Source organism: Streptomyces sp. NPDC033966, assembly GCF_055575955.1.
On sequence record NZ_JBVIRQ010000009.1, the window covers coordinates 112296 to 168146 of the forward strand.

Below are 55851 nucleotides of genomic sequence, written 5' to 3' on the forward strand. Positions count from 1 at the left end.
GGAGCGGGCGGTGCTGGCCGCTTCGGCGAGCGGCTCGCGGGCGGACGCCGTGAAGGCCTTCGCGCTGCACCCGCTGGTGGACTCGGTGGGGGTGGCACGGCGGCTGCTGGAGGGGTACGCGACGGAGCACCCGGGCCTGGCCTACCTGCGCTGACGCCTTCCGTCGGGGCCGGGCTCGGGGGTTTCCCCCGTACGGCGGCTTGCGGCATGCGGTGCGGTGGGGGTGCTGTGAGAGTGCGAGGTGTGACCACTGCCCCCGCCGTCGCCGCGGCGCCACCCGTGCTCGACCGGCGGCGGCGCAACGTCGTCTTCGGCACGATCATGCTGGGCGTGCTGCTCGCCGCGCTCGACCAGACGATCGTGGGCACCGCCCTGCCCACCATCGTGGCCGACCTCGGCGGCGCGGCCCACATGGCCTGGGTGGTGACCGCGTACCTGCTCGCGGAAACCGTCGCGACGGTTCTGGTCGGCAAGTTTGGCGACCTCTTCGGCCGGAAGGTCATCTTCCAGATCTCCGCCGTCATCTTCATCACCGGCTCCTTCCTGTGCGGCCTCGCCGGCAACATGACCCTGCTCATCCTGTGGCGAGGACTCCAGGGCATCGGGGCGGGCGGCCTGATGGTCACCTCCATGGCACTGATCGCCGACGTGGTGCCGCTGCGCGAACGCGGCAAGTACCAGGGCGCGATCGGCGCCGTCTTCGGCGTCGCCACCGTCATCGGGCCGCTGCTGGGCGGCCTGTTCACCGACCACCTGAGCTGGCGCTGGGCCTTCTACGTCAACGTCCCGATCGCCGTGCTCGTCGTCGCCGCGGCCGCCCGCACCATCCCCGCGGTACGTGCCGCCGGCCGGCCCGCCGTCGACTACCTGGGCATCGCCCTGGTCGCCGCCGGGTCCAGCGCGCTGATCCTGGCCACCAGCTGGGGCGGCAACGAGTACGCCTGGAGCTCGCCGGTGATCATCGGGCTCTTCGCGGGCGGTGCGCTGGCCCTCGCCCTGTTCTGTCTGGTGGAGACCCGGGCGGCCGAACCGATGCTGCCCATGCGGCTCTTCCGCAACCCCGTCTTCACGGTGTGCTCGGTCCTCAGCTTCGTCGTCGGCTTCGCCATGCTCGGCGCGATGACCTTCCTGCCGACCTACCTCCAGTACGTGGACGGGGACTCGGCCACCCTGTCCGGCGTACGGACCCTGCCGCTGGTCATCGGCCTGCTCATCGCGTCCGTCTTCAGCGGCAACGCCACCTCCAAGACCGGCCGGTACCGGATCTACCCCATCGTCGGCTGCGCTGTGATGGGCGCCGGCCTCTACCTGCTGTCGCTGATGGGGCCCGGCACCGGCGCCTGGCTGGAGTCCGTGTACATGTTCGTCCTCGGCGCCGGGATCGGCCTGTGCATGCAGGTGCTCACCATCGCCGTGCAGAACACCGTGGACTACGCCGACCTCGGCACGGCGACCTCCGGAGTCACCTTCTTCCGTACGCTCGGCAGCTCCTTCGGGACCGCCGTCTTCGGGACGATCTACGCCAACAGCCTGGGGCCCGAACTGAAGGCCGGGGTCGCCGAGGCCGCCCGCGCCACCGGCGCCGACCCGGAACGCCTCGCCGGCGCCGCGCAGAGCCCCCAGGGGGTGCACGGCCTCGACCCGGCCGAGGCGGGTCCGGTCATCGACGCGTACGCCGACGCCCTGCACACCGTGTTCCTGTGGACGGTGCCCGTGGCGGCCGTCGGCTTCGCCGTCGCGCTGTTCCTCAAGCAGGTCCGGCTGCGCGACAGCGCCCGGGCGGGCTCGACCGACATCGGCGACGGCTTCGCCTCCCCGGCCACGGCCTCGGGGGACTCGGCCAAGCTGCTGGAGCTGGCGGTCGGCAAACTCGTGCGGAACATGGGGCCCGACACGGCCCGGGCCATCGTCCACGCCTCCGACACGCGCCTCGACATGGCGGGGGCGTGGGCGGTGATGCAGGTGGACCTGATGACCCGGACCGTGGGGCACGCCAGCCTCGGGCTGATCGCGTCGCGGCTGTCGCTGCCGCCGGAGGTGCTGCTGCCGGTCTTCGACCGGATGGTGGAGGAGGGATTCCTGACGCGGCAGAACGGCTTCTTCGCCCACAGCCGGGCGGGCGAGCGCGAAGCCGCGGTGATCTCGCGGGCCTGGGCGGACTGGCTGGGCGACCGGCTGGAGCAGGACCGCGGTCGGCCCCGCAGCGAGGAGCTGCGGGCGGCGGCGGACGCGATCGCCAAGCGGCTGCTGGCCGAGGACCTGGGCGAGGGCAACTTCGCGCCCCGGCGCACGAACTAGGACGCCCTGTCCCCGCTCCCGGTGGGGTAGTCGTGCGAGGGGACGGGAGGCAGGGCCGTGAGGTCGGGGCGCCAGACGCGCAGGACGGCCGCCGAGGGCGGGTAGAGGGCGCCGGGGATCTCCTCCGGAGTGAACCACTGCCAGCGGGCGATCTTGTGCGGCTCGGTGACGGCCGGGCTGCCCTCGGCCGAGCGGGTGAGGGCGGCCACCGTCAGGCGGGTCGGCGGCTCGGGGTGCGCGTAGAGCTGGACGGCCAGCAGCTCGACGTCCCCGGGTTCGGTCCGCAGGGAGGTCTCCTCGGCCAGCTCACGGGCGGCGGTCTGCTCGAAGCGCTCCCCGGGGTCCACCTTGCCGCCGGGCAGCTCCCAGTTCCCGTCGTGGGCCTGGCCGAGCAGTACCCGGCCGTCGGGGCCGAGGACGATCAGCCCGACGCCGATGGTCGCGTGGGCCCTGGGGACGGCGCGGGCGGGCGGGGAGCCTTCGGGGCGGGCTCCGGTGCCGGGTGCGTTCTCGTGTTCGCTGGCCATGCGGTCATTTTCGCCGGTGGAGCGGCCGGCGGCCCCGGCGGGCCCGCGGGCCGGACGGATGTGCGAGTTTCGGCCGGGGCCCGTACGCGCAGGCTCTGGGCGGTCAGATCGTCGTACGGGATGCCGGTTCGGGGGTAGCCATGGCACATCTGCTGGTCATCGGCGGAGGGATCGCGGGGCTCGCGACCGCCCTCCTCGCGGCCCGCCGGGGGCACACCGCCGAGGTGTTCGAACGCGACACCCGCGCCCCCGGCGCCGTCCTCGACCGCGACTTCTTCGGCTGGCACCGCCCGGCCGTACCGCAGGCGGTCCAGCCGCACGTCCTGCTCGGCGCCGCCCGCACGCTGCTGCGTGCCGAACTGCCCGACGTGCACGCCGAGATGATCCGGCTCGGCGCCCGCGAACGGCACGAGCTGGACTGGTTCGACGTACGTCCGCTCGCGCGCCCGGGGGACGAGGACCTGGTCATGATCCAGGCCCGCCGGATCGTGCTGGAGAGCGCGCTGGCCACCGCCGTGCGGGCGGAGCCGGGTGTGGTGGTGCGGTACGGGGAGCCCGTCGGCGGCCTGACGCGGGCAGGGGGCGGCGACGGGGCCGGCGGGGCAGGAGGGGCCGGCGTGGCCGGCGGGGCAGGGGCGGAGCCGTGGGTCAGGGTCACCGGGGTGACCACCCCGGGCGGCGCGTACGCGGGCGACCTCGTGGTGGACGCGGCCGGCCGGCGCGGAGGCTCCGCCGGCCTGGCGGCCGCCGCCGGCTGCCGTCCGGCCCCCGTCGAGCGGCACCGCACCGGCCTGGCGTACTTCTGCCGCTGGTACCGGCTGCCCGACGGGACGGACGAGGGGCCGCGCCGGCCGTGGACGGTGACCGGCGGCGCCTTCGCGGGCTGCGCGGTGTTCCCGTCCGACAACCGGGTCTTCGCCGTCACCGTTTTCGCGCACACCGGGGACCCCACCCGCGCCGCCCTGCGCGACCCGGCCGTGTTCGAGGCCGCCGCGCGGGTCTTCCCGCCCGGTGCGGCCTGGCTGGGGCTGGGCGCCGAGCCGCTGTCGGGGGTGCTGGCGACCGCGGGCCTGGACAACCGGTGGAGCCCGCTGGCCGACGGGCGGGGGCCGGTGGTGACCGGGATGGTGCCCGTCGGTGACGCGCTCACCCACACCAACCCGACGCTGGGTCAGGGGACTTCGCTCGCCCTGTGGGCGGCCGACCGGGTGGCCCGGACCGCCCACCAGGACCCGGGGTCCGCCGGCTTCGCCGCCGGGTACCACGGCTGGGCGCTGCGCACGCTGAAGCCGTGGTTCGACCTCCAGGTCGGGGCCGACGCGGCGGTGGGGGAGCGGCTCGCGGCGGGGGCCGGTTCGGGGGCGTGGGCCGGGGCGGGTTCCGGGGCGAGTTCCGGGGTGGGAGCCGGCCGGCCGGACCGGGCGCGGGAGGCGGCCGCACTGTTCGAGTGCGCGCTGGAGGACCCGGAGGTGATGCGGGCCCGGGCGCGGGTCCGGCACCTGGCCGAGCCGCCCGAGCGGGCCTACGCGGACCCCGGCGTCCGGGCACGGGTGGCACGCTGGCTCGCGGCCCGGCCCGACTGGACGCCGAACGCGGTGGGCCCCGGCCGGGCGGAGTGGGAGGAGCTCACCGCCACCGCCGCCGGGCGGGGGCCCGGCCGGCCGGTGGTGCCCGGTCGGGGCCGGGGCGGCACCGGGTGAACGGCCCGGGCCGGATCCTGCTCGGGTCGTCGGGCAGGGGCGTGAAGGACACCGGAAGGCAGAAGTGGCGCTACAGGGGGAGGCCGGCAAGGCCGTTCAGCCCGGGCTGCCCAGCACCTCGGCCAGGTCGTAGCCGACGACCTCCTCCAGCTGGGCGTACGTACAGCTCTCCGGCGTGCGGTCGGGGCGCCAGCGGGCGAACTGCGCGGTGTGCCGGAAGCGGTCGCCCTCCATGTGGTCGTAGCGCACTTCACAGACCCGCTCGGGGCGCAGCGGCACCCAGGACAGGTCCTTCTTCCCCGTCCAGCGGCTCTGGGCGCCCGGCAGGCGGGCGCTCTCGTGGGCCGACTCCTCGGCCCAGGCGGCCCAGGGATGGCCGGCCGGGTCCGGCATGCGCAGGGGTTCGAGTTCCCCGACGAGCTCGGCCCGGCGCTTCATGGGGAACGCGGCGCAGACGCCCACGTGCTGGAGCGCGCCGTGGTCGTCGTACAGCCCGAGCAGCAGCGATCCGATGATCGGACCGCTCTTGTGGAAACGGAAACCGGCGACGACGACATCGGCCGTACGCTCGTGCTTGATCTTGAACATGAGGCGGGCGTCCGGCCGGTAGGGGAGATCGAGGGGTTTCGCGACGACCCCGTCGAGCCCGGCGCCCTCGAACCGCTCGAACCACTCCCGCGCGAGTGCGGGATCGGTGGTGGCGGGCGCCAGATGCACGGGGGGCCGGGCTGTGGAGAGTACGTGGACCAGGGCGCTGCGGCGCTCGCCGAGCGGGGTGTCGAGGAGGGAGTCCTCACCGAGCGCGAGCAGGTCGAAGGCGACGAAGCTGGCCGGCGTCGTCCCGGCGAGCAGTTTCACCCGGGAGGCGGCCGGATGGATCCGCTCGCTGAGACGGTCGAAATCGAGCCGTCCGCCGTGCACGACGACGATCTCCCCGTCGATCACGCAGCGGGGCGGCAGGTTCTCCTTCAGCGCCGCCACCAGCTCGGGGAAATACCTGGTCAGGCTCTTGCCGGTACGGCTGCCGACCTCCACCTCGTCCCCGTCGCGGTGCACGATCGCCCGGAAGCCGTCCCATTTGGCCTCGTACTGCATGCCCGGCGGGATCCTGCTCACCGACTTGGCGAGCATCGGCTTCACGGGAGGCATCACCGGCAGGTCCATACACAGGATTCTGCGGTGGCGCGCCCGGCCCCGCTCGGTGTGCGAGTCCGTCCGCACCCGCCTACCGTGGCGCCCATGGGCGGTAGCGCGGGTGGTGCGATCGAGCTCGACGCGGGCGGGCGGGCGGTACGCCTGTCCAGCCCGGACAAGGTGTACTTCCCGGAGCGCGGCCTCACCAAGCGGGACGTCGCCGAGTACTACCTGGCCGTCGCCGACGGGATCACCCGCGCCCTGCGCGACCGCCCCACCACCCTGGAGCGGTACCCGGACGGAGTGGAGGGGGAGTCCTTCTTCCAGAAGCGCGCCCCGAAGAACCTGCCCGACTGGATCCCCACCGCGCACATCGCCTTCCCCAGCGGCCGCACGGCCGACGAGATCTGCCCGACCGAGCCGGCCGCCGTCCTGTGGGCCGCCAACCTGGGCTGCCTGACCTTCCACCCCTGGCCGGTGCGCCGAGAGGACACCGACCGGCCGGACGAACTGCGCATCGACCTCGACCCGCAGCCGGGCACCGACTACCACCACGCGGTGGCCGCGGCGCACGAACTGCGGGCGCTGCTGGACGAGCTGGGGCTGCGCGGCTGGCCCAAGACCTCGGGCGGCCGCGGCCTGCACGTCTTCGTCCCGATCGCCCCGCGCTGGACCTTCACCGAGGTCCGCCGCTGCGCGATCGCCCTGGGCCGGGAGCTGGAGCGCCGGATGCCGGGCAAGGTCACCACGGCCTGGTGGAAGGAGGAGCGCGGCGAGCGGATCTTCGTCGACTACAACCAGACGGCCCGCGACCGGACCATCGCCTCGGCCTACTCCGTCCGCCCCCGCCCGCACGCCCCGGTCTCGGCGCCGCTGCGCTGGGACGAGGTGGACGACGCGGAGCCGCGCGACTTCGACATCGTGACCATGCCGGCACGCTTCGCCGAACTGGGCGACCTGCACGCCGACATGGACGAGCACGCCTTCAGCCTGGAACCCGTACTGGAACTCGCCGCCCGCGACGAACACGCGCACGGCCTGGGCGACCTGCCGTACCCGCCGGACTACCCGAAGATGCCGGGCGAACCGAAGCGCGTCCAGCCGAGCCGCGCGAAACACGAGGACTAAGGGACGCGGACTCCGCTTCCTGGCCCGCGGGCCGGTGCGGTCCGGCGCCGTCGCTCAGTCGGTGTCCGTGGCCGCGAGGACGGCCAGGCGGCGGTGGTCGGGGGAGAGGGCCGCGATGCCGTAGTCGTAGTCGATCTCGTTGTGGAACCAGCCGGAGTCGGCCTCGAAGCGGAACCAGGTGGTCGCGCGGGCCAGGCGCTCGACCTCCTCCGCGTCGGCGCCCGCCTCCGCGCCGGCCAGACCCGCCATCGACCGCCACGCCCACATCCGCCCGTAGGCGCCGCCCACGCCCCCTCCGTACACCCCGCCCATCGAGGCGGAGGCGAACAGCAGCCGCCACACCTCGCCGAGCGGGCTGAGCGCGACCTCGAGCCGGCCCGTCGGCCCGACCGCGGTGCAGGGCATGGGCAGCGTCGGCAGCAGGGCGGGCACCTGTTCGGGTGCGAGGGCCTCATCCAGCTGGAAGACCCAGGCGTCGGAGTGCCCCCATTCGCCGGCCTCCGGGGCGGAGACGATGCTCTCGTGGACCTCGGCGGTGGCGGAGTTCCGCAGGGCCGACCGCTCTGCCGTGCGGGGCGTCGGCGGGTCGACGCGTCCCTCGTCGGGCATCCGGGTCCCGGCCCCGCCGGCGGAGCCGTTGACCGTGCGCCGCGGGAACTTGGCCCCGGCCTCGAAATCGCGCAGCTCCGTGGGGAGCCAAGCCAAGGTGTGCGAAGAGCGCGGCGGCCGGCAGCCCTCCATGTCCGCGCCCCGGAGCAGCAGCTCGTGGAAGAGGCAGGGGCCCAGCTCGTCCGACCCACCCGCGCCGGGGCGGTCGAAGACGGTGGCGGCCAGATCGGAGGCCCGCTGGTGTTCGGCGAGGAGCGAGGCGATCCCGCGGGGATGGGACGGAGGCCGCTTCTCGTCGATGAGCCGCATCAGTTCCACGAGGCTGTCCCGGCCGGGGGTGAGGGCCAGCACCCGCACCACGTGCGCCAGCTGGTCCCCGTACGTCCGTGCCCGCGCGGCGGCGTCCTTGTGCCGTTCGGTGAGTCGCTCCGCGAGCTCCCGCAGGTACCCGAGGTCGCCCGCGGCGGCCCGCCGCTCCGCCTCGCCCCAGACGAAGCCGTCCTGTATGTCTTCCATGATCGTCACTTTAGTGCTGTGACCGGAAAGGTTCGCCGGGTTGCTCTTTGTCCTGGTTGGAAATGACTTGCCCAACCAGAGTGGGGAGGCGACCAGTCCCGCGTGTCGACGGTCACGCATTTCCCCACCCGCAGGGTCACGCTTCCCCATGGGGATGGCGGTTGCGAGTGGCTGCCGAACGGCAGGGCCCGAGCCCGCCTCTCCCTGCTGTTCACATGAACAGCAGGTCGACCGGCGGCCATGGGTAGCCCAGTCGCTCGGCATCATGCGAACCTCCCCAGACCTCGGCGGTGGCACGGGGATCGCCTGCGGTCAACCGCGCTTCAAGCCGCTCGGCCTGGTCCGATGGATCGTCCGCGGAGATCGGGAGAGTCATCCCGAACTGGATCCAGGGCAGATCCGTATCGGGCCCGTTAGGGGGGTGCATCAGGACGACGTGGATTCGGTCGGGTTGCTTGCGGGAGGCCCAGACGTCTTGCAACTCGCACTCCCACCGGAGGAGCCAGTCCCTGCGTCCCCTCAGCCCCGCCTCGAGCAGCCGCGCAACTGCTCCTGCCGGCCACTCCCAGCAGCGGTCCTCTCCGGCTCGCAGGACTTCGGCCTCGTACTGAGCTGCGGTGAACCGAAGCTCCGGCAGGGCGACATCCTGATTGGCCGGGTCGCGCCAGCCCGCCCAGACAACATGATCCCCGTCACGCGTGACCGTCATGTACAGGGCGCCGCAGCACTCCTCCGCGCCGCACCCGGACCAAGCGAGACGAGCCTCGTGGGGCGTGGCGGTGGCATGCAACGGCCCGTCCCGGTCCAACAGATACCGGGGGCCTACTCCCAGGTACCGGGAGCCTCCCACGCCGCCAGGGAGCACATCAGCCAGAAGATCCCCGCCGTTGACGATCGGGCGGACCTCCACGCCGCCCTCGTCGGGCGGTGGGCACACGATGCTCAGGCTGAGAAGGTCCGGTTGCGTGGTCATCGGCCAATGGTCGTGGAGCCAGCCACAGCTGTCATGTGAATTCGCATGGCCCTGCTCGGGTCGGTAGTTCGGGCTGCTGTCAGCCAGGCCCGGCCTCCGGACACCCCGCCGGAACGTCGGGATGACAGCCTGGGGAATTACGTGTTCGTAGCCGTGGGGAATTACGTGACCATCCACACCGCGAGCTCGCGTCCACACACCCGTGCGCGTGCGGCGGCACCATCGAGGTCTAGGCCCTGTCCGGGCGATCTTCGTGGATCAGCACACGTCGTCCGGCGCGGTGCATCGCAAGGCGGAGGGCCGCGGCTCGTACTGGACGTACTTGCGCGGACCGACAACGCGGCGAGGTGCCGTGCCGGGCGGCGTGGGCCCGCGAAGATCGCCCGGACAGGGCCTAGGGCGGCGCCGGCGCCCAGCCCTGCGTACGATGCAAAGCCTGCGGCGCCCTGTGGACCCAGTCCGGGGTGGTCGCCTCGTAGCTGGGTAGCGCGAAACCCCAGCCAAGACCACCACGATCGCCGGCGGCGGCTACCCGGGCACCGGACTCGTCATCCCGCACCGCCGCAAGCGCGGCCAGGCCGAACTCCCGACCTGGAAAGAGGAACACAACAACCCACTAGCGGGTCCGCGCCCGCGTCGAGCACGTCTCGCCCAGCCCCACCACCATGCCCAGGGCAGACAGCCTCCGTCTCGAACCGTGCGTTCCCACGTTGATCTTCTCCTGTCCCCTGAAGATCCACCATTCGACTCCGGGAGCGAGCGGGGGGCCGATCGCGGGCAATGTGCAGCCCTGGAATGCCCTATTGATGAGCAAACGTCAGGGGAAACAGCCACTTCACTCGATTGGCCTGTTTACGCATGGAAGCTGCGGAGGCCGTCGTCCGCTCCTGTGGGCTGCGGGCCCTGGAGATCCCTCGGCGGGCCAGTAACGGGTTGGTGCGCGAAAGCGGTCGCGGGTGCAGTCGGGAGTGCAACGGAGTGCACCCTTCGCGCGTCCTCCTCTCCGTGACTAGACGTTGGATACCCGCGACACGACTCGGACGGGTCCTGACCGCGGGCACGGCCGGGCTGGTACTGGCCGCGGTCCTGCTGTGGAATGTCCCGTTGGCCGGGCAGTGGCGAGGGGAGCCCCCGCTCACGCAGCTCCTGCCGCAGTCGCCGCCCGGGCCGGGGCCCTGGGAGAGCATCCCCGAAGGCACGTATTTCTCCGAGCCGGGGCTCGACGAAGACGAACAGAAGTACCGGGGCTTCGCGCTCCACGGCAGCGACTTCCTGCGCCACGGCTTCTCGCAGAGCGTCAAGCGGTTCGACTCCCCGACCTGGGCCTGGCTCGCTGTCCGCCGGTCTCCGGCCCAGGACAAGCCCTGGGCCTTTCCGCCGATCGAGCTGGCCGGCAGCCGGAAGGCGGACGACCAGTCCCACACCTGCCTCGTCTACAGCGACTCGGCGGACGGGTGCGAACGCTGGTACAGCCAACTCCGCTACGGCCAGTACGTGGTTGAGATTGCTCTCAGCGGCCGGGAGCAGGCACCCCAGGCCCTCGACCTCCTCCAGGAGGCCGTGCTCGCCACCGACGCCCTCATGCCTGAATGACCAAGGCGTGGGCCGTGTCGATCGTCTGCGGGCTGAGGGCGGCGGACCTGGCCATCAACTGGTCTTCACCGATCGGGTGATCGCCACCCTGGTGGTCCTGCGGTTCCAACTCCCGCATGCAGCTCCGGCCGTCTTCTACGGCGTCGACCGCTCCACCATCACCCGGGCCGTCCACGAGATCCGCCCCCCTGCTCGCCCGCCGCGGCTTCGCGGTCCCCGGCGAGGCCGGACTGCGCCTGCACACCCTGGCCGACGTCTTCGCCTACGCCGACGCGAAGGGCGTTGAGATGCGGCTCGACGGCACCGAGGTGCGCGTACGACGCCCGAAGGCAGGTCGGCCCGGACGGCGGTCTTCGTCTCCGGAAAGATGCGGCAGAACACGAAGAAGGCCACCGTCATCACCGATGAGAAGGGCCGCCCCCTGTGGACGGGCGCGATCCGGCCGGGCCGTATGCACGATCAGACGGCGGTGAACACCGAGGGGATCAGCAACCTGTTCAAGCAGTATCCCAAGGTCAAGGCCAAGGCCGACGCCGGATACCGGGGCCTGGCCAAACGGTTTCCCGACCAGGTCCAGGCACCGCCGAAGAAGCCCGGGAAGGACGCCCCCGCCGAGGACGTCAAGGCCTGGGAGGAGGCACGCAAGCGGCAGTGCTCGGAGCGGATCTGCGTCGAGCACGCCGACGCCGAACACAAGCAGTGGCGGCCCCTCCAGCGGTACATCGGACGCCGCGCGTACTACGACCAGACCCACCCTGCGATCGCCGGACTCGTCTCCGACCGCACCGCAGAGCGGTGATCACCCACCAGCCGGCCCGCCAGGCCAACACGCCCCGACCTCAGTCGCGCACCACTAGGTCCCGCGCCTGCACTCACCGGAGGACGCCGGAAACACGGCGTCCGCCGCCGGGGCGGCCCGGCTGATCGTCACCCACGTCGGATGCGTCCCGCTGTTGATCAGGTGTTGATCGGACGTCCATCCGGCGGGTCCACGATCGGCGCATGTCGATGAACTCCATTGCCGCCCCCGCCTGGTACGAGCAGGCCCTGTGCGCCCAGACGGGCCCGAGCTTCTTCTTCCCGGAGCCGGGGTCCTCGCTCCAGGACGCGAAGCGGCTCTGCGGGGCGTGCGAGGGCAGGACGGCGTGCCTGGAGTACGCACTCGCGAACGACGAGCGCTTCGGGGTGTGGGGCGGCCTGTCGGAGGCGGAGCGCTCCGCCCTGCGCCCGCGCGGCTGAGCGACGGCCGCCGCGAGCCGACGGCCGCGCCCGGCGGCTGCGAGCCGACGGCCGCCGCGAGCCGGCGGACGCGCCCGGCGGCTGCGAGCCGACGGCCGGACGGACGCCGCCGGGCATGGCGGAACCCCCGGCGGGGCCGGGGGTTCCGGGTGGTGGTTCAGCCCTTGCGGGCGGCCAGGCGCGCGGCTCGCGCGGCGAGGCGCTCGTCGAACTTGCGGGCCTCGCTGTCCAGGCCGTTCATGAAGAGCCCCAGCTCCTCCTGGGCCTTCTGGCCCTCCGGGCCCAGGTCCTGGATGTCCATGATCTTGAGGAAGCGGATCACGGGGCTCAGTACGTCGTCGTGGTGGATCCGCAGGTTGTACACGCCGCCGATCGCCATCTGCGCGGCCATCCGCTCGAAGCCGGGCATGCCGTGGCCGGGCATCCGGAAGTTGACGACGACGTCCCGCACGGCCTGCATCGTCAGGTCGGGGGCGATCTCGAAGGCCGCCCCCAGCAGGTTCCGGTAGAAGATCATGTGCAGGTTCTCGTCCTGCGCGATGCGGGCGAGCATCCGGTCGCAGACCGGGTCACCGGACTGGTGGCCGGTGTTGCGGTGCGAGATGCGGGTGGCCAGCTCCTGGAAGGCGACGTACGCGACCGAGTGCAGCATCGAGTGGCTGTTGTCGGACTCGAAACCCTCCGACATGTGCTGCATGCGGAACGCTTCCAGCTTGTCCGGGTCCACGGCGCGCGAGGCGAGCAGGTAGTCGCGCATCACGATGCCGTGGCGGCCCTCCTCGGCGGTCCAGCGGTGCACCCAGGTGCCCCACGCGCCGTTGCGGCCGAAAAGGGTCGCGATCTCGTGGTGGTAGCTGGGGAGGTTGTCCTCGGTCAGCAGGTTCACCACCAGGGCGATCTTGCCGATGTCGGTGACCTTGGACTGCTGGGGGTCCCAGGCCTCGCCGTCTTCGAAGAAGCCGGGGAAGTTCCGGCCGTCGCTCCACGGGACGTACTCGTGGGGCATCCAGTCCTTGGTGACCTTCAGATGGCGGTTGAGCTCCTTCTCGACCACCTCTTCCAGCGCGTACAGCAGCTTGGCGTCGGTCCACGCCTCCGAGCTGCCGAGGTGGGGAGAGGTGATCGTCACGGGTGCTCCTGGGGACAAAGCGAATTACCTACGGTTCCGTAGCCTACGGAGTCGTAGGTTAAGCGCGACATCAAGGAGCGCCAAGCCCCAGCCCTCGTTCTGTCCGGCTACATCCGGTTATCTATGCAGTTCTAGAGGGTGCCAGGCTGCTCCGCAGGGGTGAGAATCACGCCGGAAGGTGGTCCGCGCCACACGCCTTGACGGCGGACACCGCCGCGCGGCCGGCCCCTCACCCGGAATCCGGAATCCGGGCATCACACAGAAAAAGCATCATCTGGTCGTACAAATGGTGGCCCCGCACACCCACCCGCGCTACGGTCGGTAGCGCACGTCTCACACGGCGCTACCCCGCCGGCCCGAGAGTTGGAGCACCACCATGACGGGCACCCTCCGCGGCCTGCGACCGGTCCACGAGGCCCGGCGGGCCCCGGTCCCGCACCTGGCGCGGGAGCTGAGCTACTCCGTGGGGCTCCCCGGCGGCGCCCACTGCGCGGGGAGCGCACGCTCGGCCGTGCGGTCGCTGCTCGACCGGCACGGACTGGCCGACCTCGGTGACCCCGCGGCCCTCGCCGCCTCCGAGCTGGTGGCCTGCGCCGACCGCTTCACGCCCGGCGAGCAGATGGTGCTCGGACTGCGCTGGCGGTACGACGCCCTGCGGATCGTCCTCTACGACCAGCACCCCGCGCACTCCTCGCCCGCGGCGGGCGAGGAGTGCCGGGACCGGCGCAGCCGCGCGATGTGGCTGCTGGCCCGGGTGGCCGAGTCCCGCGGCGGGGACTGGGGGCTCACCCCGGTCCTGACCCCGCGCGGCGGGAGCAAGTCCTGGGCCCTACTGCCCCGTTGACCCCCGGACCTCCTCGGCTGAGGTCGGCCGCAGCGCACCGCCGTCGAGCACCAGCCAGCGCGTGATGCCGATCGACTCCAGGAACGGCACGTCGTGGCTGGCCACCAGCAGCGCGCCCTCGTAGGACTCCAGTGCGGATCCGAGCTGCCGCACGCTCGCCAGGTCCAGGTTGTTCGTCGGCTCGTCCAGTATCAGCAGCTGCGGAGCGGGCTCGGCCAGCAGGAGCGCCGCCAGCGCCGCCCGGAAGCGTTCGCCGCCCGACAGGGTGCCGGCCGCCCGGTCCGCCCGGGCGCCCCGGAACAGGAAGTGGGCCAGCCGCGCCCGGATCACGTTGTTCGTGGCGTGCGGGGCGAACCGCGCCACGTTCTCCACCACCGAGCGCTCGTCGTCCAGTACGTCGAGCCGCTGCGGGAGGAAGCGGGCCGGGACGTGGGTCACCGCCTCCCCGGACGCGGGCGGCAGCAGGCCGGCGACGGTCCGCAGCAGGGTCGTCTTGCCCGAGCCGTTCGCGCCGACCAGGGCGATCCGCTCCGGACCGCGCACCTCCCACTCGCCCGCGACCCGCGTGCCGCCGTGGGCGAGGTGCAGATCGCTCAGGGTCAGTACCCGCCGCCCCGGCGGGACCTGGGTGGCGGGCAGCCGGATGCGGATCTCGGCGTCGTCGCGCACCGCTTCGACGGCCTGGTCGAGCCGCTCCCTGGCGTCCGCCAGTTTCTCGGCGTGCATGATGCGGTGCTTGCCCGCCGACTCCTGGGCGGCGCGCTTGCGGGCGCCCATGACGATCTTCGGCTCGCGCTTGTTCTCGTTCATCTTCTGGCCGTACCGCTTGCGGCGGGCCAATTTCACCTGGGCGTCGGCCAGTTCGCGCTTCTGGCGCTGTACGTCGGCCTCGGCGACCCGGACCATCCGCTCGGCCGACTCCTGCTCGGCCGCCAGCAGCCGTTCGTAGTCGGTGAAGTTGCCGCCGTACCAGCGGACTTCGCCCTCGCGGAGGTCCGCGATCTGGTCGACCCGTTCCAGCAGTTCCCGGTCGTGGCTGACCAGCACCATCACCCCGGACCAGGACTCGACGGCCGCGTACAGGCGCTGCCGGGCCCGCAGGTCCAGGTTGTTGGTGGGTTCGTCGAGGAGCAGTACGTCCGGCCGGGCGAGCAGCAGCGCCGCCAGCCGGAGCAGCACGCACTGGCCGCCCGACAGCTCGCCGACGGTCCGGTCCAGGCCGACTCCGGCGAGGCCGAGCTGGTCGAGGACGGCGAGCGCCCGCTCCTCCACGTCCCAGCCGTCGCCGACGGCCGTGAAGTTGGCCTCCGTGGCCTCGCCCGCCTCGATGGCGTGCAGGGCCGTGCGGGCGGCGCGGACGCCGAGCGCATCGTCCACCCGCAGGGCGGTGTCGAGCGTGGCGTTCTGCGGGAGGTAGCCGATGGTCCCGGCGACCGAGATCTGCCCCGAGGACGGGGTCAGCTCGCCGGCGAGGAGCTTCAACAGGGTGGACTTCCCACATCCGTTGAGACCGACCAGGCCGGTCCGGCCGGGCCCGACGGACAGGTCGAACCCGTCGAAGACGGGACTGCCGTCGGGCCAGTCGAAGGAGAGGGCGGTGCAGGTGGCGAAAACAGGGGCATGGCTCATGGAGGCCTCCAGGTTGCGTGATTGGTGCGTGCAACGCGGGGAGACAGCCGACTGTCACGGGATCGCGAGGGTGCGGTGAGTGAGGGTGGTCGGTGTCTCGGACCTCAGAAGAGCAATGTCCTACTCCGTTTCGGCGACTGCAGGGCCTTCACGAAGCTACGGGCGGCCGGGGCCGCCCGCAAACGAATAAATCAGCAGGAGCCGCGCATCAGCTCGTCGAGACTGTGGTCCATGTCGAGATAGCGGTGTTCCAGGCCCGGCGGCACCAACGCGGAGGTGCGTTCGAGGAACCGCTGGAGCTCGGCCGTGGTCATCAGCACGATCGCCACGCCCTCGGGCGCGTGGAACTCGACCGTGGTCCGGTCGCCGTCGTACGGCCGCACCCGCACGTCGCCGCATCCGGACGGGTGGCGCAGCCCGGACATCAGCAGCTCGCGGGCGAAGGTCCAGGAGACCTCGACGCCTTCGAGCGTGGCCAGAGCGGGGAAGGCCATGCGGACGGCGAAGGGGTCCGAGCGGTCGTAGCAGAGGGTGACGGGGACGGTCTCGACCTTCGGTGCGGTGGCGATCAGTCGGGCCTGCACGGCCTGCTCGATGACAGTGATCAAGGCTCGCTCCCTTGCGGCGGATCTGCTGTCGGGCTGTGGGGTGGAGCCCGGCAACCGGATAGACGCCGGAATCGGCAAATCCGTGCATGGCGGATGACGTGAGCTGTGTCACCGATTGGCGCGATCTCACCCGTGTGATCGCACAGAGTGAGCAGTGGTGACGTGCGGTCAAAGGGTGCCGGAGGGGCGGCGTGCCCCGCGAGGTCATCCCAATACGTCCGGTATTCGATCGCTCCGCAGGCGTAATCGGATACCGGAGGGGCCTCAGGGGCGGGTGGAGGCACCCTGGACGGGGCCTGTGGGGTGCGTTAGCTTCCCGCGCCATGAGACTTCTGGGAGTTGGCATGTGCGCGGCGGCCCTGCTGGCCGCCACGGCCGTGGCGCCGGCGTGGGCGGACAGCGGCGCGGACCCGTCCCCGGCTGCGTCCGCGCCGGGCTCGCGGGGCGTCGGCTGGGCGGTCAAGGAGACCGGGCAGGAGGGCGTCGACGGCGTCCGCTTCCGCGGCCTGGCCGCGGTCAGCCGCGGTACGGCCTGGCTGGCGGGCTCCAAGGGGAGGGTGCTGCGCACCGCGGACGGCGGGCGCAGCTGGCGGGACGTCTCGCCGCCCGGCGCGGTGGCCGAGGGGCTGGAACTGCGTGACATCGAGGCCTTCGACGGGAGGCGGGCGGTCGCCCTGTCCATCGGCGAGGGCGAGGCCTCCCGGGTGCTGCGCACCGAGGACGGCGGCGCGACCTGGACCGAGGCCTTCCGCAACACCGATCCGCGCGCCTTCTACGACTGCCTGACCTTCTTCGACTCCCGGCACGGGCTGGCCGTGAGCGACCCCGTCGACGGGAAGTTCCGCCTGCTGGCCACCGACGACGGCGGGCGCAGCTGGCGGGTGCTCCCGGACGCCGGGATGCCGCGGGCGCTGCCCGGCGAGGCCGGATTCGCGGCGAGCGGCCAGTGCCTGACGGCCTCCGGGCCGCGGGACGTGTGGCTGGCCACCGGCGGGGGCCCGGCCGCGCGGGTGCTGCACTCCGCCGACCGGGGCCTGACCTGGCGGGTCGCCGACTCCACCGTCCCCGGCGGGGACCCGGCGCGCGGGGTGTTCGCCCTGGCCTTCCGCGACCGTACGACGGGCCTCGCCGTCGGCGGCGACTACCGCACCGGCCAGGCCTCGCCGCGGGCGGCGGCCCGCTCCGCCGACGCGGGCCGGAGCTGGAGCCAGGCGGCGACCCCGCCGCCCGCCTACCGCTCGGGCGCGGCCTGGTACCCGTACGGGCACTCCACCGCCCTGGCGGTCGGCCCGACCGGAACGGACTTCACCACGGACGCGGGGCGCACCTGGCGGCCGCTGGAGACGGGGTCCTTCGACACCGTCGACTGCGCGGGCGACGGGGGCTGCTGGGCGGCCGGGGAGAAGGGACGGGTGGCCCGGCTGGAGCGGCGCTGAGGCCGGTGCCGGTGCCGGGCGTGCCGCCGCGCGGGCTGTTCCCCGCCCCGCGTGGCGGCGGCGCCCGCCAGGGCAGGAGGGACTCTGCGGACACCGCGGCCCCGGCCCTGATCCGCCGGCCTAGGACGGGAGGGTCTCGCGGACCGCGGCCAGGTCGTCCGAGGTCTTGGTGGCGATGAACTCCGTGATGCGGTAGGCGCAGACGCCCGCCAGCGTGAAGGGGTCCTCCGCGGCTATCTTCTCGATCTCGGCACGGGAGACCCCGCGGGCCAGGATGATCCCGCCGTCGCGCGGGACCTTGCGGCCCGAGGCGAGGAAGACGCCGGACGCGTAGTAGCCGTCCAGCCAGGCGATGTGCGCGTCCAGCTTCTCTTCGACGGCTTCGACGGGCGCGGTGTAGCTGAGCTCCATGACGAACATGATCGCCAGGCTACTCTCGCCCATCATGACGACTGTGAAGACCCCCGCCAACGAGGCCGAGGCCCGGGCGATACAGGACGAACTGCGCGATCTCGTCGTGCTCGACGAGGTCGGCCCCCCGCCGGGCCAGGGGCTGCTCGCCGGAGTGGACGTGGCCTACGACGACGAGCGGGACCTGGTGGCGGCCGCCGCCGTCGTGCTCGACGCCGCCACCCTGGAGGTCGTGGCCGAGTCCACCGCCGCCGGACCCGTCAGCTTCCCCTACGTGCCCGGCCTGCTCGCCTTCCGCGAGCTGCCGACCGTGCTCGCCGCCCTGGAGGCCCTCCCCGTCACCCCCGACCTCGTCGTCTGCGACGGCTACGGCCTCGCCCACCCGCGCCGCTTCGGACTGGCCTGCCACCTCGGGGTGGTCACCGGGCTGCCCAGCATGGGCGTCGCGAAGAACCCTTTCACCTTCACCTGTGAGGAGCCGGGCGCCCCGCGCGGCGAGACCTCCCCGCTGCTCGCGCCCGACGGCGCCGTCGTCGGCCGGGCGCTGCGCACCCAGCACGGGATCAAGCCGGTCTACGTGTCCGTCGGCCACCGCGTGTCCCTGGACAACGCCTGCGCCCACGCCCTCGCGCTGAGCCCCCGCTTCCGTATCCCCGAGACCACCCGGCACGCCGACTCCCTGTGCCGGCGCGCCCTCCGCGAGGCCGTCGACTCCCTCCAGTGACCGGCGCTCGCCCGTGTGTTCGCGATCCTGGTGCATTTGAGCGAACTCGGGCGGTGAAGCCCGAGCCGCCGTGTACGACCCAATGCCCCTTGTGCTCGTCTTTGTCCGGTACGCGCGGTACCAACGGTGCGCAGCCCGGCTGCGCTTGGCGGCGGAAGGGGAAGATTCATGAGCAGAGGTACGAACGGGGCGGTCCAGAGGAAGCGGCAGCGGCGGGGGGTGGCCCTGCTGAGCGCGATCGGCGTCGTCGCCGGGCTCGCGGCCGGCGCGCTGGCGGCTCCGGTCGGCGCCGCCGCGGCCCCAGCGGGCTCCGCGGGCGCCGCGGCGGTCTCCGATCCGAAGCAGCCGGACGGGATTCCGGTGGCGTGCGACGGAAAGATCTACCTCTCGGCCGGTGACCCGAACCAGCTCTACACCGTCGAACGGGAGCCCGGAAAGGCCAGGTTGAAGGAGCTGGGCAGCCCGACGACGGACTTCCTCTACAACGCCATCGGGGTGAACCCGCAGGACCGCTTCATCTACGGGACCACCTTCGGCAACGGGACCAACCAGCTGGTCCGCTTCGACGGCAAGGGTGATCACACCCTGGTCGCCGACGCGATCGAGGGCCTGCCGGCCGCCCTCTACATCTCGGGCACGTTCGACGACGAGGGCAACTACTACGTCCTGGCCGACAACACGGGCGTGATCTACCAGATCGACGTCAGGAGCAGCGAGGTGACCCGCGAGATCAGGGTCCCGGACCTGGCCCCCGACGAACTGGACGTCTTCGACATCGCCTTCCGCGACGGGTTCCTCTGGGGCTCGACCGAGGCGGGCGCCGTCACGCGGATCGACATCGCCAACGCGACCGTGGATTTCTTCCCCGGTGTCCTGCCGGGCGGTTCGGACTTCGGCGGCGTCTTCGTCTACGGAAACGGCGACCTCGGGTTCGTGCGCAACTCCGGAGAGCTCATCCGGGTGCACGTGAAGAACGCGACCGGGTCCAACCCGAAGTTCATCGTGCTGTCGCGGCAGCAGGTGACGCCGGAGCAGTCACTGACGAACGTCGACGCCACCTCCTGCTTCTTCGACTCCTCGGCCGACCTGTCGGTGCACAAGCGCGGCCCCGAGGCCGTCAGGGCGGGCGAAGAGATCACCTACGACATCACGGTGAGGAACGACCACAAGGGCGCCTCCTCCGGCTGGTCGCTGGTCGACGACCTCCCGGCGAAGGTGCTGGACCCCGCGACGGACACGGCGGGGTGCGAGATCGCCAACGGCCTCCTCTCCTGCACCGGCGGCCCGCTGCGCGAGGGCGGCCTCGTGAAGATCACGGTGACCGGCACCGCGGGCGAGGTCACCAAGCCGACCGCCGTGCCGAACATCGCCAGGGTCTTCGGTGACGACGAGGACCCGCACAAGAAGAACAACACGGGCTTCGCGTCGACGGAGATCACGCCGGCCGACGGGGACGGCGAGGAGGAACAGAAGGAGCACGAGAACCCGGGCCGGCGCTAGGGCCTGCCGGGAGGCGGCGGGGCCAGGGCCGGACGAGAGTCCGGGCCCCGCCGTCGTACGTGCTACCGCTCGGCCGCCACGCGGAAGCGGATGCCCGCCTTCTGGAGCCGGGCCAGCAGGGCGTCACCCATCGCCACCGCCGTGGTCAGCTGGCCGGAACGGTCCGGGAGGGCGTCGTGGGCCAGGCACAGCGCGGACTCCGCCAGCATCTTCGCGGTCTCCCCGTAGCCCGGGTCGCCGCCCGAGACCTCGGTGAACACGCGGCGGCCGCCGCCCTCGCCGACGAAGCGGACCGTGAACCAGCTGCGGGCGCGCCGCTCCGCGTCCGGGCCGCTGCCCGGCTCCCACAGGCCCATCAGCCACCGCCGGGCCGGCGGGACCTGCGCCAGCGCCGCCGTCGCGCCCACCGCCGCCGTCAGGCCCAGCGCGACGGGCAGGTGCCGCACCGAGGCGTAGTGGCGGTAGCGGAAGTCCGGCCCGTACCGCTCCAGCGCGGCCGCCGACCGGGTCACGATCCGCGGGTCCAGTACGGGCAGCGGCAAGGCCCAGGTCCCGGTCTCCGGGCTGAAGCGCGGAACGCCCAAGGGCCCGCGTACCCGGCGCCCCGGCAGCCGGGGCTCGTGCAGCCGGCGGGTGCGCGCGGCCGCCATGGTCTGCGGCCCCCGCCCCAGCGCGGTCAGGGCGGAGGCGACGGTGCCGCCGGAGGCTAGCGCGCCGGCCCGCAGGAACCCGTCCACCCGCAGCGGCACCCCGGAGGGCAGCAGCCCCACCGTGAAGTACGCCCCGAGGTCGGCCGGGATCGAGTCGAACCCGCACGCGTGCACCAGCCGCGCCCCCGTCTCCCGGGCCCGCGCGTCGTGCTCCACGTACATCCGGTCCACGAACTCCGGCTCCCCGGTGAGGTCCGCGTAGTCGGTGCCCTCCTCGGCGCAGGCCGCGACCAGCTCCGCCCCGTACCGGACGTACGGCCCGACCGTGGTGGCCACCACCCGGGTGCGGGCGGCCAGTTCGCGCATCGCCCGCGGATCCCCCGAGTCGGCCCGCAGCAGCGGCAGCCGCGCACAGTCAGGGTTCAGGGAGGCCAGCCGCTCGCGCAGCCGCTCCAGCTTGCCGAGGTCGCGCCCGGCCAGCGCCCACCGGCAGCCGACGGGCGCGTGCCCGGCGAGGTACTCGGCGGTCAGCGCCCCGACGAACCCGGTGGCTCCGAAGAGCACGAGGTCGAGCTCCCGCCCCGGACGGCCGCCGCGGACGGGCTCGTTGTGGACCTGCTCGGTCATGGACCGTTCCTCCCAGCTGGTGTCGGTGGCTGAGGTTAGCGTTGGCACCGACTGTCCGTGCGAGCAGGTGTGGCCTGCGGTGAGTGGAGGCGTCGATGAAGGCTGCGGTGCGCAAGTGGGAGGCGGTGCGGGAGTTCGCGCTGGGGCTGCCGGAGGCCGTGGAGGAGCATCCCTGGGGGCCGGAGGACGGGGTGGTGAAGGTCAACAAGAAGATCTTCGTGTTCCTGGGCAACGCGGACGGCCCCGAGCCGCCCGGCCTGTCCGTCAAGCTCAAGGACGAGGACCTGCACGGGCACGCGATGACCGCCCCCGGCGCCGCGCCCACCGGCTACGGCCTCGGCAAGGCGGGCTGGGTCTCGGTGCCGCTGGGGGAGAAGGGGGCGCCTTCGGCGGAGGTGCTGTGCGAGTGGGTGGAGGAGAGCTACCGGACCGTCGCGCTCAAACGGCACGTGGCGCTCCTCGACGCGCGGGCCGCGGGCGGCACCCGAGGGGCCGGCAGACGGGAGGGCGGGCAGGACTCCTGACGGGACTCCTGACGGGAACGAGCCAAAGCGGAAACCTGCTAAGCGCTTGCTCTTGTGCTGAGTGGGGCGCGTTCCTAGCATCACTGGTGTTACATCGGTTGTGTCACACACCTGCACACCCACCCACCCGTACACCAGGATGCCGGGGGCACGATGGCAGTGACAGCAGGCCCGCTCGCGGGAGTACGCGTCGTCGAACTGGCGGGCATCGGCCCCGGCCCGTTCGCCGCCATGCTCCTCGCCGACCTCGGCGCGGACGTCGTCCGCGTGGACCGGCCGGGCGGCGGAGGGCTCGCGATCGACCCGGCCCACGACGTCACCAACCGCAACAAGCGCTCCGTCCTGGTCGACCTCAAGTCCCCGCAGGGCCCCGCCCTGGTGCTGGACCTGGTCGCGCGCGCCGACGTGCTGATCGAGGGCTTCCGCCCCGGGGTCGCCGAGCGGCTCGGCGTCGGCCCGGACGACTGCCTCGCCCGCAACCCGAAGCTGGTCTACGGCCGGATGACCGGCTGGGGCCAGGAGGGCCCGCTCGCCCACACCGCCGGGCACGACATCGCGTACATCGCCGTCACCGGCGCCCTCGGCATGATCGGCAACCCCGGTGAGCCCCCGGCCGTCCCCGCCAACCTGGTCGGCGACTACGCGGGCGGCTCGCTCTACCTCGTCATCGGCATCCTCGCCGCCCTCCAGCACGCCCGCGGCCCCGAGGGCGCCGGCCAGGTCGTGGACGCCGCGATCGTCGACGGCACCGCCCACCTCACCGCCATGATCCACGGCATGGTCGCGGCCGGCGGCTGGCAGGACCGGCGCGGCGCCAACCTCCTGGACGGCGGCTGCCCCTTCTACGGCACCTACGAGACCTCCGACGGCCAGTACATGGCCGTCGGCGCGCTGGAGCAGCAGTTCTACGACACCTTCGTGGAACTCCTCGGCATCGCCGACCGGGCCCCCGCCCGCAAGGACGTCGCCCGCTGGGGCGAGCTGCGCGAGGCCGTCGCCGCGCGCTTCAAGTCCCGTACGCGCGAGGAGTGGACGGCCGTCTTCGAGGGCACCGACGCCTGCGTGGCACCCGTGCTCTCGCTGCGCGAGGCCCCGCACCACCCCCACCTCGCGGCCCGCGCCACCTTCACCGAGTTCGGCGGGACCGTCCAGCCGGCCCCCGCCCCGCGCTTCTCCGCGACCCCGACCCGCGTCGCCTCCGGCCCCGCCATGCCCGGCGCGGACACCGGGTCCGTGGCCGCCGACTGGGGCGTACCGGCACTGCTCCCGAAAGAGGCCTGATGGAACTGTCCATGCTCCTCGACTACGCCGGCGACCCGCGCCGCGCCGCCGACGAGGCGGCCGCGCTGGAGTCGGCCGGACTCGACGCCGTGTGGGTCGCCGAGGCCTGGGGCTTCGACTCCCCGACGATCATGGGCTATCTGGCGGCGCGCACCGAGCGGATGAAGATCGGCTCGGCCATCGTCAACGTCTACTCCCGCACCCCCGCCCTCATCGCCCAGACCGCCGCCGGCCTGGACGCCGTCTCCGGCGGCCGCGCCCTGCTCGGCCTCGGCGCCTCAGGCCCGCAGGTGATCGAGGGCTGGCACGGGAAGCCGTACGACAAACCGCTCGGCCGCACCCGCGAGACCGTCGACCTGTGCCGGCGCATCTGGCGCCGCGAGACGATCGACCACCACGGCATCACCGACATGCCGCTGCCCGCCGCCAAGGGCGGACGGCACGGCAAGCCCCTGAAGATCCTCACCCGCCCGGTCCGGGACCGGATCCCCGTGTACGTGGCCTCCCTCGGCCCGGCGAACGTGGCGCTGACCGCCGAGATCGCCGACGGCTGGCTGCCCACCCTGTTCATCCCGGAGAAGGCCCACGCCGTGTGGGGGAGCGCCCTCGCCGAGGGTGCCGCCAAGCGCGCGCCGGAGCTGGGCCCGCTGCAGACCGTCGCGGGCGGCCTGCTCGCCATAGGCGAGGACGCGGCCGCCGCCCGCGACCTCGCCCGGCCCCAGATCGCCCTCTACGTCGGCGGGATGGGCGCCGTCGGCAAGAACTTCTACAACGACCTCGCCGTCGCCTACGGCTACGGGGAACAGGCCCGCCGCATCCAGGAGCTGTACCTCGCCGGCCGCAAGCGCGACGCGGCGGCGGCCGTCCCGGACGAGTTCTGCGAGCTGATGACCCTGTGCGGCCCCGAGGGGTACGTGCGCGAGCGCGTCGAGGCCTTCCGGGAGGCCGGCGTCACCATGCTCAACGTCACGCCGGTCGGCCCGGAGCCGGCCCGGCTGATCGAAACCGTCAAGAGCTGGCTGTAGGGGGCCCCGATGCAACGCCGCATCTACGACGCCGACCACGAGGCGTTCCGCGAGACCGTGCGCACCTTCCTGCACAAGGAGGTGCTGCCGCACTACGAGCAGTGGGAGAAGGACGGCATCGTCAGCCGGGACGCCTGGCGGGCCGCCGGCCGGCAGGGCCTGCTGGGCCTGGCCGTCCCCGAGGAGTACGGAGGCGGCGGGAACCCCGACTTCCGCTACGCCGCGGTGCTCGCCGAGGAGTTCACCCGCGCCGGAGCCCCGGGGCTCGCGATCGGCCTGCACAACGACATCATCGGCCCCTACCTGACCTCCCTCGGCACCGAGGAGCAGAAGCGCCGCTGGCTGCCCGGCTTCTGCTCCGGCGAGACCATCACCGCGATCGCGATGACCGAGCCCGGAGCCGGCTCCGACCTCCAGGGGATCCGCACCAGCGCCGAGGACCGGGGCGACCACTGGGTGCTCAACGGCTCCAAGACCTTCATCTCCAACGGCATCCTCGCCGACCTGGTGGTCGTCGTCGCGAAGACCACCCCCGAGGGCGGGGCGCACGGACTGTCCCTGCTGGTCGTCGAGCGCGGCGCGGAGGGCTTCGAACGCGGCCGCAACCTCGACAAGATCGGCCAGAAGTCCCAGGACACCGCCGAGCTGTTCTTCAACGACGTACGCGTCCCCAAGGAGAACCTGCTCGGCGAGCTGAACGGGGCCTTCCTCCACCTGATGACCAACCTCGCGCAGGAGCGCATGGGCATCGCGATGGCCGCCATCGCCGCCGCCGAACACCTGCTGGAGATCACCACCACGTACGTCAAGGAGCGCGAGGCCTTCGGCCGGCCGCTCTCCAAGCTCCAGCACATCCGCTTCGAGATCGCCGAGATGGCCACCGAATGCGCGGTCACCCGTACCTTCCTCGACCGCTGCATCACCGACCATGCCAACGGGGAACTGGACCACGTCCACGCCTCGATGGCCAAGTGGTGGGCCACCGAACTCCAGAAGCGGGTCGCCGACCGCTGCCTCCAGCTGCACGGCGGCTACGGCTACATGACCGAATACCGGGTGGCGCGGGCCTTCACCGACGGCCGCATCCAGACCATCTACGGCGGCACGACCGAGATCATGAAAGAGATCATCGGCCGCTCCCTCCTCGGCTGACCTCGCCCGGACCTCCCCGGACCTCCCCGGACCTCGGCCGGACCTCCCCCTCGGACACCTTCGAAAGGCTTGACCAGTGAGCACCGAAGCGTACGTATACGACGCGATCCGCACCCCGCGCGGCCGCGGCAAGGCCAACGGCGCCCTGCACGGCACCAAGCCGATCGACCTGGTCGTCGGCCTCATCACCGCCCTGCGCGAGCGCAACCCCGGCCTGGACCCGGCGACCATCGACGACATCGTCCTCGGCGTCGTCGGCCCGGTCGGCGACCAGGGCTCCGACATTGCCCGCATCGCGGCCATCGCCGCGGGCCTGCCGGACACGGTGGCCGGCGTACAGGAGAACCGCTTCTGCGCCTCCGGCCTGGAGGCCGTCAACCTGGCCGCCGCCAAGGTCCGCTCCGGCTGGGAGGACCTGGTCCTCGCCGGCGGCGTGGAGTCCATGTCCCGCGTCCCGATGGCCTCCGACGGCGGCGCCTGGTTCGCCGACCCCATGACCAACTGGGACACCGGCTTCGTCCCGCAGGGCATCGGCGCCGACCTGATCGCCACCATCGAGGGGTTCTCCCGGCGCGACGTGGACGAGTACGCCGCCCTCTCCCAGGAGCGGGCCGCCACCGCCATCAAGGAGGGCCGCTTCGCCAAGTCCGTGGTCCCCGTCACCGACCGCAACGGCCTGGTCGTCCTGGACCACGAGGAGTTCGTCCGGCCCGGCACCACCGCCGACACCCTCGCCAAGCTGAAGCCCTCCTTCGCCGACATCGGCGACCTCGGCGGCTTCGACGCCGTCGCGCTGCAGAAGTACCACTGGATCGAGAAGATCGACCACGTCCACCACGCCGGCAACTCCTCCGGCATCGTCGACGGCGCCTCGCTCGTCGCCATCGGCACCCGCGAGGCCGGAGACCGCAACGGCCTGCGCCCGCGCGCCCGGATCGTCTCCGCCGCCGTCTCCGGCTCCGAGCCCACCATCATGCTCACCGGTCCCGCCCCGGCCACCCGCAAGGCCCTCGCCAAGGCCGGCCTGAGCATCGACGACATCGACCTGATCGAGATGAACGAGGCCTTCGCCGGCGTCGTGCTGCGCTTCGTCAAGGACATGGGCGTCTCCCTGGACAAGGTCAACGTCAACGGCGGCTCCATCGCCCTCGGCCACCCCCTCGGCGCGACCGGCGCCATGCTGCTGGGCACCGTCGTCGACGAACTGGAGCGCCAGGACAAGCGCTACGGCCTCGTCACCCTCTGCGTCGGCGGCGGCATGGGCGTCGCCACCGTCGTCGAACGCGTCTGACCCGTCCTGATCCCTGATCCCTGATCCCACCTCTGACACGGAAGTAGCGAACATGAGCGAGTCCACCACGATCCGCTGGGAACAGGACGAGACCGGCGTCGTCACCCTGGTCCTCGACGACCCGGACCAGTCCGCCAACACGATGAACCAGGCCTTCAAGGACTCCATCGCGGCGATCGCCGACCGCGCCGAGGCCGAGAAGGACTCCATCCGGGGCATCATCTACACCTCCGCCAAGAAGACCTTCTTCGCCGGCGGCGACCTCAAGGACATGATCCGGCTGCGCCCCGAGGACGCCCGGCTGGCCTTCGAGACCGGCACCGAGATCAAGCGCTCCCTGCGCCGCATCGAGACCCTCGGCAAGCCCGTCGTCGCCGCCATCAACGGCGCCGCCCTCGGCGGCGGTTACGAGATCTGCCTCGCCTCCCACCACCGCGTCGCCCTCGACGCCCCCGGCTCCAAGATCGGCCTGCCCGAGGTCACCCTCGGCCTGCTCCCGGCCGGCGGCGGCGTCACCCGCACCGTCCGCCTCATGGGCATCGCCGACGCGCTGCTCAAGGTCCTGCTCCAGGGCACCCAGTACAACCCCCAGCGCGCCCTGGCCAACGGCCTGGTCCACGAACTGGCCGCCACCCCCGAGGAGATGCTGGCCAAGGCCCGCGCCTTCATCGACGCCAACCCCGAGTCGAAGCAGCCCTGGGACGTCCCCGGCTACAAGATCCCCGGCGGTACGCCGTCCAACCCGCGCTTCGCCGCGAACCTGCCGGCCTTCCCCGCCAACCTGAAGAAGCAGCTCAACGGGGCCCCGTACCCGGCCCCGCGCAACATCCTGGCCTGCGCCGTCGAGGGCTCCCAGGTGGACTTCGAGACCGCCCTGACCATCGAGGCCCGGTACTTCACCGAGCTGGTCACCGGCCAGACCGCGAAGAACATGATCCAGGCGTTCTTCTTCGACCTCCAGGCCGTCAACGCCGGCCGCAGCCGCCCCCAGGGCACCGAACCCCGCAAGGTCCGCAAGGTCGCCGTCCTCGGCGCCGGGATGATGGGCGCCGGCATCGCCTACTCCTGCGCCCGCGCCGGCATCGAGGTCGTCCTCAAGGACGTCACCGCCGAGGCCGCAGCCAAGGGCAAGGCGTACTCCGAGAAGCTGCTCGACAAGGCACTCGCCAAGGGCCGCACCACCGAGGCCAAGCGGGCCGAGCTGCTCGCCCGGATCACCCCGACCGCCGACGCCGCCGACCTGGCCGGCTGCGACGCCGTCATCGAGGCCGTCTTCGAGGACACCGCCCTCAAGCACAAGGTGTTCCAGGAGATCCAGGACGTCGTGGCCCCCGACGCGCTGCTCTGCTCCAACACCTCCACCCTCCCCATCACCGGGCTCGCCGAAGGGGTGTCGCGCCCCGCCGACTTCATCGGCCTGCACTTCTTCTCGCCCGTCGACAAGATGCCGCTCGTGGAGATCATCAAGGGCGGGGGCACCGGCGACGAGGCGGTCGCCCGCGCCTTCGACCTGGTCCGCCAGATCAACAAGACCCCGATCGTGGTCAACGACTCGCGCGGCTTCTTCACCTCGCGCGTCATCGGCCAGTTCATCAACGAGGGCGTGGCGATGGTCGGCGAGGGCATCGAGCCCGCCTCCGTCGAGCAGGCCGCCGCCCAGGCCGGCTACCCGGCCAAGGTGCTCTCGCTGATGGACGAGCTGACCCTCACCCTCCCGCGCAAGATCCGCAATGAGACCCGCAAGGCCTTCGAAGCCGAGGGCCGCGAGTGGACCGAACACCCCGCCGACCGGGTCATCGACCGCATGGTCGACGAGTTCGGCCGCCCCGGCCGCAGCGGAGGCGGCGGCTTCTACGAGTACGACGAGAGCGGCAGGCGCAGCCGCATCTGGCCCGGCCTGCGCGAACACTTCGCCAAGCCGGACGCCGAGATCCCGTTCGAGGACATGAAGGAGCGGATGCTCTTCTCCGAGGCCCTGGACACCGTCCGCTGCCTCGACGAGGGCGTCCTCACCTCCATCGCCGACGCCAACATCGGCTCCATCATGGGCATCGGCTTCCCGGCCTGGACCGGCGGCGTCATCCAGTACATCAACGGCTACGAGGGCGGCCTGCCCGGCTTCGTCACCCGCGCCCGCGAACTGGCCGCCACCTACGGCGAGCGGTTCACCCCGCCGGCCTCCCTGGTGGCGAAGGCCGAGCGCGGCGAGACGTACGCCGACTAGGTCGTCTCTCGTCTCTTGGCGGCCCCTCCCGGGCCCGCCGTGCGGGCGGTCCCGGGACGCGGCGTGCGCTCAGCCGCGCAGGTACGCGAACACCCCGCGCTCCGCGCCGCCGTCCGGGGCGGACCAGCCGGCCAGCACCTGGCCGAGCAGGCCCTCCCCGGAGGCGGCCCCGGGACGCAGCACCCGGGTCAGGGTCAGCGTCGGCGTCGGCGCGTCCAGGCCCGCGGGGGCCACCACGACCTCGGTGGTCCAGGCGGTGTCCGTCACGCTCCCCGGGCCGGTCAGGCCCGCCGGCGCGCCCGCGCCCTCCGGCCGCACCTCGACCGTCGGGTCGGGGGCGTCGGTCTCGCTCTGGGCCTGGGCCGTCGCCCGGCCCGCCAGCAGCGCCAGCAACTGCTCGACCAGGACCGGGTCGTGGGCGCCGTCGTAGACCCAGCGGGTACCCAGCACCCCGTGCTCCAGGGTGCCGACCAGGCCCGCCTCCGCGCCCTCCAGCGGCGCGCCCCGGTAGGTCAGCGGCACGAGGTACGCGACGGGCTCCGCCCCGGAAGTGTCGGTCACCACCATGAACTCGATGCCCACCTCGCCCTCGGGGTCGTCGAGCCGGAAGCCGCCCGCCTTGGCGAGCGGAGCGGTCTTCTCCGCGCCCTTGTACCAGGGCCTCAAGGGGAGCCAGTCGGCGAGGAGTTCGAGTTTGGTCGGGGACAGCGTGGTGTGGTGGATGATCGCCATACGGCCGAACCTACCCGCCCTCCGAGGCGAACGCAGCCCGCAATTCCTCCTTCAGCGACCGCTGGAAGGCCGTGACCAGCGCCTGCACCACCATCGGCTGCATGTGCGCCGACAGCGCCTTCATCGACTCCACCCGCTCCGGGTCGTCCTCGTCCTCGGTGAACGGCCCCCACACCTCGTCCCGGAACAGCGCCGTCAGCTGGTGCGCCGCCGTCCGCGCGTGCTCCAGCAGGATCCCCCGCGCCACCAGCAGCGTCTCGTGGGCGATCGGTACGTCGAGCAGCGCGACCCCCAGCCGCAGCAGGCCCACGTCCACCCGGAAGCCCTCCCCGGAGGCCGACACCACGTTCATCGCCGCCAGCCGGCGCAGGTCCCCGTCCGACAGGGTCCGGCCCGCCCGCCTCTCCAGCTCCGCCCGCGACACCTCCTGCGCCGCGTCCGGGGCCCAGGTCGCCACCAGGGCCCGGTGGATCGCAAGGTCGTGCGCGCTCAGGTCGTCCGGCAGGGCGTCCAGATAGCGCTGGATCGCCGACAGGGTCATGCCCTGGTGCTGGAGTTCCTCGATCAGCGCGAGCCGCGACAGGTGCTCCGGGCCGTAGTGCCCCACGCGACGAGGTCCGATCACGGGAGGGGGCAAAAGCCCGCGCGTGCTGTAGAACCGTACGGTGCGGACGGTGACACCGGCCTTGGACGCCAGTTCGTCCACGGTGAGCATCGGCTCGGTCGCCTGGTCGGCCATCGTCCGCTCCTCGCTCTCTGATCCACAGCTTGGGTTCAACAGTATTGCTGTCGCACCAACGATGTGAAACGGCCAGGAGCTGCCCATGACCACGAACCTGCGACTGCCCGGACGCCCCGAAGAACTCACCCTCCCCGCCCTGCTGGCCCGCAACGCCGCCGAACACCCGGACCTGCCCGCCCTCTCCTGGCGCGAGGGGGACGGCTGGAGGACGCTCACCTGGGGCCAGGTCCGCCACGAGGTCGCCGTACTGGCCGCCGGCTACGCCGCCCTCGGCGTCGAGCGCGGCGAACACGTCCTGCTGATGATGGGCAACCGCCCCGAGCACTGGCTCACCGACCAGGCCCTCGTCCACCTCGGTGCCGTCCCCGTCACCGTCTACGGGACCTCCGCGCCCGAGCAGATCGCCCACATCGCCCGCCACAGCCGGGCCCGGCTGGCCGTCGTCGAAGGCGCCGGCGAACGCGACCGGTGGGCGCCGCTGCTGGACGACCCCGGGATCCCGCTGGAACGCCTCGTCATCGCCGAGGCCGCCGAAACCGGCCCGCACACCTCCCACGACTCCGTGTACGCGAGCGGCGCCCGGCTGCACCGCGCCGACGACTTCGAGAAGGCCTGGCAGGAGACCCGCCCCGGAGACCCCCTCACCGTCGTCTACACCTCCGGCACCACCGGCGACCCCAAGGGCGTCCGCCTGACCCACCGCAACATCCTGCTCCAGTCCGTCCGCCTCGACCGGGGCGTCCGGCTCCCCGAACACGCCGAGCACGTCTGCTACCTGCCCTTCGCGCACATCGCCGAGCGGATCCTCGGCATCTACCTGCCCCTGCTGCGCGCCGCCCACGTCCGCCTCGTCGCCGACCCCACGGCTGTGGCGGCCGCCGTCCGCGAGCTGCGCCCCGTGCAGTTCTTCGGGGTGCCGCGGGTGTGGGAGAAGCTCGCCGCGGGCGTACGCGCGGTCCTGGCGGGCCTGCCGGAGGAGCAGCGGCGCGCCATCGAGGACGCCGGAGACCTGGCCCGGGCCCGGGCCGCCCACCAGGAGCGCGGCGAGGAGGTGCCGGCCGCGCTCGAAGCCTCGTACACGGGGGCGAAGGAGCGGGTCCTGGACCCGCTGCTGCGGCTGGCGGGGCTGGACCGGCTCGTCTGGACGGCCAGCGCCACCGCGCCGATGCCGATCGACGTCGTCCGCTTCTGGGCCGGCTGGGGGATCACCATCATGGACGCCTGGGGGCTGACGGAGACCTCCGGCGTGTGCACCGTCAACAGCAACACCCCCGACGGTTTCCGGCTGGGCTCGGTCGGCCGGCCGATCGAGGGGCTGGAGCTGAAGGTGGCCGGGGACGGGGAGATCCTCACCCGCGGCGCGACCGTCTTCGACGGCTACCTGCGCCCCGACGGGACGGTGGAGAGCGCGGCCGACGCCGACGGCTGGTTCCCGACCGGGGACATCGGACGGCTCGACGAGGACGGCTTCCTGTGGCTGACGGACCGCAAGAAGGAGCTGATCATCACCTCGAACGGCAAGAACGTCTCCCCGGCCCTGGTGGAGAACACCGTCAAGGAACACCCGCTGATCGGCCAGGCCCTGGTCCACGGCGACGGCCGCTCCTACCTGGTCGCCCTGCTGGTCCTGGACCCGGAACTCGCCCCGGCCTGGGCGGCCGCCCGGGGCATCACCGCCGCCTCCCTCGCCGAACTGGCCGACCACCCGGCCGTCCTGGCGGAGACGGCCCGCGCGGTAGCCGCCGCCAACGCCCGCCTCAACCGCACGGAGCAGATCAAGCGCTACCGCCTCCTGGCCGAGGAATGGGGCCCCGCCACGGGAGAACTCACGCCGTCCCTGAAACTCCGCCGCAGGGTGGTCCGGGAGAAGTACGGCCCGCTGATCGAGGGGCTGTACGCGGACTGAGGCGCCCCGCCCCCACCCCCTCGAGGGGGTGGGGGCGGGGCGGTGTCGGCCCACCCGCCTCCCCGTCTGCGGGCCGGTGGGTGGGGGAGCGGCATCCCCTCGGGCGGTCTCGCAGCTGGACGATGGGACTGGCAGGAAACCCCCAAACCAGCCATGAGACCGCCCGGCCGGGACCCGGCGATGAGGGGTCCCGGCCGTCTGCTCATGTCCGTTCCGGCGTGTTCCGCCAGCCCCGGCCCCGACCGGCCCCGCCCGGTGGTTAGCGGCCGATGACCGGGTAGTGGTCGCTCAGGTTGGAGTACGTGTACGACGTGCCCCAGCTGGAGACCGTCCAGGGGGTCGACTCCTCCTTGACCACGTTGTTCTCCCAGCCCGCCGGGCGGGCGTTGCCCTTGCGGTAGAGGACGTAGTCCAGGTCCTCGCGGGGGTCCGTCGGGTAGCGGTAGTTGGCGATCGAGTTCAGTGCCGTGTCGAAGGAGTACGGGTGGCCCGTGCGGGTGTCGGCGCCGGCGAGGTCGGCGTCCGCGAGCATCGAGGCGTACTCCGGGGTGCGGGAGTCCACGTTCATGTCGCCCGCGACGATGACCTGCTCGTTCGCCGGGATGTTCTTGGCGTCGAGGAACGCGTCTATGTTCTTGAACTGGCGGCTGCGCATCTGCGCCGCCTCGCCCGCGCCGCAGCCCGGGTCGGTGGACTGGGCGTGCGTGCCGACCACGTGGACCTTGGTGCCGTTGACGTTCAGGACGACGTACGCGAAGCCCTTGTTGGACCACCAGTCGGCGCCGCAGGCGTCCTTGTAGACGACCTGCTCCTTGCGCAGGATCGGCCACTTGCTGAGGATCGTGACGCCGCCGTCCTCCGGGGTGGTGGTGGAGTAGGAGCCGCCCGTCGCGTCCCAGCCGGTCTTGCTGCGGCCCACCACCGGGGTCTGGTACGGGTACTGCGCGGCGGAGTTGGCCTGGAGGGCGTCGGAGGCACCGTTGTCGAAGGCCTCCTGGAGCACCACCACGTCGTGGCCCTGGAAGAAGGAGGCACGGGGGATCTCGGCGGCCCGGTGGTCCTGGCCCCAGTTCGGGTACAGGTTCTTGCTCATCAGGAACACGTTGTAGGTCAGGACGCTCAGCCGCGGGGTCGCGGTGCCCTCGGCGGCCGTGGCGGCGGGCGCGGTGGTGAGGGCGAGGGCTGCGGCGGCGGTCGCCGCCACGGCCGTGGCGGCGGCGCGGGTGCGGCGGTGCGAGATCTGCGGCATGGGGGTCTCCGTCAGTCCGGTGGATTCCTGCGGGGAAGATCGACGCCGCAATCCAAGCAGCCGCGGTTACCTCTGGGTAACACCTGTGACAAGACTTTCTGTCCGGACCGAGGACTTCTCGCGCTCGCATAATTGGTTCCATGGACGACACGGCCCGCATATCCCCCGAAAGACCCGCCAGGCGCCTCGATCCCGAGCCGCCGCCGCCGGGAGGGGTGCTGTGGACCACCGCCGGGGACATCCGCTCCCTGCTGACCCTGCCCGCCGCCTTCACCATGCAGGTCGCCCACCCGGCCGTCGGAGCCGGCGTCGACCAGTACTCCGTCTTCCGCACCGACCCCTGGGGCCGCGGCGAGCGCTCCCTGCGCTCCGTGATGCTGTGGGTCTACGGCGGGGCGGAGGCCGTCGCCGAGGGGCGCCGGGTGCGCCGCCTGCACAAGGAGATCCGGGGCACGGACACCCGGGGCCGGCGCTACCACTCCCTCGACCCCGCCTGCTACGCCTGGGTGCACGCCACCGGCTTCCCCGTCGCCCTGTACGCGGGGCGCTACCTGTTCCGCCCCATCACCCCCGCCCATGAGCGGCAGCTGTACGCGGAGTGGCTCCGGGTCGGCCGGATCCTGGGGCTGCGCGACCGGGACATGCCGCAGACCGTCGAGGAGTTCTGGCCCTACTACCGGCGGATGCTGGCCGAGGAGATCGAGCCGACCAGGGTCGCCCGCGAGCTGCTCTCCACCGCTGTGGACCTGCCCCGCCCCGAGGTGGGCTCCCGGGCGCTGCGGCTGCTGCTGCGGATCACCTGGCCGGCCCTGCGCGTCGGCTACCTGCGCTTCCGGGCCTTCGTCACCGTCGGCTACATGCCGCCCGACGCCCGGGCCGCCATCGGGCTGGAGTGGACCCCCGCGCAGGAGCGCCGGCTCCGGCGGTTCAGTACGGCCGTACGGCTCCTCGTACCGGTGCTGCCGGAGCGGCTGCGCTACCTGCCGAGGGCCCGCGCCGCGCGGGCGCGGTGGCGCGCCGGCACCCGCTGAGGGGTGCCGGCGCGTGGATCAGTGGTCGTGGACCGTGTTCGTCGCGGCGATCTTCTTCCAGGACTTGGGCTCCGTGGCCGGCTTGGCCGGGGACTGGAGGGTGCGGGCACCGGACTTGGCGGCCGGTGCCGAGAAGGCCGGCTTGCCCGGGGTGTACAGCCAGGTCTCGAAGAGCTGGGCGAGGGGCTTGTTCGAGATCTTCTCCGCGTACCGGACGAAGTCCCCGACCTTGGCGTTGCCGTAGGCCCGCTCGGTCGGCCAGCCCTTGAGGATCTTGAAGAACTTCTCGTCGCCGACCTCGTTGCGCAGCGCCTGGATCGCGATCGCGCCGCGGTCGTACACGGCCCCGTGGAACTGGTTGTCCGGGCCCGGGTCGCCCGGCTTGACCTGCCAGAACGGGTCCTCGGCCGGGCGGGAGGAGTACGCCCAGTCGGCGAGCTCCTGCGCGGTGCCCTCGCCCTCCTTCTCCGACCAGAGCCACTGGCTGTAACGGGCGAAGCCCTCGTTGACCCAGATGTCCTTCCAGTTGTCGACGGACACGCTGTCGCCGTACCACTGGTGGGCCAGTTCGTGGACGACGACGGAGACGTTGGCGCCGTTCGCGAACTGGCGCGGGCTGTAGAAGGGCCGCGTCTGGGTCTCCAGCGCGAAGCCGCTGGGGACGTTCGGGACGTAGCCGCCCAGCGCGTTGAAGGGGTACGGGCCGTAGACCCCCTCCAGCCACTCGGCGACCTCGCCGGTGCGCTCGATGCTCGCGCGGGCCGCGCCGGCGTTGTCGCCGAGGTCCTTGCTGTACGCGTTGAGGATCGGCAGGCCGTTCGCCGTCTTGTCGGTGGTGATGTCGAACTTGCCGACGGCCAGGGTGGCCAGGTAGGTGGCCTGGGGCTTGTTGGAGCGCCAGTTGTAGCGGGTCCAGCCGAGCTTGGAGGACTGTGACTGGAGCACGCCGTTGCTGATGGCCTGGGTGCCGTCCGGGACGTTGACGGACACGTCGAAGGTGGCCTTGTCGAGGGGGTGGTCGTTGCTCGGGAACCACCACGCCGCCGCGTCCGGCTCCTGCGCCGCCACGCCGCCGTCCGGGGTCCGCTGCCAGGCGGACCAGCCGTCGACCTTGAACTCGGAGGGCTTGCCCGCGTACTTGACGACGACCGTGGCCTGACGGTCCTTCTGGAGCGGCTGTACCGGGGTGACTTCGAGTTCGTGCGCGCCCGAGGTCGCGAACTTCGCCTTGGTCCCGTTGACCCGGACCTCGCTGACCTTGAGACCGAAGTCGAGGTTGAAGCGGGACAGGTCCTGCTTGGCGGTGGCCAGCAGGGTGGCCGTTCCCTCCAGCAGGTCCGTCTTCGGCTGGTACTGCAGGCGCAGGTCGTAGTGGGAGACGTCATAGCCGCCGTTGCCGCTGGCCGGGTAGTAGGTGTCGCCGATACCCGGGGCGCCGGGCCCCGCGCTGGCCGCCGACGCCGGGATCACCAGCAGGAGTGAGGCGGCCAGGACGCTCGGGGCGATGACTTTGCGGTGCACGAAGAGCTCCAAGGGGTAGGGGAGACAGATCGGTTCAAGGTCTCGTCGTTCGACCGTATTCACCCGTGGCGCCTCAGGTCATGTCCATGGCTCCTGCTGTCACACGATCGCCATTCGGCCGTCATGAACCAGCGCCGGGCCGGAGGTGGCGGCGATGTGGCTGACCTGCGCATTCCTGCCCGAATGCGGCGCCGGGCAGGCCGCATCCCCGGTTGGGCCGACTGCACGCGCGTGTTGACCGTGCGTCAGGTGAGGGGCGGTATTCGGACACACGTGCGCCGCCGGCCCCGTGGACGGGGCGGCTTCCGTGCCGCGGCAGGGCGATTTCCGGTCACCCGGGCGGTGCTGGGGTGCCGGGGGTTCGCGCGGTGCAGAGTGGCCCGATAGGTGCCCTTGCGTGATGCGGCGGGCTCATGCCCTGCCGGTCGGCTCGTCGAGGGTCGGCTGGGAAGGGCCCGCCTGGTCGGCTGCGGCAACGTCGTGGGCGCAAGCACATGCGTGCGGACCTGACCGTCGCAGCGGTCAGGTCCGCACTGGATGCCGGCAGGGGGCGGCGGCTCGATGGGCCGGTTCGGCTCCGGTTACGGCCGGCGCACCTCACTGCCGGCCCGGCTCAGAACTTCAGGTGCCCCCAGACCCAGCCGTTGCCACCGGGGACGTTGTCTCCGGCGACCTGGCACCAGGATTCCGGCGCGCAGCTCCCCACGAGTTCGACTTGTTGATTCATGCGCAGGAGGCCGATCACGCGCCCGGCACCGTCCGGCTCGTTCTTGACGTTGTAGACGTCTACGTCCTCGGTCACCGTTGCCATGGGCTTCTGCTGTTGGGGAGGATTCTGTGGTGGCGGAGGATTCTGCTGTGGCGGTTTGTACACGCAGGACATCTTCTCGTTGGAGCGCCAGGTGTTGGTGGTGTTCAGATTGTTCCTGGTGGTGCCGCTCGCGAAGCCATCGTCGCCCACGTGGCCCGTGTAGGTGTTCGAGAGGCCTTTGCCCGGGCCTTGATCCCAGTGTGCGGTGAAGTTGATGCTGCGCCCGGTCATTCCGCCGTAGACAGTGCCGAACGTCCCCACTGTTTTGCCGACTATGAGGTACATGGCCTTCCCCGGTCCGACAGAACGTCGCGGCGAGCCGGACACGGGAACCTGCACGGTAATACCGTTGTTCTGCGTGAGTTGGAGAATCACCGGGAACTCGTACTCGCAGGGGGCTGCCAGTGGGAGTGTCGGGCGTGTCTGGGCGGGTGCCGGTGCCGGTGCCGTGAAGAGCCCAGCTACGCCCATTGCCGTTGCGGCGGCGAACAACGTTCTCCGCCTGGAATTGATCGGCATGGTTGTCCCTCCATTTCATAACGACCGGCGTTGGCTCCGGCTCTTCGCGCCGGCCGCGCCGTATTCCGTTGGCCGCTCTAAGGGGCTGACTCCTCCTCGGCGGAGCGGGCCTTCTCCAGGAGAACCTTGAAGGGGGTCTGGTCCATGGAGCCGCGCACCTTCGAGAGCCCGTACTTTTCGATGATCGGTTTGTTGTAATGGGGGTCGTTGGGGTCAAAGACGAGCGTGTGTCCCGGCGGGGATATGGCCACATCTATGCGCGACCGGTCGCCACTGGGTACCCGCCATACGGTGATGCGCTGTGGCCCCCGGGCGATGTTGAGGATCTCACTGCTGTTCGAGATGCTGGATTCGTTCCTGTGCTTTGCGTTTCTAGGCTCGTTGCGGCGCCACTTGCCTTCCCTCTCAAGCGTCTTCATGGTCGCCCGGGATTGTTCGTACTCGGTACCCAGGGTCATTCTGTCCCGCCTGATCACGTACACCTCGCTCTGAGCCTGGACCATCTCGTAATCGGCCTTGTTGGGATCCTGGATCTCAACGACCGCATCCTGGGATATTTCTTCCCCCGGATTCAGTTCGCGGCCCGCCGGCGCGACGAATTCGCCATCGTAGAGCAATTTTCTGGGAGAAAGCCTGTCGTTGGGCATGCTGTTCGCGGCTCCGCCGTGGATCCAGTAGATGCTGCCGAGGACGTAGACCGGAACACGACCTTCATTCCTCACGTACAGGTGGACCGTCACGTACATCGCCGCCTCGCGGTCGACCAGGCTTGACTCCCTGAACTCGGCCCCACTCGTGATCAGCGGGGCTGTCGCGTGGGGGACATAGATCTGTGCGTATGCCAGGTTGACGCAGGCGATCAGGGTGGGGACGATCGCCCCGATCGCGATGCGCCGGGGATGCAGGAGGCCCTTCCACGCCCGGGATTTGATGAGCTCGGTCCCGGCCACTACGGATCCGACGAGGAACGATATTGCAATCACGGACCAGCCGGTGAAACGCTCGCCGATCTGCAGCACGAGGAGCGAGGCGCTGCAGAGGAAGACGATTGTCACTCCGGCCAGGACGAACGCACCCGAATAACGCCTCTCCCGGTGGTGCCAGTAATCGAGAGCTGCCAGCGCGGCGGCGAACGCCACCAGGGCGGTGGCCAGCACGGAATAGCCTGCGAGTCGCCCGCCGAAGGTCAGGGCGTTGGTGCTGTCCTGCCAGCCGATCCAGCCGAGCAGCGCTGCGGTCAGGAGGAGGCCGATGAACATCAGGGCGCCGACCGTTCGCCGCTGCACCGTGCGGTCCGGCCAGACGGTGCTGTCTCCGCCGAGCCAATGGACGGGGTGCTCGGAATGCAGCCCGGCGCGGTGCAACAGCTCGCGGAGTTCCTCGGGGGACCGCACCTTGCCCGCGGACTTGCCGTTGATCGTGACCTTTCGCCAGCCGAGTTCATCAGGCGGCTTTACAGTCACCTCGGGCGGGTTCGCCATGACACCAGCTTGCCGCCCGTCCGCCGGGGGCGCCCCCGGAGCGGCGCGCACCCATCGGAGTGCCGCCGAGGGGATTCGGGGTGAAGCTGGACATGGGGGTTGTTTTCCTCGTCCTCACAGGAGTTCCCATGCGTACCCGACTCCTCGGTTTCGTCGCCGCTGCGGTTCTGGCCGTGCTCGGCGCCTGGGGCCCGGCCGCGGCCGCGCACGCCGCCGCACCTGCCATCGACGCGCCGGCGTGTGTGGCCCACGGCGGAACGGTGGAGTACGACTCCACCGCCGGTCTGTGGATCTGCGTGGACGGCAAGTACGACGGCGAATCCATCAACTGACCGCGGTGCCGGCCATCGGACGCGGCCGGCGCCTTCCCGCGCGACCTCTTCGGAAAGGGCTGAGGGGCTCCCGCGGACCACGGGCGGCACCTGCCACAATTGACAGCCTTCCACGCAAACGCACGAAGGCAGGCGGGACCGCACAGTGACGATGTCCATCGAAGGCAGGATCGCCGAGGAGCTCGGCGTACGGGAACGGCAGGTCAAGGCCGCCGTCGAGCTGCTCGACGGCGGCTCCACCGTGCCGTTCATCGCTCGCTACCGCAAGGAAGCGACCGAGATGCTCGACGACGCCCAGCTGCGCACCCTGGAGGAGCGGCTGCGGTACCTGCGCGAGCTGGAGGACCGCCGCGCCGCGATCCTCGACTCCGTACGCGAACAGGGCAAGCTCGACGCGGAGCTGGAGGCCCGGATCGCCGCGGCCGACACCAAGGCCCGGCTGGAGGACATCTACCTCCCCTTCAAGCCCAAGCGCCGCACCAAGGCCCAGATCGCCCGCGAGGCCGGTCTGGAGCCCCTCGCCGAAGGCCTGCTCACCGACCCCTCCGTCGAACCCGAGGCCGCCGCGGCCGCGTTCGTCGACGCGGGCAAGGGCGTCGCCGACCCGGCCGCCGCCCTGGAGGGCGCCCGCGCCATCCTCACCGAGAAGTTCGCCGAGGACGCCGACCTGATCGGCGACCTCCGCGAGCGCATGTGGAGCCGCGGCCGGCTCGCCGCGAAGGTCCGCGAGGGCAAGGAGGAGGCGGGCGCCAAGTTCTCCGACTACTTCGACTTCGCCGAGCCCTTCACCGCCCTCCCCTCGCACCGCGTCCTCGCCATGCTGCGCGGCGAGAAGGAGGACGTCCTCTCCCTGGACCTGGAGCCCGAGGAGCCCTCCGACGTTCCCGGGCCGTCCACGTACGAGGGCGTCATCGCCCGCCGCTTCGGCATCGCCGACCGCGGCCGCCCCGCCGACAAGTGGCTCGCCGACACCGTCCGCTGGTCCTGGCGCACCAAGATCCAGGTGCACCTCGGCATCGACGTGCGGACCAGGCTGCGCGCCGCCGCCGAGGACGAGGCCGTACGGGTCTTCGCCGCCAACCTGCGCGACCTGCTGCTCGCCGCCCCCGCCGGCACCCGGGCCACGCTCGGCCTGGACCCGGGCTTCCGCACCGGCGTCAAGGTGGCCGTCGTCGACGCGACCGGCAAGGTCGTCGCCACGGAGGTGATCCACCCGCACGTCCCGGCCAACAGGTGGGACGAGTCCGTCGCCAAGCTCGCCCGCCTCGCGAAGGAGCACGCCGTCGAGCTGGTCGCCATCGGCAACGGCACCGCCTCCCGCGAGACCGACAAGCTCGCCGGGGACCTCATCACCCGCCACCCCGAGCTGAAGCTCACCAAGGTGATGGTCTCGGAGGCCGGCGCTTCCGTGTACTCCGCCTCGGCCTTCGCCTCGCAGGAACTCCCGGACATGGACGTGTCCCTGCGCGGCGCGGTGTCGATCGCCCGCCGCCTCCAGGACCCCCTGGCCGAACTGGTCAAGATCGACCCGAAGTCCATCGGCGTGGGCCAGTACCAGCACGACCTGTCCGAGGTGAAGCTGTCCCGCTCGCTCGACGCGGTGGTCGAGGACTGCGTGAACGGCGTCGGCGTCGACGTCAACACCGCCTCCGCCCCGCTGCTCTCCCGGGTGTCGGGCATCAGCGGCACCCTCGCCGAGAACATCGTCGCCCACCGCGACGCCAACGGCCCCTTCCGCAGCCGCAAGGGCCTCAAGGACGTGGCACGGCTGGGCCCGAAGGCGTACGAGCAGTGCGCCGGCTTCCTGCGGATCCGCGGCGGGGACGACCCGCTGGACTTCTCCAGCGTGCACCCCGAGGCCTACCCCGTGGTCCGGGCCATGGGCAAGGCGGCGGGCGCCGAGGTGGCGGCGCTGATCGGCAACACCTCCGTGCTGGGCTCGCTGCGGCCCGAGCAGTTCGTCACCGAGGCCTTCGGCCTGCCCACCGTCACCGACATCCTGCGCGAGCTGGAGAAGCCCGGCCGCGACCCGCGCCCCGCCTTCAAGACGGCCACCTTCAAGGAGGGCGTCGAGAAGATCGGCGACCTGGCGCCCGGCATGATCCTGGAAGGGGTGGTCACCAACGTGGCCGCCTTCGGCGCCTTCATCGACATCGGCGTCCACCAGGACGGACTCGCGCACGTGTCGGCCCTGTCGAAGACCTTCGTCAAGGACCCCCGCGACGTGGTGAAGCCGGGTGACATCGTCCGGGTCAAGGTCATGGAAGTGGACATCCCGCGCAAGCGGATCTCGCTCACCCTGCGGCTGGAGGACGAGGCGGGCGCCGAGCGCGGCGCCGGAGCACCCCGGCAGCGGGACGAGCGCCAGGGCGACCGCCGGGGCGGCGGCGGGCGGCCCCCGCAGCAGCGCGGCGGCCAGGGCCAGGGCCAGCGCGGCGGCGACGGCCGGCGGCAGGGCGGTCAGGGCGGGCAGGGCGGTCAGGGCGCCAAGGGCGGCGGAGGGCAGCGCTCCGGCGCCCCGGCCCCCGCCAACAGCGCCATGGCCGACGCCCTGCGCCGGGCCGGCCTGACCGGACCCGAGAAGGGCCGGGGCCGCCGATAGCCCCGGTCCGGGACGCCCTCCGGCAGGAGTGGCCGGATAGCCACCCCGCCAGGGGAAACTCCTTGCCAACTCCCCAGGATGATCGGTAGGGATGGTGGAACGCCCGTTCGCCTGTTCGCCCGTGCGGACGGGCGTTCCCCTTTTCCCCTCCGGGACCGCACTCCCGAGGCCGTCCCAAGGCACAGGACGCCATGCCGATGCCCACCCCCCACGCCTACCGACGCTGCCCGAGAAAGGGGTCGAAGAGGGAACACCTGCCCCATCGGGATCTCAGCCTGCGCAGACGGTGCGAGACGATTCTCGGTCATCTGGACCTGACGACCCCGTTCTCCCTGGAAGACCTCTGCACGCACATGGCCGACCGGCGCGGCCGCCCCATCCGGCTCCACCCGCTGCCCAGGGAGGCCGCCGAATCCGGCGTCTGCGGGCTGTGGGTCGGCACCGAGACCGTGGACTACGTCTTCTACGAGGCCCACACCACCCCCCTGCACCGGGAGCACATCGTGCTCCACGAGCTCGGGCACATCCTCTTCGGCCACCACTCCCTCGAAGGGCAGGAGACGGCCGGCCGGGCCCCCGTCGTCCGCGGCCGCACGAACTACACCACCCGGCAGGAGCAGGAGGCGGAACTGCTCGCGAGCATGATCCGCATCCGCACCTCCACCACCGGCCACCCCCGCCGCGACGCCGCCCCCCGAGGAGCCCTGGCCCGGCTGGAATCCGCCATGGGATACGTACGGGGCCACCGCGATGGCAGCTGAACTCGCCGCCGCCGGCGACTGGCTCGCCGTCCCCAGCGTGGTCTGCCTGTGGATCGCCGTCCTGATCCGCGCCCCCGGCGCCCTGCGCTCCCCGGAACAGCGCGGACTGTGGCTGGCCGTCGCCACCGCGGCCGCCGCGATGACCCTGAACCTGCCCGCCGTCGTCACGTACGCCATGAGCCGCGAGCCCTCGTACGCCCACACGGTCGGCCTCGTCCGCAACCTCATCGGCGTCCTGTCGGCGGGCGCCGTGCTCTACTTCGTCGCCGCAGCCACTCGCGGACGCAGGCTCCAACTCGCCTCCTGGGCGGGCACGGTGCTCTGGTTCGCCGTCCTCCTCACCCTGGACGCCGCCGCCCCCGAGCACGGCACGCACACCATCCAGCCCGCCGGGCAGCCCGTGCCCTCCCTCGCGTACTGGCTCGTGCTGATCTCCGCCCACCTGATCGCCAACACCGTCTGCGTCTTCGTCTGCTGGCGCTACGGCCGCCGCTCGGAAAGCCGCGCCCTCGCCCTGGGACTGCGGCTGTTCGGCCTCGGCACCGCGCTGGCCTGGGCGTTCTGGTTCGCGTACCTGCTCAAGGCCCTCTTCGGCAGCACCTGGGCACTGCCCGCCCTGCCGCTGATGATGAACCTGCACGGCCTGCTGCGCGCCGCCGCGATCCTCGTGCCCACCCTGTTCACGCTGCGCCGCACCCTCGCCGACACCACCACCGCCTGGCGGCTGTGGCCGCTGTGGCGCGACCTGGTCCAGGCCGTCCCGTACGTGGTCCTCACCGAACCCCGGACCGGGCGGCTGCTGGAACTGCTCTGGCCGCCCGTGCCGCGCAACCTGCTCGTCTACCGCAAGGTCATCGAGACCCGCGACGCGATCCTGATCCTGGGGGAGTACGTCACCCCGGGCGTCCCGGAGCTCGCCCGCGGCCATGTCGCCGGTACCGGCGTCCCCGAGCAGCGGCGCACCGCCGCCGCGCTGGCCTGCGTACTGAAGGAGGCCCGGCGGGTGAAGCTCGCCGGACTGCCCGGGCAGCCGCCGCAGGCCCCCGCCCCCCTGGACCTCCCGGCCGTGATGCAGACCTCCGCCGAGAGCGGGGACCTGGAGGACGAGGCCAGGTTCCTGGTGGACGTCGCCCAGGCCTACGCCTCGCCCGCGGCCGCCGCCTTCGCCCCCGCCACCCGAACCGCCTGAACGCCAGGAAGCGAGCCGACGTGCCCACCACCGTACTGATCACCGGGGCCAGCGCCGGCCTCGGCGCCGCCTTCGCGCGGGCCTTCGCCGCCAAGGGCTGCGACCTGGTCCTCGTAGCCCGGGACAAGGACCGCCTGGAGGCCCTGGCCGCCGAACTCGCCGGGAACGGCAGCACCTGCGAGGTGCTGCCCGCCGACCTGCTCGACCCCGCCGACCTCGCCGCCGTCGCCGGCCGGCTCGCCGACACCGCGCGCCCCGTTGACGTCCTCGTCAACAACGCGGGGTTCGGCCTGTCCGCGCCCTACCCGTACAACCCGGTGGAGGACGAGGAGCGGATGCTCGACCTCCTCGTGAAGGTCCCGCTCCGGCTCACCCACGCGCTCCTGCCGGGCCTGCGCGAACGCCGCCGGGGCGCCGTGCTCAACGTCTCCTCCGTGGCCGGCCTGCTCCCGACCGGCACGTACGGGGCGGCGAAGGCCTGGATCACCGCCTTCAGCGAATCCCTCCGGGTCGACATGGAGCCCTACGGGGTCCGCGTGCTGGCCGTCGTCCCCGGATTCACCCGCACCGAGTTCCAGGAACGCGCCGGCATGGACGTCAGCGCCCTGCGCGACGCGGTGTGGCTGGAGCCCGAGGCCGTGGTGGCCAAGGCCCTGCGCGACCTCGCCCGCCGCCGCCCGATCAGCGTCACGGGCCGCCATTACCAGGCGTACGCCTTCGCGGTCCGGCACCTGCCGCGTGCCTTCGTGGCCCGCAGGATGGCCCGCGACCGGCGCCCCCCGGCCGGCCTGCCGGACTGACCCGGCCGGTTTGCGGGGCCGCCGTCCGGGCAGCCGCCGGGGGAGGGGGACCGCACGGCAGAGGAGGACGGCCATGGACGAGCAAGGCGGCGCCGGAGGCGTCCCGCTCCACGGCGAGGACGAGGCGCGAAAGCAGCGCAAACCGCACGCCCCGCGGCCCGCACCGGGCCCCGTCCGGCGCGAGGACACGGACGAGGCGAGCCGCCTCGACCGCGTACAGGGCCAGGAACAGGACCCCGGCGAACCCCGCAAGCACCGCAGCCACGGCAAGGGCCCGAAGGAGTTCTAGGGGGTGTCTTGCGGGCGAGTCCGGCCTGATCCACCAGACACCCCTGGCCCCTCAGGGGCTCAGAGCTCGGTGACCTTGCCGTCGGCCACTTCCAGGCGGCGCGTCACGCGCACCGCGTCCAGCATCCGCCGGTCGTGCGTGACCAGCAGCAGCGTGCCCTCGTAGGCCTCCAGGGCCGACTCCAGCTGCTCGATCGCCGGCAGGTCCAGGTGGTTCGTCGGCTCGTCCAGCACCAGCAGGTTCACCCCGCGCCCCTGGAGCAGCGCCAGGGCCGCCCGGGTGCGCTCGCCGGGGGACAGGGTCGCCGCCGGGCGCAGCACGTGCGCCGCCTTCAGGCCGAACTTGGCCAGCAGGGTACGCACCTCCGCCGGCTCGGTGTCCGGGACGGCCGCGCAGAACGCCTCCAGCAGCGGCTCCTCGCCGAGGAACAGGCCGCGCGCCTGGTCGACCTCCCCGACCAGGACGCCCGAGCCGAGGACGGCCGAGCCGGAGTCCGGGGTCAGCCGGCCCAGCAGGACCGCGAGCAGGGTGGACTTGCCGGCGCCGTTGGCCCCGGTGATCGCCACCCGGTCCGCCCAGTCGATCTGCAGGCTCGCCGGGCCGAACGAGAAGTCACCGCGCTCGACCGCCGCCTCGCGCAGGGTGGCGACCACCGAGCCGGAGCGCGGGGCCGCCGCGATCTCCATGCGCAGCTCCCACTCCTTGCGGGGCTCCTCCACGACCTCCAGGCGCTCGATCGCGCGCTGCGTCTGGCGGGCCTTCGCGGCCTGCTTCTCGCTGGACTCGCCGCGCAGCGCCTTGCCGATCTTGTCGTTGTCGCTCGACTTGCGCCGGGCGTTGCGCACGCCCTTGTCCATCCAGTTGCGCTGCATCGTCGCCCGGCCTTCGAGCGCGGACTTCTTGTCCGCGTACTCCTCGAACTCCTCACGGGCGTGGCTGCGGGCCCGCGCGCGCTCCTCCAGGTACGACTCGTAGCCGCCGCCGTAGAGGTTGATCTGCTGCTGGGCCAGGTCCAGTTCGAGGACCTTGGTGACGGTCCGGGCCAGGAACTCGCGGTCGTGGCTGATGACCACCGTGCCCGCGCGGAGCCCCGTCACGAACCGCTCCAGCCGCTCCAGACCGGCCAGGTCCAGGTCATTGGTGGGCTCGTCGAGCAGGAACACGTCGTAGCGGGACAGGAGCAGGGAGGCGAGACCGGCCCGGGCGGCCTGGCCGCCGGACAGCGCCGACATCGGCAGGTCCAGGCTCACCGCCAGACCCAGCTCGTCCGCCACCTCCTGGGCGCGCTCGTCGAGGTCGGCGCCGCCGAGGTCCAGCCAGCGGTCGAGGGTGTCCGCGTACGCGTCGTCGGCGCCCGGGGTGCCGTCCACCAGCCCCTGCGTGGCCTCGTCCAGCGCGGCCTGCGCGGCGGCCACGCCGGTCCGGCGGGCGAGGAACTCCCGCACCGACTCGCCCTCGCGGCGCTCCGGCTCCTGCGGGAGGTGGCCGACGGCCGCCCCCGGCGGGGACAGCCGCAGCTCACCGGTCTCGGGGGTGTCCAGCCCGGCGAGCAGGCGCAGCAGGGTCGACTTCCCGGCGCCGTTGACGCCGACGAGTCCGATGACGTCGCCGGGCGCGACGACGAGGTCGAGAGCGGCGAAGAGCGTGCGCTCACCGTGCGCGGCGGTGAGGTTCTTGGCGACGAGGGTTGCAGTCATGATGCCCCGATCCTATCGGCGCGCCGCCCTCCTACCCGCCGATCAGCCGCAGGCCCGCCCACAGGGCCGTCACCGCCGCCGCGAGGGACACCGGCGTGGTGAGCAGCCCGAGCCGGGTGAACTCGCCCAGCCGGACGTCCTCGCCGTGCGCGTGCAGGAGGCGCCGCCACAGCAGGGTGGCCAGGGAGCCGACGTACGTGAGGTTCGGGCCGATGTTCACGCCGATCAGCACGGCCAGTACCACCCCCGGCCCGCCGGGCGCGGCCAGCGGCAGCAGCGCGAGCACCGCGGGCAGGTTGTTGATCAGGTTGGCCAGTACGGCGGCCACCCCGGCCACCGCCAGCAGCGCGGGCAGCGCGTCCCCGTCGGGCAGCAGCCACTCCAGCCCGTCGCCGAGTCCGTGGCCCACGACGGCCCGTACGACCACGCCCAGCGCCAGCACGAACAGGCAGAACGCCGGCGCGGTGGAGGCCGCCAGCCGCCGCGGGGTGGTCTCGCGGCGCCGCAGGGCCCGTACGCCCAGCACCACCGCACCGGCCAGCGCGGCCCAGGCGGGACTGGCCCCCGCGAAGGAGGCCACGGCGAAGCCCGCCAGGGTCAGCAGCAGCACGGCGAGGGCGAACCGCGGCACGGGCGCAGGCTCCGCCGCCTCGGGACCGTGTTCGGGCGGAGCCGCCAGGTCCGCCCGGAAGAAGCGGCGGAACACCGCGTACTCCACCGCGATGGCGACCGCCCAGGGCAGGGCCATCAGCGCCGCGAACCGGGTGAAGGTGAGCCCGCTCGCGGTGAAGGCCAGCAGGTTCGTCAGGTTGGACACGGGCAGCAGCAGTGAGGCCGAGTTCGCCAGGTGCGCGGTGGCGAACACGTGCGGACGGGGCCGGGCACCCAGCCGGGCCGACGTCGCCAGCACCACCGGCGTCAGCAGCACCACCGTCGCGTCCAGGCTCAGCGCGGCGGTGACCGCCGCGGCCACCAGGAACACCCCGCCCAGCAGCCCCGCCGCGCCCCGCCCGGCCGCCCGCCGGGCCACGGCCGCCCCGGCGGCCCGGAACAGCCCCTCGTCCGCGCACAGCTGGGCGAGGGCCAGGATCACGGCCAGGAAGCCCACCACCGGCAGCAGCTCGCGCGTCTGCCCCCAGGCATCGGCCGGTGACACCACCCCCAGGGCGACGAGCAGCCCGGCGGCCGGCACGGCGGCCGCCGCCTCGGGAAGCCCGCGCGGCCGCAGCACGGCGAAGGCCAGCACGGCGAGCAGGAGGACGACGGAAAAGGACTCGGCGAGGACGGTGTTCAGGACGGCACTCCGGACGGCGTGGCGGGGGACCGCCCAAGGATCGCACCACTCCCCTCCACCCGTGTCCGAATAGGTGGGACACCCGTCATTGCGGCCATCCGCCGACGGTCACAGGATGGAGGCATGTCACCGCGAAACGTGCTCGTCGTCCTCTACGACGGGGTGCAGAGCCTGGACGTCACCGGCCCCGTCGAGGTCTTCGACGGAGCCGGCCGCCTCCAGAGGGAGGACCGGTACGCGATCCGCACCGCCTCGCTCGGAGGCGCCCCGGTACGCACCGGCAGCGGGCTGACCCTGCTGCCCGACGGCGACCTGGAGGGCGCCCGCCCCGGCCCGGGGACCACCCTCCTGGTGCCCGGCGGCCGCTACACGGGCGACTTCGAACCGAGGCTCACCGACTGGCTGCGCGCGTACGGGGGTCGCGCGGAGCGGCTGGTGTCGGTCTGCACCGGGGGACTGCTGCTCGCCGAGGCCGGGCTGCTGGACGGGCGGCGGGCCACGTCGCACTGGTCGGTGTGCGAGCGGATGGCCCGGGACTACCCCCGGGTGTCGGTGGAACCGGACCCCATCTACGTCCGCGACGGCCCCGTCGCCACCTCGGCCGGGGTCACCGCCGGGATCGATCTCGCGCTGGCGCTGGTGGAGGAGGACCTCGGGCGGGACGCGGCGCTGGTGATCGCCCGGCACCTGGTGGTGTTCCTGCGCCGCCCGGGGAACCAGGCGCAGTTCAGCGCGCAGCTGGCGGCGCAGACGGCGAGGCGGGAGCCGCTGCGGGACGTCCAGCAGTGGATCTCCGAGCACCCGGACGGTGACCTGAGCGTGGAGGCCCTGGCCGCCCGGGCGGCGCTGTCGCCGAGACACTTCGCGCGGGCCTTCCAGGCGGAGACGGGGGTGACGCCGGGGCGGTACGTGGAGCGGGTGCGGGTGGAACACGCGCGGCGGCTGCTGGAGGAGGGCGGGGAGGGGGTCGCGCAGATCGCCCGCTCGTGCGGCTACGGAACGCCGGAGGCCCTCCGGCGGGCCTTCGTCAAAACCCTCGGCCAGCCCCCGGCCGAATACCGCCGCCGCTTCGGCCGCCGCACCCTTTCTTGACGCGCCGCTCGCGCGGCTCGGCGCCGGGGCGCCTCTCCTCCTTGACGCGTCGCTCGCGCGGCTCGGCCGCGGGCGGCCTCCCCGGCTTCGCGCCGCTGCGCCGGACTCCGTCCGGCGGGGCCGGGGCGGGGTCACTTGGCGGGGCCGGGGCGGGGTCACTTGGCGGGCTGGGGCCGGTGGGTCGGGTGCGGGTGGGTTGCCGCTGCGCGGGGCTGGCCCCTCCCCGCCCTTCACCCGTTCTCGCCTCACACCCCGGCGGGGCTGGAAGAGACCGGGGCTCCGCCCCGCCCCCGTGTGGCTGCGGCTCACTGCACGGCGCTACCGCGCCCGCGCCTCACACGCCGGCGGGGCTGGAAGTGCGCCGCGCGCACTCCAGCACCGGGCGGCAATCTCAGCCTCGCCGGCACGGGGTCCGGGGCGGAGCCCCGGGGAACGGGCGAAGGGCGGGTAGGGGACCAGCCCCGCGCAGCGGCCACCACCCGCGCCACGCGAACCGGCCCCGCCCCCGGTCCGCCGGACGGACTCCGGCGCGGCGGGCCCGAAGCCGGGGAAGCGTGCCGGCACCGAGCGGTGCGAGGACCGCGTGAGAAAGGCGTGCCGCCGGGCACGGTGCCGGCGTTGTAGGAGCGCCCGGCAAACCGCCCGCACACCACCCGCCGGCCGCCCGCACACCACCCGCCGGCCGCCCGCACACCACCCGCCGGCCGCGGGCCACCCGCACGGCCCGGCGGCCGCCGGACGGAGTCCGGCGTCCAGAAAAGGCAGACTTCCGCCCCCACACGCGGGGCGGCCAACCGCTCCGGAGGAGCCATGCAGATCGCCGTACTGCTCTACGACCGCTTCACCGCGCTCGACGCCATCGGACCCTACGAGACCCTCAGCCGCATTCCCGACGCCGAGACCGTGTTCGTCGCGGAGCGCCCCGGTCCCGTCCGCACCGACAACGGCGCGCTCGGCCTCGTCGCCGACAAGGCGCTCGACGAGGTGACCCGGCCGGACATCGTCATCGTGCCCGGCGGGCCGCACCCCGAGGTGGAGATGAAGAACCCCGCCGTGCTGGACTGGCTGCGGTCCGTGGACGCCACGACCACCTGGACCACCTCCGTCTGCACCGGCTCGCTGCTCCTCGCCGCCGCCGGCCTGCTCGACGGCCGGCGGGCCACCAGCCACTGGCTCTACCTCGACAGGCTGGTCCCCTTCGGCGCCGAGCCGACCGGCGAGCGGGTGGTCTTCGACGGCAAGTACGTCACCGCCGCGGGGGTGTCCTCCGGCATGGACATGGGGCTCGGCCTGCTCGGCCGGATCGCCGGGGACGAGTACGCCCAGGCCGTGCAGCTGCTCTGCGAGTACGACCCCCAGCCGCCGTACGACGCCGGCTCCCCGGAGAAGGCCCCGGCCGAGCTCGTCGCCCGGATGCGCGCCGCCAACCCGCTCGGCTAGGGCCTGTCCGGCGGGCGCCAGCCGAAGTCCGGAGCCCGCCGTTCCAGGAACGCGGCGACACCTTCCGCGGTGTCGCCGCTCGCGGCGGCCTGGGCCGCCCAGTACGCCTCCCGGCCGGTGCGGCCGTCCGTGAACTCCTTGGCGGCGGCCTGCGTCAGCCGCGAGCGGGTGGTCAGGGTCCGGGCGAAGGCGGCCACCCGCTCCTCCAGACCGCCCGCGGGCAGCAGCTCGTTCAGGAAGCCGGCCCGCAGCGCGGTCTCCGCCCCGATCAACTCGGCGGAGAACAGCAGGTACTTGGCCCACGCGGGGCCGACCACCGAGGCCAGTCGCCGGGTGGAGGACGCCGGGTAGACGATGCCCAGCTTCGCCGGGGTCACCCCGAACCGCGCGCCCTCCTCCGCGAAGCGCAGGTCGCACGCTGCCGCCAGCTGGCCGCCGCCCCCGACGCAGAACCCGCGGATCGCCGCCAGCGTGGGCTTCGGGAAGGCCGCGAGGGCCTCCTCCGCGGCCACGGACAGGGCCTGCGGGTCGTCCTTGCCGGTGAGCGAGGAGATGTCGGCCCCCGCGCAGAAGGTCGCCCCGGCCCCGGTCAGCACCAGCACCCGTACGGCCTCGTCCTCGGCGAGCAGTTCCAGCAGCTCCGGCAGCGCCCGCCACATCGAGGCGGTCATGGCGTTCCGCTTGGCCGGGTGCGAGATGACGACGGTGGCGACCCCGTCGGCGATCGTGTGGTGGAGGGCTGCGTCCATGCGCCGGATGCTATCCCGGGCGGCCGATCCTATGATCAAGGGGAGTCCGACCCCCGGGGGGTGCCGAGGAGAGGTGGCACGTCCATGGGCGCCGACCGCAGTGACCCTGACCCGCGGCAGCGGGAGAAGAAGCAGCTGAAGCGCGGCTTCGGGCTGCTGGCCCTGCTCGGGGTGATCCTCGTACTGGCCGGGCTGGTGGGCCTGGTCTACACGGGCGTGGCCACCCTGACCTCGATGTTCCTGTTCGGCTGGCTGCTGCTCGTCGGCGGCGTCGTCGGTCTCGCGCAGGCCGTGCAGTCGCGCGGGAGCAACTACTTCTGGCTCGCCGTCATCGTCGCGGCGGTCAACCTGGCCGCGGGCTTCGTGATCCTGCGCCGTCCGGAGGCGAGCGCCGAGGCCCTGACCATGTTCGCGGCCCTGCTCTTCCTCACCGGCGGGGTGTTCCGCCTCGTCGGTGCCCTGGTGGTGCGCGGCGCGAACTTCGGGATCTCCCTGGTCCAGGGCGCCTTCGGGCTCCTGCTGGGCATCCTGATCCTCTCCAGCTGGCCCGGCAACAGCCTGTACGTGATCGGAACCTTCTTCTCGCTCGCCCTGCTGTTCGACGGACTCAGCCTGGTGGGGCTGGGCATGGGCGCCCGCCGGATCCTCGGGCTGGTCAGGGACGATGACGCGGCGGCCGCGCCGGGCGCGGCGGGCGGGACGCACGAGGCGGCCGGGAAAGGGCCCGAGCCGGATCAGGAACAGACCAACAACTGACTCCGTCATAAACCAGTGGTCAGAAAGCGTCCGATTGACGCTGACTTCTGGTCAGCGGCGCGGTCCGGATCAGGGTGTTCCCCACTCTGGACACGTGGAGACGATCGAGCGCGAAGACGGGGGCCGGAAGATGGACGACAGCGGGAGCATCCCGCCGGCCAGGGGAGGTGAGGTGTCGGCTCCGGCCGACCCCCTCGCTTATGAGGGAGTGTGGCGCTTCACTGCGCCCGCGGTGGAAGAATCCGTTCCGCAGGCCCGCCGCGCGGTCCGCGACCTGCTCGGCCGCCAGGGGGTGCCGGCCCAGCAGGACCTCGTGTACTCCCTGCTGCTGATCGTCTCCGAACTGGTGACGAACTCGGTCCGGCACGCGGCCCTGCTCTCCCCGCAGGTCGCCGTCGAGGTGGCGGTGGGACGGGAGTGGGTACGGGTGGCCGTCGAGGACAACCACCCGTACCGGCCCAAGGCGCTGGAGGCCGACTTCGGCCAGACCGGCGGCCGGGGCCTGCTGCTGGTCCGGGAGATCACCCTGGAGGCCGGCGGGGTGTGCGACGTCGAGCACACCGCGACGGGCGGCAAGGTGATCTGGGCGGCCCTGCCGCTCACCGCCCCGGCCCCCGGGATCTGATCCCGGGGACGGCCTTCCCGGGCGTCCGCACCTGAACGGCGCAGCGGCTACCAGCCGGCCGCGTCGCCGGTCAGCTCGCGGATCGCGGGGCGCGCCGCGTCCAGCACCGTCATGAACCAGGCGGAGAACGGCTGCTCCGCGTGCCGCTTCGCCAGCTCCTCGGCCGTCACGAAGGCGGTGTCGCCGACCTCCTCCGGGTCCGGGTCCAGCACGGGCCGGGCCAGTCCCACGAACAGGTGGTTGTACTCCTGCTCCACCAGCCCGGAATCCGGGTCCGGGTGGTTGTAGCGGACCGTACCCGCCTCCGCGAGCAGCGAGGGCGAGAGCCCGAGCTCCTCGTGGGTGCGCCGGGCCGCGGCCGCGAACGGCGACTCCCCGGGGTAGGGGTGGCCGCAGCAGGTGTTCGACCAGACGCCGGGGGAGTGGTACTTCCCGAGGGCGCGCTGCTGGAGCAGCAGCCGGCCCTGCTGGTCGAAGAGGAACACGGAGAACGCCCGGTGCAACAGGCCCGGTGCCTGATGCGCGGAGAGCTTCTCCGCCGTGCCGATGGTGTTGCCGGACTCGTCGACCAGTTCGAGCATGATCGGTTCTTGAGATCCGGTGCCGGCGGACGCGCTGCTGGTGGCGTCGGTGGCTGGTGTGGTCGGCATACCCATCCTTCGCTTCGGACTTCGGCCTTCAGTCTGCCGTACAAAAGAGGCTTGTCCCCACTTCGGCGATCCGCGCATGTCCGCCCCCCGCCGCGTGGTAGGCGGCGGGGGGCGGACGTTCGGCCGGGGATCAGATCCCGAAGGGGGCCGGATAGGAGATCGTGCCCGACGGCACCGGAACGGAATCGTCCAGCACCAGGGCCATCATCGCCTCGTCGGGCACCTCGAAGGGGGCCCTGATCCCGAACCGCGAAGCGGGCACGAAACCGAACCGCGGATAGTACGAGGGATGCCCGAGGACCAGCACCAGCGCCTCCCCGGCCTCCCGCGCGGCCGCGAGCAGCGCCCGTACGACGGCGCTCCCGGCGCCCGAGCCCTGGAGGGCGGGATCGGCGGCCACCGGCGCGAGGGCCAGCGCGGGCACCCCGTCCACCCCGCACCGGGTCAGCAGCGCGTGCGCCGCCACCTTCCCGTCCGGGCCCTCGGCCACGTACGAGAGCCCCGGCAGCCAGGCCCCGGCGTCGGCGCGCAGAGCGTCCACGAGATCAGCCTCCAGCGGGGTCCCGAAGGCCGCCAGGTTGACGGCCCGTACGGCCCCCGCGTCGGCCGGTGCCTCCGGGCGGGCCCGCCAGCGCCCCCCGTCCCCGGCGGTCACCGGGGCCAGCACGAAGCCCGTGTACCCGTACTCGTGCCCGTGCCGTTCCCGTACGGCGAGCTCCTCGCGTACGAATCCCAGCGCGGCCTCCTCCGCGGGGGAGGCGGGCACGGCCGCCCGGACCCGCTCGCCGAGCGGGCCGTAGTACTCGGCCCAGTCGGAGTCGGGCTGGAGCCGGGTGCCGAGCACCCGGTACCCGGCGGCCTGGGCGGCCGCGGTGTTGCGGGCGGTGGAGCGCAGCGGGTACTGGGGATCCCAGAAGGCCCGGGCCCCGGCCGAGGGCTCCTCGGCGGTCCACTCGCACTCGCTCAGCACGAGCCGCCCGCCGGGCGCCAGCAGGCGCTTCCACTCGGCGAGCGCCCGGTCGAAGCCGAGGATGTAGGCGGAGCCCTCCGCCCACACGAGGTCGAAGGAGCCGTCCTCGAACCCCTCGGAGGGCAGCGCGCCCATGTCGGCCCGCACGGCGCGGACGCGTTCCGAGAGGCCGCGGGCGGCGGCGGCCGCGCGCAGCTCGTCGAGGAAGGGCTCGTGGAGGTCGACGGCCGTCACCTCGGCGAGGCCCGCCCCGCCCGCCTCGGCGGCGAGCAGCAGGGCGCTGCGGCCCGGACCGCAGCCCAGGTCGAGGACGCGCGGCCGCTCGGGCAGCGGTCCGCACAGGGAGAGCAGGTGCCGGGTGGAGTCGTCGGAACCGGGGGACTGCCGGGGCAGCCCGCGGTGCAGCTCCATGAAGGCGGCGAAGACGCCGTCGCCGGAGCCGGAAGAAGTGGTGCTGTTGTCGGTCAACGTGAACCCTTGGACGGGGGCTCCGGCCGACGAGGTCTTACCGGTGTGGGGTCAGACCCGGCCGGACGCCCGGAAGGAAACGGGGATGTACCGGAGTTCGCTGCGCACGGCCGCGACCACTGCGACGGTCATCAACCCACCTCGTTTCCCGTTCCGAACCGCTTCGGGCCCACCTTCGCGCACCACGTGACCCGTGTGCGCCGCCGTCCACCCTAACATCCGGGTCCGAACGGGCCCGTTTCGGCCTGAACAGCTGATGAATGAGGCCTTCCATTCATCCGATAGCCTCTGGCGACAGCCCTGCCGACGTGCTGCCCCCGCCCCCACCCGGGCGCCCGGCCGTCGGGAATGTCCGTCGCAAGGAGTGAGTTCGTCTGCCGACCGTCATCCTCACCGGCCCTCCGGTACCCGGATCACCGCTCCAGGACGAGCTCCGGTCGCTCGGGTTCGACGTCCGCCCGGCCGCCGGTCCCGAAGACACCGCCACCGCCCTCGCCGGGGTCCCGGCCCAGGAGCGGGTGGCCGTCGTCGACAGTGCCTTCGTCGGGCATCCGCACGCACTGCGCCTCGCGCTGACCGACCCGCGCTTCGACGCCTGCGCCGTGACCGGCGCCTTCGCCGTCCAGGCGGGGGCCCGCGCGGCCCTCGACAAGGCCGCCGAACTGGCCCCGGCGGGCACCGGACCGTACGCGGACCGGCTCGCCGCCGCCGTGGAGGCCGCCGGGACCACCGTCCAGCGGCCCGAGCTCGGCAGCCTGGTCGCCGCCGTGCCGGACGGGGAGGCCGAGCGCTCCGAGGCCCTCGCAGCCGTGGCCGCCGTGGACGACGAGGCCGTCCGCCTGCGCACCGCGGTGAAGTCCCGCGACGGCTTCTTCACCACCTTCTTCATCAGCCCGTACTCGCGCTACATCGCCCGCTGGTGCGCGCGCCGCGGCCTGACCCCGAACCAGGTCACCACCGCCTCGCTGCTCACCGCGCTCGTCGCGGCGGGCTGCGCCGCCACGGGTGAGCGCTGGGGCTACGTCACCGCCGGCGTCCTGCTGCTCGTCTCCTTCGTCCTGGACTGCACCGACGGGCAGCTCGCCCGCTACTCGCTCCAGTACTCGACGATGGGCGCCTGGCTCGACGCGACCTTCGACCGCGCGAAGGAGTACTCCTTCTACGCGGGCCTCGCGCTCGGCGCGGCCCGGAACGGCGACGACGTCTGGGCCCTCGCCCTCGGGTCGATGATCCTCATGACCTGCCGGCACGTGGTGGACTTCTCGTTCAACGAGGCCAACCACGACGCCACCGCCGCCGGGAAATCCGTCACGGGCAGCCCGACGGCGGCCCTCTCGAACCGGCTCGACAGCGTCGGCTGGACCGTCTGGGTC

49 protein-coding genes and 2 pseudogenes (2 of these 51 running past the window's edge) are annotated in these 55851 nt (G+C 72.6%); 31 read left to right on the forward strand and 20 right to left on the reverse strand.

Going from position 1 to position 55851, the window contains the following annotated elements; translation table 11 throughout:
- A protein-coding gene (locus ACZ518_RS25035; protein WP_469115230.1) for a 6-phospho-beta-glucosidase crosses the window boundary here: on the forward strand, positions 1–154 show its 3' end. The gene continues 1202 nt to the left of window position 1, outside the view; the window shows 154 of its 1356 coding nt (coding positions 1203–1356); its start codon lies beyond the left edge, outside the window; its stop codon occupies positions 152–154.
- Between the two features lie 53 nt (positions 155–207).
- Positions 208–2298, forward strand: coding sequence for an MDR family MFS transporter (locus ACZ518_RS25040; protein WP_469115231.1), 2091 nt, complete (start codon positions 208–210; stop codon positions 2296–2298).
- On the opposite strand, the gene ACZ518_RS25045 is transcribed toward ACZ518_RS25040, so the two are convergent.
- Positions 2295–2825: a nucleotide triphosphate diphosphatase NUDT15 gene (locus ACZ518_RS25045; protein WP_469115232.1), complete on the reverse strand. Its 531-nt coding sequence runs from the start codon at positions 2823–2825 to the stop codon at positions 2295–2297. The two genes, ACZ518_RS25040 and ACZ518_RS25045, sit on opposite strands and share 4 nt — an antisense overlap.
- A gap of 140 nt (positions 2826–2965) precedes the next feature.
- Between ACZ518_RS25045 and ACZ518_RS25050 the strand changes: the two genes are divergently transcribed.
- Positions 2966–4525 (forward strand): NAD(P)-binding protein, encoded by a 1560-nt coding sequence (locus ACZ518_RS25050; protein ID WP_469115233.1) that lies wholly within the window; start codon positions 2966–2968, stop codon positions 4523–4525.
- 96 nt (positions 4526–4621) lie between these two features.
- Here the strand turns inward: ACZ518_RS25050 and ACZ518_RS25055 are convergent, their stop codons facing one another.
- The gene (locus ACZ518_RS25055; protein WP_469115234.1) at positions 4622–5689 is read right to left on the reverse strand and encodes an ATP-dependent DNA ligase; all 1068 of its coding nucleotides are present in this window, start codon (positions 5687–5689) and stop codon (positions 4622–4624) included.
- A gap of 75 nt (positions 5690–5764) precedes the next feature.
- On the opposite strand from ACZ518_RS25055, the gene ligD reads away from it, so the two are divergent.
- Positions 5765–6787 carry a non-homologous end-joining DNA ligase gene (ligD, locus tag ACZ518_RS25060; RefSeq protein WP_469115235.1) on the forward strand — a complete coding sequence of 341 codons (1023 nt, stop codon included), beginning with the start codon at positions 5765–5767 and terminating at the stop codon, positions 6785–6787.
- A gap of 54 nt (positions 6788–6841) precedes the next feature.
- Here ligD and ACZ518_RS25065 read toward each other — a convergent pair whose 3' ends face one another.
- Positions 6842–7912 (reverse strand): DUF6183 family protein, encoded by a 1071-nt coding sequence (locus ACZ518_RS25065; RefSeq protein WP_469115236.1) that lies wholly within the window; start codon positions 7910–7912, stop codon positions 6842–6844.
- A 211-nt stretch (positions 7913–8123) separates the two neighbouring features.
- A complete protein-coding gene (locus tag ACZ518_RS25070; protein WP_469115237.1) occupies positions 8124–8885 on the reverse strand; it encodes a hypothetical protein in 762 nt (253 codons plus the stop codon).
- A 502-nt stretch (positions 8886–9387) separates the two neighbouring features.
- Between ACZ518_RS25070 and ACZ518_RS25075 the strand changes: the two are divergent.
- The 4 genes and pseudogenes from ACZ518_RS25075 to ACZ518_RS25090 all read left to right on the forward strand — a co-directional run.
- Positions 9388–9532 (forward strand): annotated as a pseudogene (locus ACZ518_RS25075) (IS5/IS1182 family transposase); the annotation flags it as partial.
- A 358-nt stretch (positions 9533–9890) separates the two neighbouring features.
- Entirely contained in the window at positions 9891–10478 is a 588-nt protein-coding gene (locus tag ACZ518_RS25080; RefSeq protein ID WP_469115238.1) for a hypothetical protein, read from the forward strand.
- Between the two features lie 358 nt (positions 10479–10836).
- Positions 10837–11277, forward strand: a pseudogene (locus tag ACZ518_RS25085) (transposase family protein); the annotation flags it as partial.
- Between the two features lie 203 nt (positions 11278–11480).
- Positions 11481–11717 (forward strand): WhiB family transcriptional regulator, encoded by a 237-nt coding sequence (locus tag ACZ518_RS25090; protein ID WP_469115239.1) that lies wholly within the window; start codon positions 11481–11483, stop codon positions 11715–11717.
- 157 nt (positions 11718–11874) lie between these two features.
- On the opposite strand, the gene ACZ518_RS25095 is transcribed toward ACZ518_RS25090, so the two are convergent.
- Positions 11875–12846, reverse strand: coding sequence for an acyl-ACP desaturase (locus ACZ518_RS25095; protein WP_469115240.1), 972 nt, complete (start codon positions 12844–12846; stop codon positions 11875–11877).
- Positions 12847–13222: 376 nt separating this feature from the next.
- Here ACZ518_RS25095 and ACZ518_RS25100 point away from each other — a divergent pair, with 376 nt between their 5' ends.
- The gene (locus ACZ518_RS25100; protein ID WP_469115241.1) at positions 13223–13690 is read left to right on the forward strand and encodes an ATP-binding protein; all 468 of its coding nucleotides are present in this window, start codon (positions 13223–13225) and stop codon (positions 13688–13690) included.
- Here ACZ518_RS25100 and ACZ518_RS25105 read toward each other — a convergent pair.
- Both ACZ518_RS25105 and ssgD read right to left on the reverse strand, forming a co-directional pair.
- Positions 13676–15319: an ABC-F family ATP-binding cassette domain-containing protein gene (locus tag ACZ518_RS25105; protein ID WP_469115242.1), complete on the reverse strand. Its 1644-nt coding sequence runs from the start codon at positions 15317–15319 to the stop codon at positions 13676–13678. The two genes, ACZ518_RS25100 and ACZ518_RS25105, sit on opposite strands and share 15 nt — an antisense overlap.
- Before the next feature lie 191 nt (positions 15320–15510).
- Positions 15511–15927 carry a spore wall synthesis regulator SsgD gene (gene ssgD / locus ACZ518_RS25110; RefSeq protein WP_007267557.1) on the reverse strand — a complete coding sequence of 139 codons (417 nt, stop codon included), beginning with the start codon at positions 15925–15927 and terminating at the stop codon, positions 15511–15513.
- A 344-nt stretch (positions 15928–16271) separates the two neighbouring features.
- Here ssgD and ACZ518_RS25115 point away from each other — a divergent pair, with 344 nt between their 5' ends.
- The gene (locus tag ACZ518_RS25115; protein WP_469115443.1) at positions 16272–17363 is read left to right on the forward strand and encodes a WD40/YVTN/BNR-like repeat-containing protein; all 1092 of its coding nucleotides are present in this window, start codon (positions 16272–16274) and stop codon (positions 17361–17363) included.
- Positions 17364–17483: 120 nt separating this feature from the next.
- Here the strand turns inward: ACZ518_RS25115 and ACZ518_RS25120 are convergent, their stop codons facing one another.
- Positions 17484–17783 carry a YciI family protein gene (locus ACZ518_RS25120; protein WP_469115444.1) on the reverse strand — a complete coding sequence of 100 codons (300 nt, stop codon included), beginning with the start codon at positions 17781–17783 and terminating at the stop codon, positions 17484–17486.
- Between the two features lie 25 nt (positions 17784–17808).
- Between ACZ518_RS25120 and ACZ518_RS25125 the strand changes: the two genes are divergently transcribed.
- Together ACZ518_RS25125 and ACZ518_RS25130 are read left to right on the forward strand one after the other, a co-directional pair.
- Entirely contained in the window at positions 17809–18498 is a 690-nt protein-coding gene (locus ACZ518_RS25125) for an endonuclease V (protein ID WP_469115243.1), read from the forward strand.
- Between the two features lie 168 nt (positions 18499–18666).
- A complete protein-coding gene (locus ACZ518_RS25130) occupies positions 18667–19998 on the forward strand; it encodes a DUF6923 family protein (protein WP_469115244.1) in 1332 nt (443 codons plus the stop codon).
- Positions 19999–20060: 62 nt separating this feature from the next.
- Here ACZ518_RS25130 and ACZ518_RS25135 read toward each other — a convergent pair whose 3' ends face one another.
- Complete coding sequence (locus tag ACZ518_RS25135; RefSeq protein WP_469115245.1) at positions 20061–21275, reverse strand: saccharopine dehydrogenase family protein; 1215 nt, start codon at positions 21273–21275, stop codon at positions 20061–20063.
- A 95-nt stretch (positions 21276–21370) separates the two neighbouring features.
- Between ACZ518_RS25135 and ACZ518_RS25140 the strand changes: the two genes are divergently transcribed.
- The 6 genes from ACZ518_RS25140 to ACZ518_RS25165 all read left to right on the forward strand — a co-directional run bounded on the left by ACZ518_RS25140 (position 21371) and on the right by ACZ518_RS25165 (position 28772).
- Positions 21371–21799 (forward strand): MmcQ/YjbR family DNA-binding protein, encoded by a 429-nt coding sequence (locus tag ACZ518_RS25140; protein WP_469115246.1) that lies wholly within the window; start codon positions 21371–21373, stop codon positions 21797–21799.
- A gap of 153 nt (positions 21800–21952) precedes the next feature.
- Positions 21953–23080 (forward strand): CaiB/BaiF CoA transferase family protein, encoded by a 1128-nt coding sequence (locus ACZ518_RS25145; protein WP_469115247.1) that lies wholly within the window; start codon positions 21953–21955, stop codon positions 23078–23080.
- Complete coding sequence (locus ACZ518_RS25150) at positions 23080–24105, forward strand: LLM class F420-dependent oxidoreductase (RefSeq protein WP_469115248.1); 1026 nt, start codon at positions 23080–23082, stop codon at positions 24103–24105. The genes ACZ518_RS25145 and ACZ518_RS25150 overlap by 1 nt, the downstream gene beginning before the upstream one ends.
- Positions 24106–24114: 9 nt before the next feature.
- A complete protein-coding gene (locus tag ACZ518_RS25155; RefSeq protein WP_469115249.1) occupies positions 24115–25257 on the forward strand; it encodes an acyl-CoA dehydrogenase family protein in 1143 nt (380 codons plus the stop codon).
- Positions 25258–25333: 76 nt separating this feature from the next.
- Positions 25334–26548 (forward strand): acetyl-CoA C-acetyltransferase, encoded by a 1215-nt coding sequence (locus tag ACZ518_RS25160; RefSeq protein WP_469115250.1) that lies wholly within the window; start codon positions 25334–25336, stop codon positions 26546–26548.
- A gap of 52 nt (positions 26549–26600) precedes the next feature.
- Entirely contained in the window at positions 26601–28772 is a 2172-nt protein-coding gene (locus tag ACZ518_RS25165) for a 3-hydroxyacyl-CoA dehydrogenase NAD-binding domain-containing protein (RefSeq protein ID WP_469115251.1), read from the forward strand.
- A 69-nt stretch (positions 28773–28841) separates the two neighbouring features.
- On the opposite strand, the gene ACZ518_RS25170 is transcribed toward ACZ518_RS25165, so the two are convergent.
- Both ACZ518_RS25170 and ACZ518_RS25175 read right to left on the reverse strand, forming a co-directional pair.
- On the reverse strand, positions 28842–29504 hold the full coding sequence (locus ACZ518_RS25170) for a maltokinase N-terminal cap-like domain-containing protein (protein WP_469115252.1): 663 nt from the start codon (positions 29502–29504) through the stop codon (positions 28842–28844).
- A gap of 10 nt (positions 29505–29514) precedes the next feature.
- Positions 29515–30243 carry a MerR family transcriptional regulator gene (locus ACZ518_RS25175; protein WP_469115253.1) on the reverse strand — a complete coding sequence of 243 codons (729 nt, stop codon included), beginning with the start codon at positions 30241–30243 and terminating at the stop codon, positions 29515–29517.
- Between the two features lie 85 nt (positions 30244–30328).
- Between ACZ518_RS25175 and ACZ518_RS25180 the strand changes: the two genes are divergently transcribed.
- Positions 30329–32152, forward strand: a complete 1824-nt coding sequence (locus ACZ518_RS25180) for an AMP-dependent synthetase/ligase (protein WP_469115254.1) — start codon at positions 30329–30331, stop codon at positions 32150–32152.
- Positions 32153–32411: 259 nt separating this feature from the next.
- On the opposite strand, the gene sph is transcribed toward ACZ518_RS25180, so the two are convergent.
- Positions 32412–33401, reverse strand: a complete 990-nt coding sequence (sph, locus tag ACZ518_RS25185; protein ID WP_469115255.1) for a sphingomyelin phosphodiesterase — start codon at positions 33399–33401, stop codon at positions 32412–32414.
- A 140-nt stretch (positions 33402–33541) separates the two neighbouring features.
- On the opposite strand from sph, the gene ACZ518_RS25190 reads away from it, so the two are divergent.
- A complete protein-coding gene (locus ACZ518_RS25190) occupies positions 33542–34432 on the forward strand; it encodes an oxygenase MpaB family protein (protein ID WP_469115256.1) in 891 nt (296 codons plus the stop codon).
- A gap of 18 nt (positions 34433–34450) precedes the next feature.
- Here ACZ518_RS25190 and ACZ518_RS25195 read toward each other — a convergent pair whose 3' ends face one another.
- The 3 genes from ACZ518_RS25195 to ACZ518_RS25205 form a co-directional block, all read right to left on the reverse strand.
- Complete coding sequence (locus ACZ518_RS25195; RefSeq protein ID WP_469115257.1) at positions 34451–35953, reverse strand: M1 family metallopeptidase; 1503 nt, start codon at positions 35951–35953, stop codon at positions 34451–34453.
- Between the two features lie 613 nt (positions 35954–36566).
- Complete coding sequence (locus tag ACZ518_RS25200; protein WP_469115258.1) at positions 36567–37283, reverse strand: SH3 domain-containing protein; 717 nt, start codon at positions 37281–37283, stop codon at positions 36567–36569.
- 77 nt (positions 37284–37360) lie between these two features.
- Positions 37361–38764 carry a hypothetical protein gene (locus ACZ518_RS25205; protein ID WP_469115259.1) on the reverse strand — a complete coding sequence of 468 codons (1404 nt, stop codon included), beginning with the start codon at positions 38762–38764 and terminating at the stop codon, positions 37361–37363.
- 128 nt (positions 38765–38892) lie between these two features.
- On the opposite strand from ACZ518_RS25205, the gene ACZ518_RS25210 reads away from it, so the two are divergent.
- The 6 genes from ACZ518_RS25210 to ACZ518_RS25235 all read left to right on the forward strand — a co-directional run bounded on the left by ACZ518_RS25210 (position 38893) and on the right by ACZ518_RS25235 (position 44737).
- The gene (locus tag ACZ518_RS25210) at positions 38893–39096 is read left to right on the forward strand and encodes a hypothetical protein (RefSeq protein WP_469115260.1); all 204 of its coding nucleotides are present in this window, start codon (positions 38893–38895) and stop codon (positions 39094–39096) included.
- 145 nt (positions 39097–39241) lie between these two features.
- Complete coding sequence (locus tag ACZ518_RS25215) at positions 39242–41698, forward strand: Tex family protein (RefSeq protein WP_469115261.1); 2457 nt, start codon at positions 39242–39244, stop codon at positions 41696–41698.
- A gap of 353 nt (positions 41699–42051) precedes the next feature.
- Positions 42052–42459, forward strand: a complete 408-nt coding sequence (locus tag ACZ518_RS25220) for a hypothetical protein (protein WP_469115262.1) — start codon at positions 42052–42054, stop codon at positions 42457–42459.
- The gene (locus ACZ518_RS25225; protein WP_469115263.1) at positions 42449–43648 is read left to right on the forward strand and encodes an MAB_1171c family putative transporter; all 1200 of its coding nucleotides are present in this window, start codon (positions 42449–42451) and stop codon (positions 43646–43648) included. Before ACZ518_RS25220 ends, ACZ518_RS25225 begins: the two co-directional genes overlap by 11 nt.
- A gap of 20 nt (positions 43649–43668) precedes the next feature.
- Positions 43669–44448, forward strand: a complete 780-nt coding sequence (locus tag ACZ518_RS25230; protein WP_469115264.1) for an SDR family NAD(P)-dependent oxidoreductase — start codon at positions 43669–43671, stop codon at positions 44446–44448.
- Between the two features lie 73 nt (positions 44449–44521).
- Positions 44522–44737 carry a hypothetical protein gene (locus ACZ518_RS25235; RefSeq protein WP_469115265.1) on the forward strand — a complete coding sequence of 72 codons (216 nt, stop codon included), beginning with the start codon at positions 44522–44524 and terminating at the stop codon, positions 44735–44737.
- A 59-nt stretch (positions 44738–44796) separates the two neighbouring features.
- Here the strand turns inward: ACZ518_RS25235 and ACZ518_RS25240 are convergent, their stop codons facing one another.
- Together ACZ518_RS25240 and ACZ518_RS25245 are read right to left on the reverse strand one after the other, a co-directional pair.
- Entirely contained in the window at positions 44797–46434 is a 1638-nt protein-coding gene (locus ACZ518_RS25240; protein ID WP_469115266.1) for an ABC-F family ATP-binding cassette domain-containing protein, read from the reverse strand.
- Positions 46435–46465: 31 nt separating this feature from the next.
- Positions 46466–47728: an SLC13 family permease gene (locus ACZ518_RS25245; RefSeq protein WP_469115445.1), complete on the reverse strand. Its 1263-nt coding sequence runs from the start codon at positions 47726–47728 to the stop codon at positions 46466–46468.
- 123 nt (positions 47729–47851) lie between these two features.
- On the opposite strand from ACZ518_RS25245, the gene ACZ518_RS25250 reads away from it, so the two are divergent.
- Positions 47852–48820 (forward strand): GlxA family transcriptional regulator, encoded by a 969-nt coding sequence (locus ACZ518_RS25250; RefSeq protein ID WP_469115267.1) that lies wholly within the window; start codon positions 47852–47854, stop codon positions 48818–48820.
- A gap of 810 nt (positions 48821–49630) precedes the next feature.
- Positions 49631–50260, forward strand: coding sequence for a DJ-1/PfpI family protein (locus tag ACZ518_RS25255; RefSeq protein ID WP_469115268.1), 630 nt, complete (start codon positions 49631–49633; stop codon positions 50258–50260).
- On the opposite strand, the gene ACZ518_RS25260 is transcribed toward ACZ518_RS25255, so the two are convergent.
- Positions 50257–51009, reverse strand: coding sequence for an enoyl-CoA hydratase/isomerase family protein (locus ACZ518_RS25260; protein ID WP_469115269.1), 753 nt, complete (start codon positions 51007–51009; stop codon positions 50257–50259). The genes ACZ518_RS25255 and ACZ518_RS25260 overlap by 4 nt on opposite strands.
- Before the next feature lie 84 nt (positions 51010–51093).
- On the opposite strand from ACZ518_RS25260, the gene ACZ518_RS25265 reads away from it, so the two are divergent.
- On the forward strand, positions 51094–51765 hold the full coding sequence (locus ACZ518_RS25265) for an HdeD family acid-resistance protein (RefSeq protein ID WP_469115270.1): 672 nt from the start codon (positions 51094–51096) through the stop codon (positions 51763–51765).
- A gap of 130 nt (positions 51766–51895) precedes the next feature.
- Positions 51896–52390: an ATP-binding protein gene (locus ACZ518_RS25270; protein WP_469115446.1), complete on the forward strand. Its 495-nt coding sequence runs from the start codon at positions 51896–51898 to the stop codon at positions 52388–52390.
- 47 nt (positions 52391–52437) lie between these two features.
- Here the strand turns inward: ACZ518_RS25270 and idi are convergent, their stop codons facing one another.
- Both idi and ACZ518_RS25280 read right to left on the reverse strand, forming a co-directional pair.
- The gene (gene idi, locus ACZ518_RS25275) at positions 52438–53040 is read right to left on the reverse strand and encodes an isopentenyl-diphosphate Delta-isomerase (RefSeq protein WP_469115271.1); all 603 of its coding nucleotides are present in this window, start codon (positions 53038–53040) and stop codon (positions 52438–52440) included.
- A 130-nt stretch (positions 53041–53170) separates the two neighbouring features.
- Positions 53171–54421: a GNAT family N-acetyltransferase gene (locus tag ACZ518_RS25280; RefSeq protein WP_469115447.1), complete on the reverse strand. Its 1251-nt coding sequence runs from the start codon at positions 54419–54421 to the stop codon at positions 53171–53173.
- Between the two features lie 431 nt (positions 54422–54852).
- Between ACZ518_RS25280 and ACZ518_RS25285 the strand changes: the two genes are divergently transcribed.
- On the forward strand, positions 54853–55851 hold the 5' portion of the coding sequence (locus ACZ518_RS25285; RefSeq protein WP_469115448.1) for a DUF5941 domain-containing protein. It continues 792 nt past the right edge of the window; 999 of the gene's 1791 nt are visible here — the first part of the coding sequence; its start codon is at positions 54853–54855; its stop codon lies off the right edge, out of view.

Excerpts from the sequence above, each read along its gene's own strand:
- ACZ518_RS25040 (WP_469115231.1), top strand. The coding sequence starts at position 208 with ATGCGGTGCGGTGGGGGTGCTGTGAGAGTGCGAGGTGTGACCACTGCC.
- ACZ518_RS25045 (WP_469115232.1), bottom strand. The coding sequence starts at position 2,825 with ATGGCCAGCGAACACGAGAACGCACCCGGCACCGGAGCCCGCCCCGAA.
- ACZ518_RS25050 (WP_469115233.1), top strand. The coding sequence starts at position 2,966 with ATGGCACATCTGCTGGTCATCGGCGGAGGGATCGCGGGGCTCGCGACC.
- ACZ518_RS25055 (WP_469115234.1), bottom strand. The coding sequence starts at position 5,689 with ATGGACCTGCCGGTGATGCCTCCCGTGAAGCCGATGCTCGCCAAGTCG.
- ligD (WP_469115235.1), top strand. The coding sequence starts at position 5,765 with ATGGGCGGTAGCGCGGGTGGTGCGATCGAGCTCGACGCGGGCGGGCGG.
- ACZ518_RS25065 (WP_469115236.1), bottom strand. The coding sequence starts at position 7,912 with ATGGAAGACATACAGGACGGCTTCGTCTGGGGCGAGGCGGAGCGGCGG.
- ACZ518_RS25070 (WP_469115237.1), bottom strand. The coding sequence starts at position 8,885 with ATGACCACGCAACCGGACCTTCTCAGCCTGAGCATCGTGTGCCCACCG.
- ACZ518_RS25090 (WP_469115239.1), top strand. The coding sequence starts at position 11,481 with ATGTCGATGAACTCCATTGCCGCCCCCGCCTGGTACGAGCAGGCCCTG.
- ACZ518_RS25100 (WP_469115241.1), top strand. The coding sequence starts at position 13,223 with ATGACGGGCACCCTCCGCGGCCTGCGACCGGTCCACGAGGCCCGGCGG.
- ACZ518_RS25105 (WP_469115242.1), bottom strand. The coding sequence starts at position 15,319 with ATGAGCCATGCCCCTGTTTTCGCCACCTGCACCGCCCTCTCCTTCGAC.
- ACZ518_RS25115 (WP_469115443.1), top strand. The coding sequence starts at position 16,272 with ATGTGCGCGGCGGCCCTGCTGGCCGCCACGGCCGTGGCGCCGGCGTGG.
- ACZ518_RS25120 (WP_469115444.1), bottom strand. The coding sequence starts at position 17,783 with ATGTTCGTCATGGAGCTCAGCTACACCGCGCCCGTCGAAGCCGTCGAA.
- ACZ518_RS25125 (WP_469115243.1), top strand. The coding sequence starts at position 17,809 with ATGACGACTGTGAAGACCCCCGCCAACGAGGCCGAGGCCCGGGCGATA.
- ACZ518_RS25130 (WP_469115244.1), top strand. The coding sequence starts at position 18,667 with ATGAGCAGAGGTACGAACGGGGCGGTCCAGAGGAAGCGGCAGCGGCGG.
- ACZ518_RS25135 (WP_469115245.1), bottom strand. The coding sequence starts at position 21,275 with ATGACCGAGCAGGTCCACAACGAGCCCGTCCGCGGCGGCCGTCCGGGG.
- ACZ518_RS25140 (WP_469115246.1), top strand. The coding sequence starts at position 21,371 with ATGAAGGCTGCGGTGCGCAAGTGGGAGGCGGTGCGGGAGTTCGCGCTG.
- ACZ518_RS25145 (WP_469115247.1), top strand. The coding sequence starts at position 21,953 with ATGGCAGTGACAGCAGGCCCGCTCGCGGGAGTACGCGTCGTCGAACTG.
- ACZ518_RS25150 (WP_469115248.1), top strand. The coding sequence starts at position 23,080 with ATGGAACTGTCCATGCTCCTCGACTACGCCGGCGACCCGCGCCGCGCC.
- ACZ518_RS25155 (WP_469115249.1), top strand. The coding sequence starts at position 24,115 with ATGCAACGCCGCATCTACGACGCCGACCACGAGGCGTTCCGCGAGACC.
- ACZ518_RS25165 (WP_469115251.1), top strand. The coding sequence starts at position 26,601 with ATGAGCGAGTCCACCACGATCCGCTGGGAACAGGACGAGACCGGCGTC.
- ACZ518_RS25170 (WP_469115252.1), bottom strand. The coding sequence starts at position 29,504 with ATGGCGATCATCCACCACACCACGCTGTCCCCGACCAAACTCGAACTC.
- ACZ518_RS25175 (WP_469115253.1), bottom strand. The coding sequence starts at position 30,243 with ATGGCCGACCAGGCGACCGAGCCGATGCTCACCGTGGACGAACTGGCG.
- ACZ518_RS25180 (WP_469115254.1), top strand. The coding sequence starts at position 30,329 with ATGACCACGAACCTGCGACTGCCCGGACGCCCCGAAGAACTCACCCTC.
- sph (WP_469115255.1), bottom strand. The coding sequence starts at position 33,401 with ATGCCGCAGATCTCGCACCGCCGCACCCGCGCCGCCGCCACGGCCGTG.
- ACZ518_RS25190 (WP_469115256.1), top strand. The coding sequence starts at position 33,542 with ATGGACGACACGGCCCGCATATCCCCCGAAAGACCCGCCAGGCGCCTC.
- ACZ518_RS25200 (WP_469115258.1), bottom strand. The coding sequence starts at position 37,283 with ATGCCGATCAATTCCAGGCGGAGAACGTTGTTCGCCGCCGCAACGGCA.
- ACZ518_RS25205 (WP_469115259.1), bottom strand. The coding sequence starts at position 38,764 with ATGGCGAACCCGCCCGAGGTGACTGTAAAGCCGCCTGATGAACTCGGC.
- ACZ518_RS25210 (WP_469115260.1), top strand. The coding sequence starts at position 38,893 with ATGCGTACCCGACTCCTCGGTTTCGTCGCCGCTGCGGTTCTGGCCGTG.
- ACZ518_RS25220 (WP_469115262.1), top strand. The coding sequence starts at position 42,052 with ATGGCCGACCGGCGCGGCCGCCCCATCCGGCTCCACCCGCTGCCCAGG.
- ACZ518_RS25225 (WP_469115263.1), top strand. The coding sequence starts at position 42,449 with ATGGCAGCTGAACTCGCCGCCGCCGGCGACTGGCTCGCCGTCCCCAGC.
- ACZ518_RS25235 (WP_469115265.1), top strand. The coding sequence starts at position 44,522 with ATGGACGAGCAAGGCGGCGCCGGAGGCGTCCCGCTCCACGGCGAGGAC.
- ACZ518_RS25240 (WP_469115266.1), bottom strand. The coding sequence starts at position 46,434 with ATGACTGCAACCCTCGTCGCCAAGAACCTCACCGCCGCGCACGGTGAG.
- ACZ518_RS25250 (WP_469115267.1), top strand. The coding sequence starts at position 47,852 with ATGTCACCGCGAAACGTGCTCGTCGTCCTCTACGACGGGGTGCAGAGC.
- ACZ518_RS25255 (WP_469115268.1), top strand. The coding sequence starts at position 49,631 with ATGCAGATCGCCGTACTGCTCTACGACCGCTTCACCGCGCTCGACGCC.
- ACZ518_RS25260 (WP_469115269.1), bottom strand. The coding sequence starts at position 51,009 with ATGGACGCAGCCCTCCACCACACGATCGCCGACGGGGTCGCCACCGTC.
- ACZ518_RS25265 (WP_469115270.1), top strand. The coding sequence starts at position 51,094 with ATGGGCGCCGACCGCAGTGACCCTGACCCGCGGCAGCGGGAGAAGAAG.
- ACZ518_RS25270 (WP_469115446.1), top strand. The coding sequence starts at position 51,896 with ATGGACGACAGCGGGAGCATCCCGCCGGCCAGGGGAGGTGAGGTGTCG.
- idi (WP_469115271.1), bottom strand. The coding sequence starts at position 53,040 with ATGCCGACCACACCAGCCACCGACGCCACCAGCAGCGCGTCCGCCGGC.
- ACZ518_RS25280 (WP_469115447.1), bottom strand. The coding sequence starts at position 54,421 with ATGGAGCTGCACCGCGGGCTGCCCCGGCAGTCCCCCGGTTCCGACGAC.